This window comes from Paenibacillus tritici, from assembly GCF_013204885.1.
Classification (GTDB): Bacteria; Bacillota; Bacilli; order Paenibacillales; family Paenibacillaceae; genus Paenibacillus_AQ; species Paenibacillus_AQ tritici.
In genome coordinates, this window is the sequence record NZ_JABMKX010000018.1 from 1 (window position 1) to 55,285 (window position 55,285).

The 55,285-nt window shown below is 53.5% G+C and carries 63 protein-coding genes and 1 riboswitch (1 of these 64 cut by a window edge); of the genes, 51 read left to right on the plus strand and 12 right to left on the minus strand.

Annotated elements, in window-relative coordinates:
- Nucleotides 1-497: 497 nt before the first annotated feature.
- The 5 genes from HQN87_RS25745 to HQN87_RS33125 all read left to right on the plus strand — a co-directional run bounded on the left by HQN87_RS25745 (nt 498) and on the right by HQN87_RS33125 (nt 5,871).
- Entirely contained in the window at nt 498-3,587 is a 3,090-nt protein-coding gene (locus HQN87_RS25745) for a DEAD/DEAH box helicase (RefSeq protein WP_173139160.1), read from the plus strand.
- A 39-nt stretch (nt 3,588-3,626) separates the two neighbouring features.
- Entirely contained in the window at nt 3,627-4,415 is a 789-nt protein-coding gene (locus HQN87_RS25750; protein WP_173139162.1) for a hypothetical protein, read from the plus strand.
- 16 nt (nt 4,416-4,431) lie between these two features.
- The gene (locus tag HQN87_RS25755) at nt 4,432-4,797 is read left to right on the plus strand and encodes a hypothetical protein (protein ID WP_173139164.1); all 366 of its coding nucleotides are present in this window, start codon (nt 4,432-4,434) and stop codon (nt 4,795-4,797) included.
- A 442-nt stretch (nt 4,798-5,239) separates the two neighbouring features.
- Nucleotides 5,240-5,527 carry a transposase gene (locus HQN87_RS25760; RefSeq protein WP_173139166.1) on the plus strand — a complete coding sequence of 96 codons (288 nt, stop codon included), beginning with the start codon at nt 5,240-5,242 and terminating at the stop codon, nt 5,525-5,527.
- A 47-nt stretch (nt 5,528-5,574) separates the two neighbouring features.
- Nucleotides 5,575-5,871 (plus strand): IS3 family transposase, encoded by a 297-nt coding sequence (locus HQN87_RS33125; RefSeq protein ID WP_367272811.1) that lies wholly within the window; start codon nt 5,575-5,577, stop codon nt 5,869-5,871.
- Between the two features lie 103 nt (nt 5,872-5,974).
- Here the strand turns inward: HQN87_RS33125 and HQN87_RS25770 are convergent, their stop codons facing one another.
- Both HQN87_RS25770 and HQN87_RS25775 read right to left on the minus strand, forming a co-directional pair.
- On the minus strand, nt 5,975-6,637 hold the full coding sequence (locus HQN87_RS25770; protein WP_173139400.1) for a GTP pyrophosphokinase: 663 nt from the start codon (nt 6,635-6,637) through the stop codon (nt 5,975-5,977).
- Between the two features lie 286 nt (nt 6,638-6,923).
- Nucleotides 6,924-7,298, minus strand: coding sequence for a hypothetical protein (locus HQN87_RS25775; RefSeq protein WP_173139170.1), 375 nt, complete (start codon nt 7,296-7,298; stop codon nt 6,924-6,926).
- A 222-nt stretch (nt 7,299-7,520) separates the two neighbouring features.
- Here HQN87_RS25775 and HQN87_RS25780 point away from each other — a divergent pair, with 222 nt between their 5' ends.
- The 4 genes from HQN87_RS25780 to HQN87_RS25795 are packed head-to-tail and all read left to right on the plus strand — an operon-like array spanning nt 7,521 to nt 10,154.
- Nucleotides 7,521-8,333 (plus strand): zinc ribbon domain-containing protein, encoded by an 813-nt coding sequence (locus HQN87_RS25780; RefSeq protein WP_173139172.1) that lies wholly within the window; start codon nt 7,521-7,523, stop codon nt 8,331-8,333.
- Nucleotides 8,334-8,369: 36 nt separating this feature from the next.
- Nucleotides 8,370-9,188, plus strand: coding sequence for a TrmB family transcriptional regulator (locus tag HQN87_RS25785; RefSeq protein ID WP_173139174.1), 819 nt, complete (start codon nt 8,370-8,372; stop codon nt 9,186-9,188).
- Between the two features lie 41 nt (nt 9,189-9,229).
- The gene (locus HQN87_RS25790) at nt 9,230-9,535 is read left to right on the plus strand and encodes a hypothetical protein (RefSeq protein WP_173139176.1); all 306 of its coding nucleotides are present in this window, start codon (nt 9,230-9,232) and stop codon (nt 9,533-9,535) included.
- A gap of 43 nt (nt 9,536-9,578) precedes the next feature.
- Nucleotides 9,579-10,154 carry a xanthine phosphoribosyltransferase gene (locus HQN87_RS25795; RefSeq protein ID WP_173139178.1) on the plus strand — a complete coding sequence of 192 codons (576 nt, stop codon included), beginning with the start codon at nt 9,579-9,581 and terminating at the stop codon, nt 10,152-10,154.
- A 311-nt stretch (nt 10,155-10,465) separates the two neighbouring features.
- Here HQN87_RS25795 and HQN87_RS25800 read toward each other — a convergent pair whose 3' ends face one another.
- On the minus strand, nt 10,466-11,413 hold the full coding sequence (locus tag HQN87_RS25800; RefSeq protein WP_173139180.1) for a diacylglycerol/lipid kinase family protein: 948 nt from the start codon (nt 11,411-11,413) through the stop codon (nt 10,466-10,468).
- 81 nt (nt 11,414-11,494) lie between these two features.
- Nucleotides 11,495-11,833: a DUF4870 domain-containing protein gene (locus tag HQN87_RS25805; protein ID WP_173139182.1), complete on the minus strand. Its 339-nt coding sequence runs from the start codon at nt 11,831-11,833 to the stop codon at nt 11,495-11,497.
- Between the two features lie 526 nt (nt 11,834-12,359).
- Between HQN87_RS25805 and HQN87_RS25810 the strand changes: the two genes are divergently transcribed.
- The 16 genes from HQN87_RS25810 to HQN87_RS25885 all read left to right on the plus strand — a co-directional run bounded on the left by HQN87_RS25810 (nt 12,360) and on the right by HQN87_RS25885 (nt 26,458).
- Nucleotides 12,360-12,548, plus strand: a complete 189-nt coding sequence (locus HQN87_RS25810) for a hypothetical protein (protein ID WP_019913840.1) — start codon at nt 12,360-12,362, stop codon at nt 12,546-12,548.
- 415 nt (nt 12,549-12,963) lie between these two features.
- Entirely contained in the window at nt 12,964-14,013 is a 1,050-nt protein-coding gene (gene coxB / locus HQN87_RS25815) for a cytochrome c oxidase subunit II (RefSeq protein ID WP_173139184.1), read from the plus strand.
- Nucleotides 14,014-14,142: 129 nt separating this feature from the next.
- On the plus strand, nt 14,143-15,981 hold the full coding sequence (ctaD, locus tag HQN87_RS25820) for a cytochrome c oxidase subunit I (protein WP_173139402.1): 1,839 nt from the start codon (nt 14,143-14,145) through the stop codon (nt 15,979-15,981).
- Between the two features lie 6 nt (nt 15,982-15,987).
- The gene (locus tag HQN87_RS25825) at nt 15,988-16,614 is read left to right on the plus strand and encodes a cytochrome c oxidase subunit 3 (protein WP_173139186.1); all 627 of its coding nucleotides are present in this window, start codon (nt 15,988-15,990) and stop codon (nt 16,612-16,614) included.
- 4 nt (nt 16,615-16,618) lie between these two features.
- Nucleotides 16,619-16,942, plus strand: coding sequence for a cytochrome C oxidase subunit IV family protein (locus tag HQN87_RS25830; RefSeq protein WP_173139187.1), 324 nt, complete (start codon nt 16,619-16,621; stop codon nt 16,940-16,942).
- Between the two features lie 25 nt (nt 16,943-16,967).
- Entirely contained in the window at nt 16,968-17,876 is a 909-nt protein-coding gene (gene ctaG, locus HQN87_RS25835) for a cytochrome c oxidase assembly factor CtaG (RefSeq protein ID WP_173139404.1), read from the plus strand.
- A gap of 36 nt (nt 17,877-17,912) precedes the next feature.
- A complete protein-coding gene (locus HQN87_RS25840) occupies nt 17,913-18,377 on the plus strand; it encodes a DUF420 domain-containing protein (RefSeq protein WP_173139188.1) in 465 nt (154 codons plus the stop codon).
- A 183-nt stretch (nt 18,378-18,560) separates the two neighbouring features.
- Nucleotides 18,561-19,070, plus strand: a complete 510-nt coding sequence (locus HQN87_RS25845; protein ID WP_173139189.1) for a sigma-70 family RNA polymerase sigma factor — start codon at nt 18,561-18,563, stop codon at nt 19,068-19,070.
- A gap of 19 nt (nt 19,071-19,089) precedes the next feature.
- Nucleotides 19,090-20,613, plus strand: a complete 1,524-nt coding sequence (locus HQN87_RS25850; protein ID WP_173139190.1) for a DUF4179 domain-containing protein — start codon at nt 19,090-19,092, stop codon at nt 20,611-20,613.
- Nucleotides 20,614-21,272: 659 nt separating this feature from the next.
- Nucleotides 21,273-21,668, plus strand: coding sequence for a GNAT family N-acetyltransferase (locus HQN87_RS25855; RefSeq protein ID WP_173139191.1), 396 nt, complete (start codon nt 21,273-21,275; stop codon nt 21,666-21,668).
- 246 nt (nt 21,669-21,914) lie between these two features.
- Nucleotides 21,915-22,643: a hypothetical protein gene (locus HQN87_RS25860; RefSeq protein WP_173139192.1), complete on the plus strand. Its 729-nt coding sequence runs from the start codon at nt 21,915-21,917 to the stop codon at nt 22,641-22,643.
- A 52-nt stretch (nt 22,644-22,695) separates the two neighbouring features.
- Nucleotides 22,696-23,091, plus strand: coding sequence for a GntR family transcriptional regulator (locus HQN87_RS25865; protein WP_173139406.1), 396 nt, complete (start codon nt 22,696-22,698; stop codon nt 23,089-23,091).
- A 14-nt stretch (nt 23,092-23,105) separates the two neighbouring features.
- Complete coding sequence (locus HQN87_RS25870; RefSeq protein WP_173139193.1) at nt 23,106-24,035, plus strand: ATP-binding cassette domain-containing protein; 930 nt, start codon at nt 23,106-23,108, stop codon at nt 24,033-24,035.
- 3 nt (nt 24,036-24,038) lie between these two features.
- On the plus strand, nt 24,039-24,941 hold the full coding sequence (locus tag HQN87_RS25875; RefSeq protein WP_173139195.1) for an ABC transporter ATP-binding protein: 903 nt from the start codon (nt 24,039-24,041) through the stop codon (nt 24,939-24,941).
- The gene (locus HQN87_RS25880; RefSeq protein WP_173139197.1) at nt 24,934-26,223 is read left to right on the plus strand and encodes an ABC transporter permease; all 1,290 of its coding nucleotides are present in this window, start codon (nt 24,934-24,936) and stop codon (nt 26,221-26,223) included. Before HQN87_RS25875 ends, HQN87_RS25880 begins: the two co-directional genes overlap by 8 nt.
- Nucleotides 26,224-26,263: 40 nt before the next feature.
- Nucleotides 26,264-26,458, plus strand: coding sequence for a hypothetical protein (locus HQN87_RS25885; RefSeq protein ID WP_173139199.1), 195 nt, complete (start codon nt 26,264-26,266; stop codon nt 26,456-26,458).
- A 107-nt stretch (nt 26,459-26,565) separates the two neighbouring features.
- Here the strand turns inward: HQN87_RS25885 and HQN87_RS25890 are convergent, their stop codons facing one another.
- Nucleotides 26,566-27,114 (minus strand): TetR/AcrR family transcriptional regulator, encoded by a 549-nt coding sequence (locus tag HQN87_RS25890; protein WP_173139201.1) that lies wholly within the window; start codon nt 27,112-27,114, stop codon nt 26,566-26,568.
- 184 nt (nt 27,115-27,298) lie between these two features.
- Here HQN87_RS25890 and HQN87_RS25895 point away from each other — a divergent pair, with 184 nt between their 5' ends.
- The 4 genes from HQN87_RS25895 (at nt 27,299) to HQN87_RS25910 (ending at nt 30,366) form a co-directional block, all read left to right on the plus strand.
- Nucleotides 27,299-28,300: an NADP-dependent oxidoreductase gene (locus HQN87_RS25895; RefSeq protein WP_173139203.1), complete on the plus strand. Its 1,002-nt coding sequence runs from the start codon at nt 27,299-27,301 to the stop codon at nt 28,298-28,300.
- A gap of 141 nt (nt 28,301-28,441) precedes the next feature.
- Nucleotides 28,442-29,140: an SDR family oxidoreductase gene (locus HQN87_RS25900; RefSeq protein ID WP_173139205.1), complete on the plus strand. Its 699-nt coding sequence runs from the start codon at nt 28,442-28,444 to the stop codon at nt 29,138-29,140.
- A gap of 172 nt (nt 29,141-29,312) precedes the next feature.
- Nucleotides 29,313-30,002, plus strand: a complete 690-nt coding sequence (locus HQN87_RS25905; RefSeq protein WP_173139207.1) for a hypothetical protein — start codon at nt 29,313-29,315, stop codon at nt 30,000-30,002.
- 175 nt (nt 30,003-30,177) lie between these two features.
- The gene (locus tag HQN87_RS25910; protein WP_173139209.1) at nt 30,178-30,366 is read left to right on the plus strand and encodes a hypothetical protein; all 189 of its coding nucleotides are present in this window, start codon (nt 30,178-30,180) and stop codon (nt 30,364-30,366) included.
- 44 nt (nt 30,367-30,410) lie between these two features.
- On the opposite strand, the gene HQN87_RS25915 is transcribed toward HQN87_RS25910, so the two are convergent.
- The 3 genes from HQN87_RS25915 to ytxJ form a co-directional block, all read right to left on the minus strand.
- Nucleotides 30,411-30,869 carry a hypothetical protein gene (locus tag HQN87_RS25915; RefSeq protein WP_173139211.1) on the minus strand — a complete coding sequence of 153 codons (459 nt, stop codon included), beginning with the start codon at nt 30,867-30,869 and terminating at the stop codon, nt 30,411-30,413.
- Nucleotides 30,870-30,878: 9 nt separating this feature from the next.
- A riboswitch (cyclic di-AMP (ydaO/yuaA leader) is annotated at nt 30,879-31,049 on the minus strand.
- A 316-nt stretch (nt 31,050-31,365) separates the two neighbouring features.
- Nucleotides 31,366-31,608 (minus strand): glutaredoxin family protein, encoded by a 243-nt coding sequence (locus HQN87_RS25920; RefSeq protein WP_173139213.1) that lies wholly within the window; start codon nt 31,606-31,608, stop codon nt 31,366-31,368.
- The gene (gene ytxJ, locus HQN87_RS25925) at nt 31,605-31,931 is read right to left on the minus strand and encodes a bacillithiol system redox-active protein YtxJ (protein ID WP_173139215.1); all 327 of its coding nucleotides are present in this window, start codon (nt 31,929-31,931) and stop codon (nt 31,605-31,607) included. Before ytxJ ends, HQN87_RS25920 begins: the two co-directional genes overlap by 4 nt.
- Before the next feature lie 228 nt (nt 31,932-32,159).
- On the opposite strand from ytxJ, the gene HQN87_RS25930 reads away from it, so the two are divergent.
- The 4 genes from HQN87_RS25930 (at nt 32,160) to HQN87_RS25945 (ending at nt 34,447) form a co-directional block, all read left to right on the plus strand.
- A complete protein-coding gene (locus tag HQN87_RS25930) occupies nt 32,160-32,882 on the plus strand; it encodes an SDR family NAD(P)-dependent oxidoreductase (protein ID WP_173139217.1) in 723 nt (240 codons plus the stop codon).
- Between the two features lie 43 nt (nt 32,883-32,925).
- Nucleotides 32,926-33,561, plus strand: a complete 636-nt coding sequence (locus HQN87_RS25935; RefSeq protein WP_173139219.1) for a ThuA domain-containing protein — start codon at nt 32,926-32,928, stop codon at nt 33,559-33,561.
- 154 nt (nt 33,562-33,715) lie between these two features.
- Nucleotides 33,716-34,081: a MerR family transcriptional regulator gene (locus tag HQN87_RS25940; protein ID WP_173139221.1), complete on the plus strand. Its 366-nt coding sequence runs from the start codon at nt 33,716-33,718 to the stop codon at nt 34,079-34,081.
- Between the two features lie 24 nt (nt 34,082-34,105).
- Nucleotides 34,106-34,447, plus strand: a complete 342-nt coding sequence (locus tag HQN87_RS25945) for a thioredoxin family protein (protein ID WP_173139223.1) — start codon at nt 34,106-34,108, stop codon at nt 34,445-34,447.
- A 159-nt stretch (nt 34,448-34,606) separates the two neighbouring features.
- Here the strand turns inward: HQN87_RS25945 and HQN87_RS25950 are convergent, their stop codons facing one another.
- A complete protein-coding gene (locus HQN87_RS25950) occupies nt 34,607-35,500 on the minus strand; it encodes a CHAD domain-containing protein (RefSeq protein ID WP_173139225.1) in 894 nt (297 codons plus the stop codon).
- A gap of 196 nt (nt 35,501-35,696) precedes the next feature.
- On the opposite strand from HQN87_RS25950, the gene HQN87_RS25955 reads away from it, so the two are divergent.
- Nucleotides 35,697-36,593 carry a lipoate--protein ligase family protein gene (locus tag HQN87_RS25955; RefSeq protein WP_173139226.1) on the plus strand — a complete coding sequence of 299 codons (897 nt, stop codon included), beginning with the start codon at nt 35,697-35,699 and terminating at the stop codon, nt 36,591-36,593.
- A gap of 42 nt (nt 36,594-36,635) precedes the next feature.
- On the opposite strand, the gene HQN87_RS25960 is transcribed toward HQN87_RS25955, so the two are convergent.
- Entirely contained in the window at nt 36,636-37,415 is a 780-nt protein-coding gene (locus HQN87_RS25960) for a carbon-nitrogen family hydrolase (protein WP_173139227.1), read from the minus strand.
- Nucleotides 37,416-37,520: 105 nt separating this feature from the next.
- Here HQN87_RS25960 and HQN87_RS25965 point away from each other — a divergent pair, with 105 nt between their 5' ends.
- From HQN87_RS25965 to HQN87_RS26000, 8 genes are all read left to right on the plus strand, one after another.
- Nucleotides 37,521-37,949 (plus strand): MarR family winged helix-turn-helix transcriptional regulator, encoded by a 429-nt coding sequence (locus HQN87_RS25965; protein ID WP_173139228.1) that lies wholly within the window; start codon nt 37,521-37,523, stop codon nt 37,947-37,949.
- A 42-nt stretch (nt 37,950-37,991) separates the two neighbouring features.
- The gene (locus HQN87_RS25970; protein ID WP_173139229.1) at nt 37,992-38,627 is read left to right on the plus strand and encodes a nitroreductase family protein; all 636 of its coding nucleotides are present in this window, start codon (nt 37,992-37,994) and stop codon (nt 38,625-38,627) included.
- Between the two features lie 35 nt (nt 38,628-38,662).
- Nucleotides 38,663-38,959, plus strand: a complete 297-nt coding sequence (locus tag HQN87_RS25975; protein ID WP_173139230.1) for a putative quinol monooxygenase — start codon at nt 38,663-38,665, stop codon at nt 38,957-38,959.
- Nucleotides 38,960-39,524: 565 nt separating this feature from the next.
- Complete coding sequence (locus HQN87_RS25980; RefSeq protein WP_254075677.1) at nt 39,525-41,177, plus strand: phospholipase D-like domain-containing protein; 1,653 nt, start codon at nt 39,525-39,527, stop codon at nt 41,175-41,177.
- Between the two features lie 67 nt (nt 41,178-41,244).
- Nucleotides 41,245-41,625 (plus strand): hypothetical protein, encoded by a 381-nt coding sequence (locus HQN87_RS25985; RefSeq protein ID WP_173139231.1) that lies wholly within the window; start codon nt 41,245-41,247, stop codon nt 41,623-41,625.
- A gap of 77 nt (nt 41,626-41,702) precedes the next feature.
- Entirely contained in the window at nt 41,703-42,029 is a 327-nt protein-coding gene (locus tag HQN87_RS25990) for an ArsR/SmtB family transcription factor (protein ID WP_173139232.1), read from the plus strand.
- 106 nt (nt 42,030-42,135) lie between these two features.
- Nucleotides 42,136-43,914, plus strand: a complete 1,779-nt coding sequence (locus HQN87_RS25995; RefSeq protein WP_173139233.1) for a SulP family inorganic anion transporter — start codon at nt 42,136-42,138, stop codon at nt 43,912-43,914.
- 491 nt (nt 43,915-44,405) lie between these two features.
- A complete protein-coding gene (locus tag HQN87_RS26000; RefSeq protein ID WP_173139235.1) occupies nt 44,406-45,107 on the plus strand; it encodes a DUF1361 domain-containing protein in 702 nt (233 codons plus the stop codon).
- On the opposite strand, the gene HQN87_RS26005 is transcribed toward HQN87_RS26000, so the two are convergent.
- Nucleotides 45,083-45,469 (minus strand): MGMT family protein, encoded by a 387-nt coding sequence (locus HQN87_RS26005; RefSeq protein WP_173139237.1) that lies wholly within the window; start codon nt 45,467-45,469, stop codon nt 45,083-45,085. The two genes, HQN87_RS26000 and HQN87_RS26005, sit on opposite strands and share 25 nt — an antisense overlap.
- Before the next feature lie 234 nt (nt 45,470-45,703).
- On the opposite strand from HQN87_RS26005, the gene HQN87_RS26010 reads away from it, so the two are divergent.
- The 9 genes from HQN87_RS26010 (at nt 45,704) to HQN87_RS26050 (ending at nt 54,634) form a co-directional block, all read left to right on the plus strand.
- Nucleotides 45,704-47,251, plus strand: coding sequence for a spore germination protein (locus HQN87_RS26010; protein ID WP_173139239.1), 1,548 nt, complete (start codon nt 45,704-45,706; stop codon nt 47,249-47,251).
- Nucleotides 47,248-48,402 carry a Ger(x)C family spore germination protein gene (locus HQN87_RS26015; protein WP_173139241.1) on the plus strand — a complete coding sequence of 385 codons (1,155 nt, stop codon included), beginning with the start codon at nt 47,248-47,250 and terminating at the stop codon, nt 48,400-48,402. Before HQN87_RS26010 ends, HQN87_RS26015 begins: the two co-directional genes overlap by 4 nt.
- A 2-nt stretch (nt 48,403-48,404) precedes the next feature.
- A complete protein-coding gene (locus tag HQN87_RS26020) occupies nt 48,405-48,608 on the plus strand; it encodes a hypothetical protein (protein ID WP_173139243.1) in 204 nt (67 codons plus the stop codon).
- 28 nt (nt 48,609-48,636) lie between these two features.
- Nucleotides 48,637-49,761: a GerAB/ArcD/ProY family transporter gene (locus tag HQN87_RS26025; RefSeq protein WP_173139245.1), complete on the plus strand. Its 1,125-nt coding sequence runs from the start codon at nt 48,637-48,639 to the stop codon at nt 49,759-49,761.
- 142 nt (nt 49,762-49,903) lie between these two features.
- Nucleotides 49,904-50,524 carry a BTB/POZ domain-containing protein gene (locus tag HQN87_RS26030; RefSeq protein ID WP_173139247.1) on the plus strand — a complete coding sequence of 207 codons (621 nt, stop codon included), beginning with the start codon at nt 49,904-49,906 and terminating at the stop codon, nt 50,522-50,524.
- 42 nt (nt 50,525-50,566) lie between these two features.
- On the plus strand, nt 50,567-50,863 hold the full coding sequence (locus tag HQN87_RS26035) for an antibiotic biosynthesis monooxygenase family protein (RefSeq protein WP_173139249.1): 297 nt from the start codon (nt 50,567-50,569) through the stop codon (nt 50,861-50,863).
- A gap of 18 nt (nt 50,864-50,881) precedes the next feature.
- Nucleotides 50,882-51,697: an aminoglycoside phosphotransferase family protein gene (locus HQN87_RS26040; protein ID WP_173139251.1), complete on the plus strand. Its 816-nt coding sequence runs from the start codon at nt 50,882-50,884 to the stop codon at nt 51,695-51,697.
- A 30-nt stretch (nt 51,698-51,727) separates the two neighbouring features.
- On the plus strand, nt 51,728-52,273 hold the full coding sequence (locus HQN87_RS26045) for a DUF1697 domain-containing protein (RefSeq protein WP_173139253.1): 546 nt from the start codon (nt 51,728-51,730) through the stop codon (nt 52,271-52,273).
- A gap of 213 nt (nt 52,274-52,486) precedes the next feature.
- Nucleotides 52,487-54,634 (plus strand): ArnT family glycosyltransferase, encoded by a 2,148-nt coding sequence (locus HQN87_RS26050; protein WP_173139255.1) that lies wholly within the window; start codon nt 52,487-52,489, stop codon nt 54,632-54,634.
- Nucleotides 54,635-55,113: 479 nt separating this feature from the next.
- Here HQN87_RS26050 and HQN87_RS26055 read toward each other — a convergent pair whose 3' ends face one another.
- Nucleotides 55,114-55,285, minus strand: partial view of an FAD-dependent oxidoreductase gene (locus HQN87_RS26055; protein WP_173139257.1) — the 3' portion only. 395 nt of this gene lie beyond the right edge of the window; the window shows 172 of its 567 coding nt (coding positions 396-567); its start codon lies beyond the right edge, outside the window — the gene reads right to left on this strand; its stop codon occupies nt 55,114-55,116.

Genomic DNA, 55,285 nt, shown 5'->3' on the forward strand with positions numbered 1-55,285 from the left:
TTAACGTTCGCCGAGTTTGATCGGTTATTTACGCTGCAAAGGCTACCTGTGGAGTGGAAGATTTATTTAGCCCATGCTATTGATTTAATTACCAGAATATAGGTAATCAACAGGCTTAACGATTTTCCACTTGTTTCCCACTTAGTTGTTGGCGAATCGACCGGGCGATTAGAGTTGCGGCCGCCTGACGGCATATATCCACCTGGACGCGCCTGGATTGGGAGCGGGGCTGTGATTTGCTGCGTTTGCCTTAGATTTGCAGAAAAATCTGCTAAAATCACAGAAAAAGCGCAGAAAGGTTTTTAAATATAGGCTTTTTCGTATAAGATGAAGGGATGAAGAAAAAAGTTGCCGTAATGACGCTGATGGAACGGCTGTACAGGTAGCAGTGGTGCAGTCCGTACACCTTCATAATATATTTCTCGCGGAGAAGGATACAGTCTTCCGGACCGGAAGGGCTGGCTCTTTCTGTTTGCTCAAAAGAATGGAGATCATCAATGAATAAGCATCTGTATGCAATATGGTTAGGGGACGTTTTATTCTGCTTCTCGGGTGAAACCTCTGAGCCGAAGGTCGACGCATGGACACGCGTGATCAAACGGCTGGAGCTCCGCAGCGGCTGGCGTCCATTTGCGGGTGCTGCGCTGCGGCTGGCAGAGGTGAAATATCCTGTCGCCGCCGCTGTGGAAGGCAAGCCGGCGCGGCGCGCACTGCCAGGGCGCACGCTCGAAGGGCTGGCGCTGACCCCGAAGGATGCCTTCGAGCTGCTCCTATCCTGGGATGAGCAGGCCAGCCGCGCCCAAGGCATAGAGCCTGGGGGGGAGCTGCGGTACTGGTCCGCAGCCGCCCGGTTTGCGCTCGAACTAATGGGCAAGGGCGGAATTGTGCCCGGTGCCCAGCCGCCGCGCAAGGTAGGCTCACGGCGTCGCGGCGGCGAGCAGGCGGCCGCTGTATGCTGGTCGCCTGCTTTTCGGGAAGAGGCGGACAAGGAATTCTTCCTGCAGATGGCGGCTTCCATGCCGGTGCTGGCCCTCGGCACTCATGTAGCTGAGGAAGGGGACTTGTCCTCGCGCGAGGAAGCGGGCGGATATGTGCTCTATTCCTTCCTGCAGGCGGTCATGACCTCCGAGATCAAGAATGTGGTTGCAGCCCATGAGAGTGCGCTGGCGCCGTATAAGGCCAATTACCGCCGCGGCTATTCTCCGCTGACTGAGCTGTGGTGGAACAGTCTGCTTACCGGCAGCCGGGATATCCCTGTTCAGGGGACTCCGGCTGAGGTAACTGAGCTGCTGACCGTTGTGAACGATACGGCGGGCCATGAGGTGCCGCATTTCGAGACTGAGGAAGCCCGCAGCGGGCAGCTTAGTCTGGGCCTGCGGCTGGAGCCGCCGGCGGAGGAGAGCGAGCAGTGGCAGCTGACGTTCTGGGCGGAGAGCCGGGAGGAGGGGGAATTCTGGCTTCCGGCGGAAGCGGTCTGGAGCAGCCGGGAGCGGGAATTCACCCTATGGGGCAAGCGCTACCGCAACATCCAGCAGCAGTTGCTTGCTGCGCTGGGACGGGCGGCGAAGAGTTCGCCGGACATTCAGCGTTCGCTGGCTGAACCTGCTCCACGCGGGGTAGAGCTGTCCCCGGAGCGGCTATATTTCTTCCTGAAAGAGAGTGTGCAGCAGCTGCGTGAACGGGGAATTACAGTGCAGATGCCTTCACGCTGGAGCCGTGAAGGGCGGCGGCGGATTGGAATGAGAATGAAGATGCAGCCCCCGGTGGGCGGAACCGATGGTCCGGTCCAGTCTGCGCTGGGCATGGAGGAGCTGATCTCCTTCCGTATTGAGGCCTCACTGGGGGACTCGGACATCACTGAGGATGAGCTGAATGCCCTGGTGGAAGCGGGCGTACCTTTTGTACGCTTCCGGGGGGAATGGATTGAAGTGGACCCGAAGGAAGTGCGTCAGGTCCTGAGATACATTAAGCGTGGCGAGAGCGGGGAGATGACAGCAGCCGACTGGATGCGCCTGGAGGCTGAGGATGGCGATGACAGGCTGTGGAAAGGCATGTCGGTTACCGGCATGGAGACCTCCGGCCTGCTGGCCTCCCTCATGCATGGCGATGTGCTGCGCGGGATGCCGATGCGTCCGGTACCGGAGGATCTGAACGGAACGCTGCGGCCTTATCAGGAGCGGGGCTATCAATGGCTGACGGCGCTCAGCAGCCTGGGCTTCGGGGTCTGTCTGGCCGATGATATGGGCCTTGGCAAAACCGTGCAGGTCATCACCTGCCTGCTGGACCGGGCGCTGAATGCACCGCCGGGAGAGAAGCAGGAGCCTGTGCTGATCCTCTGCCCGACCTCACTGCTGGGGAACTGGCAGCGGGAACTACAGCGGTTTGCGCCTTCGCTTAGTGTGCATATTCATCATGGGGGACGGCGGGTGCGCGGCGAGGGCTTCACCGAGCTTGCGCTCAGCCATGAGATTGTGCTGACCACCTACCATCTGGCTGGCCGGGACAGCGAGGATCTGGCCGGGGTACGCTGGTCAACCGTTGTGCTGGACGAAGCCCAATATATCAAGAATCACCGCACCAAGCAGGCGCAGAGTGTGATGAAGCTAACTGCGCCGCACCGGATCGCAATGACAGGGACTCCGGTGGAGAACCGGCTGGGCGAGCTGTGGTCGATTTTCCACTTCCTCAACCCGGGTTATCTGGGGACCTACCATTCCTTCCGGCAGCGTTACGTATCGGGAGAAGGCGGCGAACGGCTGCGTGAGCTTCACCGTCTGGTCTCCCCCTTCCTGCTGCGGCGGCTCAAGAGTGACCCGGATATCTCCAAGGATCTGCCGGAGAAGCTTGAGCTGAAGTCTTATTGTCCGCTTACGGAGACGCAGGCCGCGCTCTATCAGGGAGTGGTGGATGAGATGCTCGGTGTCATCGGCGAGCGTTCCGGTATGGCCCGGCGCGGACTGGTGCTCTCTTCCCTGACCAAGCTGAAGCAGATCTGCGATCATCCCCAGCTGTTCCGCAAGGATGAGGGACGGAGCCTGCGCAGTGAGCCTTCCGGCAAAATGGATGTCATGTTCGAGGTGCTGGACAGCATCTCCGAGCTGGGCGAATCTGCGCTGATCTTCACGCAGTATGTGGCGATGGGCGAGCTGCTCGTCAGCCGTCTGGCCCGAAGATACGGGCAGACGCCGCTGTTCCTGCATGGCGGAATCCCGAAGCGCGAGCGTGACGAGATGGTGCATGCTTTTCAGGAGGGGGAAGGTCCTGCATTCTTCGTCCTGTCGCTCAAGGCGGGGGGCGTAGGCCTCAATCTGACAAGGGCCAATCATGTGCTCCATTATGACCGCTGGTGGAATCCGGCAGTTGAGAACCAGGCCACGGACCGTGCCTTCCGCATTGGGCAGCATAAGAATGTGCAGGTGCATAAGCTGATCTGCCAGGGGACGCTGGAGGAACGGATTGATGAGCTGATTGAACGCAAAAAAAGCCTGTCCGAGCAAGTGGTCGGCTCCGGCGAGAACTGGTTGACCGAGATGTCCAACCATGAGCTGAAAGAGCTGATTGAGCTGCAGGGCCAGGACTGGATGTAGATAGAATTAGATTGTAAGGAAGAAGGAGGGGGAGCATCTATGAAAGAACTGCTGGAATTGCGGCTGGAGGTGCTGCCCGGATTGATCAAGGCTACCGGGAGTCTGGGGAGCCCGGCATCAGCCGGTGCAGACAGAGTTAACGGCAAAGCCGGGGCAACAACAGAAAAGCAGGTGCACCGGGAGGTGCTCACTCTGCATCTGCCGCAGTGGCTGCCCGCGCGGAAGAATGAAGTGCTGCTTCAGCTCTCCGCGCATCCGGGTGAATTGTATGATCTGCTGCAAGGCAGTCTTAACGGCGGGCTGGCAAGGCTTGATGTGCTGCCTGCGGATGCCGAGCTGGAGCAGGCGGCTGATGAACAGGGGACGGGCCTGCTGCCCGCAGGAGAGGTGCTGCTTCGGATCAGGCAGCAGTTGGCGAAGGAGCCGCTGCTTGCGTTTGCCTTGCGCGGACTGTCCAAGGAGGAGCTGCTCACCGGCGTGTTCGCCCTCTGGGCGGAGCAGGAGAATGAGCGGATTGAAGAAGAGGGCGCGCCTGCGCCTGTGTCGCTGGCCTCCGAGCTGGCCCGGCTGGAGCGTAAGGGTCCGGCCGTGTCCTCGGGAGAATGGCTGGCCGAGGCGGCTGCTGAAGGCTCGCTGCATCAGCCCGGGCCGCTGTTTCATGAGATCTCTTCCCGGCCGTTTCCGGCTATGCCTGAGGTGATAGAGCCGGAGGAGGACTGGAGCGCACTCCTGCCGCAGACCCCCAAGGCGCGTGAAGGGCTTGCTCTCTTGATGCGCCGGGTATCAGAGGCCGCTGCCGCACGTGCGGCGGGTCTGAATAAGCTGTAGGCCGGGAGTCGACAGTATGGGGGGAATCAAAGGGATAAATCCCTCTGATGTGGCCGAAAGTTGGCTGTATGGGAGAATGAAAGGGATAAATCCCTCTGATGTGGCCGAAAGTTGGTTGCATGGGAGAATCAAGGGGATAAATCCCTCTGATGTGGCTGAAAGTTGGCTGTATGAGAGAATGAAAGGGATAAATCCCTCTGATGTGGCTGAAAGTTGGCTGTATGAGAGAATGAAAGGGATAAATCCCTCTGATGTGGCCGAAAGTTGGCTGTATGAGAGAATGAAAGGGATAAATCCCTCTGATGTGGCCGAAAGTTGGCTGTGTGAGAGAATGAAAGGGATAAATCCCCCTGATACCGCCAAAAGCAGGCGGGAAGCGTAAATGAGGAGCAAAAGTGCACCTGAAACTACTAAAAGTCGACGGGAATCGTGAATGAGGAGCAAAAGTGCACCTGAATCTGCCAAAAGCCGGTCGGAGGTATGAATGAGGAGCAGAAGTGCACCTAAATTTGCCAAAAGCCGGCCGGAAGCGTAAATGAGGAGCAGAAGTGCACCTGAAGCTACCAAAAGTCGGTCGGAAGCATGAATGAGGAGCAAAAGTGCACCTGAATCTGCCAAAAGCCGGCCGGAAGCGTAAATGAGGAGCAGAAGTGCACCTGAAGCTGCCGAAAGCAGGCGGGAAGCGTAAATGAGGAGCAAAAGTACACCTGAGTCTGCCAAAAGCAGGCCAGAAGCGTGAATGAGGAGTAGAAGTTCTGTCAGTGTTAATTGGAGACACCCGTTAAGAGATTAGGGATAATGAGATTAACGAGGAGGTTGCCCACATGAGTGAAATACGGAGAAGCTACAATGAAGAATATAAAATACAGACCGTAAAGTATATCCAGGAGCAAACCAAGACGGTGGCGGAACTCGCCCTGGAGCTGGACATTCCTGCCAAAACCCTGTACCAGTGGTTGGAGAAGTACCGGTCGTTCCAAAGTGAGTCCACCCCGGACAAAGTCAGAGAGCTGCAACGCCAGCTGAAGGAACGCGACCAGCAGTTGGCAGACCTGGAGGAATTGGCCATTCTAAAAAAAGCCGCGCACATCTTCAGCAACCCAAAGAACTGAGATTTCAGTTTGTCGAAGATCATCGCTCCAAGTTCCCAGTGGAGAAGATGTGCAGCGTCTTTCAGGTATCACGGAGCGGTTATTACAAATGGAGAACAGCAAAGCCCACCCCCCAGGCCATCCTCAAAGCGTTACTGCTTAAGCGGATCGCCTATCATTTTGATGCCTCCCAGGGTCGGTACGGTAGCCCCAAAATCACGATTCTCTTGGAGCGTGAGGGATACAAGATAAGCGAACGTACCATAGGAAAGTACATGAGAGAACTGGGCCTGCGCTCCTGTAACGCAAAAAGGGCACCTCAATCCACAAAAAAGGGGCAACATAACGGAAAAGAGGAGCATTAATGCTGCATAAATGCTCCTCTTTTCAACGAATGCTACCCTAAGGCCTAAATATAAGAATTCACTGTCTCTGTACACTCATTATCCCTGTAATTATCGTTAATACTTAAGGTTCATGAAGGGCGCTGCCTTCCGACAGCTCCAGAATCTCCCGCCGTAAGCGGAGCATCTTCTGATCCAGCTCATCGGCGGCGCGTGCAGCCTCCTTCAGCTCCTCGGCCACATGGGAAGGCAGCTGTTTGTCAAATTTATAATAGAGTATATGCTCCATGCTGGCCCAGAAATCCATCGCCAGCGTGCGCAGCTGCATTTCCGCCTTCACCCAGCGGGTACCGTCCAGCAGCACCAGCGGAATCGCAACGATGAGGTGCAGGCTCTGGTAGCCGTTCGGCTTGGGGTGGGCGATATAATCCTTAATCTCCAGCACACGGATATCCTCGCGGGCGCACAGGTGATCGACCAGCCGGTAGATATCCTTCACAAAAGCGCAGACAATCCGCATTCCCGCAATATCATGGATATGCTGCTCCATATTATCAAGGGTAAACTCATGGCCCTTGCGTTCCATTTTTTGCACAATGCTCTTCGGTTCCTTGATCCGCGACTTCACATGCTCGATAGGGCTGAAGCCGTCACGCACCTGCCATTCGGTCCGGATGATATCAATTTTATTCTCAAGCTCATTCAGAGCATGGCGGTAGAGCGCCGGCAAAGCCTTGAAATTCTCAATCTGCTTGGCGAAATCCTCGTTAATCTGCCACTTCTGCATATCCTTCACATGGACCTGCAACTTGTTCAATGTTACTTGTGTACTATCGTTTTCTTCCACTGAAACTCTCCCGGATTTAGTTATTTGTGACTGTAGACAATGAACGGATGACTACGGCAATCTCATACAGTACGCCTGCAGCTGATCTGATTCTATTTTAACCGATGTACAACCCCGGACGCAAAATAAAACCATAACCGGACGGAAGAGAAACATTCTGCGCTAAGCCGCGTATTAGCACAGTATAGGCATAATAGCGGCCGGGAGCGCGCAGAGGTGTTCAGTATTATTTGTTGGTGGGAGAGCCGGAGCCATATCCTTCGTCCTGATAACCCGTATTCTCCAGCTTATGCAGGACGTTCAATCCTTCAATCTGGCGGCGGGTCTCGTCGGTACCGTGATCGTGCAGATATTGGAACAGGCGGATGGTGGCGTCATCGAACTGCTCTGCGGCATCGTCATGATCGGCAGATTTGTAGGGGACAAAAGCACGCCGGAAGGCATAGTCATCCCCGCTGGCCAGACCTGTGAGAAGATCCTGAAGCACGGTAAGCTCGTCACCGGACAGCAGAACCTCATACTCATTGGAGTCGCTTCGTTCTTCCTGGATCAGACCGTGATTCACAGAGACGAAATATCGGTTAAGGTTATCGTCAGGCAAATGTATCCCTCCATTATTCGATAATGTACGACATGTCCCAATAGGATCGGACAGCCGCTTCTACTTGGTATTTACCACATGACGACAAATAATGAATCTATTCGGGACTTTTGGTATGATAGAGTCACGTTTCCAAGTGCTGCACGGAGCGATAAGTAAGAATGCAAGGGGTTATGCGGCTGCGAATCAGCCTATTCTCACTCTGGAGAAGGAGGAACTACAATGAATTTTCTGCAACGCATTAAAGACGGTGCCAGCCGGGTGAGTGAAAAAGCGCAAAGCTCGGTGGAAGTGAGCAAGCTGAATGGGCAGATTTCGGACATTGAGCATGAGATGCAAATTGAATTTTTGAAAATGGGGAAGCTTTTCTACGAGGGATATCGTTCAAGGGATATGTCGGTGGCCGAAGGCCAGATGATCGAGCTGGCCCGGGGCTGTAATAAGCTGCAGGAGAAAATTGAGGGTGTGCGCTCAAGAATCGCCGAACTGAGGAATGAACGCCTGTGCACCTGCGGCAAGATCGTAGCGCTGGATGCCAATTTCTGTCCGCACTGCGGGCGCAAGCTGGAAGAAATCTCGCTGCGTAAGGAACCGGTTGTGGCTGCGGCCGCTACGGCACCTGCTGCACCTACGGTGACAGTGCATACTGTACATGAGCATGAAGATGAGGAAGATCAATACTACGGCGAAGAAGAGCTGACAGAAGCGGAACGGGAGCTGGCTAGAAGACCCGAAGCGCGAGTCCAGTATGCTGAGGTGCTGCCGGAGATTGAAGATGAGGAAGAACCGGAGGACTATGACGGAGGGATCGCGGGCTCTGACCGGAGCCGCCGGGAGGCCGATGAACTGGAACGTGAACGGGAGCGGCAACTCGAGCTGGACCGCCGGATCCGGGACTGGAAGGCCAGCGAGCCTGCTGAGGAGACAGTGGCCGTCGAAACGGATACACGGGAGATCGTGAAATGCCAGATTTGCCGCGCCGATCTGCCCAAAGGCTCCATGTGGTGCCCGCGCTGCGGCTCGGAACAAATATAGACAGGGTTAGACAGACAGCTTAGGGGGACAACATAGATGGAACAGTTGCTGCTGCATCTGCGCAATTTGGGTTTCACAGAGATGGAATCCAAAATTATGGTTGAGCTGGCAACCAAAGGCCAGGCTTCGGGCTACGAAGTGGCAAAGCAGCTAGGAGTATCCAGATCGAACGTATACGCGGCGCTTCAGCGCCTGACCCAGCAAGGCTACGTGCGCTGCGGAGAAGGGGAGCCGGCACGCTATAGTGTGCTGGACCCGGAGGAGCTGGCCACGATGATATCCGGCCGGGTGCAGGCTTCGCTTGCGTATATGGAGAGTGAAATGCCGCGCGGAGGTCCGGTCAGCCCTTCGTTCTATAACGTGGAGGGTGACCGTAATGTAATGGAGGAGCTGATTCGCCAGTTGAATCTTGCCGCCCAGGAGATCGTGGTCGATGTGTGGCGCGAGGAAGCCTCGCTGCTGCGCAGTGAGCTTGCGCAGGCGGAGCTGCGGGGAGTTAAGCTCTTGTGGGCTTTTGACGGGGGCGACGCGGTTCCGGCACCGTATCCGGTATGGCCGCCCCTTCCGGGCAAGCCGCAGCGCAGCGTCGGACGGAAATTCTCCTTCGTCATTGACCGGAGCTGGTGCATGCTCGGTATGCGTTATGAGGATGGAACTGCCCAGGCGGTGGTGACCGAGCATCCGGTGCTGGTGGAGCTGCTGCTCAAATCTTTTACACAGGAAATGGTATTGTTCGAGCTGGAGGAAGACATGGGACCCGAGCTGCAGAGACGGTATGGGGAACGCTACAGCCGGATTTACAGCAAATACGTGTCACAGGACCAGGAGGAGACCGGGGAAGAGCCGGCGGAGTAGCCCTGAGGTACTGAGGTGACTGCGCAAGGGAGGTGACAAGCATGGAGTGTATCGTTCATTTTGAGGTGCAGCATACAGATGGCGTCAAGCCGCTGCGCGGACTGCTGTTTCTGGAAGAGGGAGCAGCCCCGGCAGAACAAGAGCTGGTGCAAATGTTCAAGGATATGAAGTTTAATGTGCGGCTGGATGACCGGGAGAAGTGGATCTTTAAGCCAGTGGCACCGGGAGAGACGTATTCCGAGATTCGCATTACCAGCTTTGACAACGGCAAGAAGAGCAGCAAGCCGGAGAGCGAGCTGAAGTCGATTGTCGGCAATTTACTGCCCCAGAAACCAACAGGGCTGTAAGCCTTAGAAGCCGGGTCCATGGAAGGGAAGAGGAGGAGCACGGATGGAGCTATTGAGACAAAAGGTAATAAACGAAGGTATTGTTCTCGCTCAAGGTGTGCTCAAGGTGGATTCTTTTCTGAATCACCAGATGGACCCGTTCCTGATGCGTGAGGTGGGACGCGAGTTTACCCGCCGTTTTGCCGGGGAGGGGGTCACCAAGGTGCTGACCATCGAATCCTCCGGGATTGCCCCCGGTATTATGACGGCGCTTGAGCTTGAAGTGCCGCTGATTTTTGCCCGTAAGCAGAAGTCGCTGACGCTGACGGAAGATATCTTTGTGGAGAAGGTCTACTCCTTCACGAAGCAGGAAACCAATGAGATTACCGTCTCCAAAAAGTTCATCGCTCCCGGCGAGCGCGTACTGATCGTCGATGATTTCCTGGCGAACGGCGAAGCCGCCTTCGGGCTGGCCCGGATCGTTGAGCAGGCGGGCGGCAGTGTGGCCGGCATTGGTATTGTGATCGAGAAATCCTTCCAGCCCGGCCACCGGCTGCTGAAGGAAGCAGGCTACCGCGTGGAATCACTGGTGCGGATTGCTTCACTGGACGACGGAGCCGTGGGCTTCGTCCAGGAATAGCGGACTAAGGCCAGGCTGCTACGGCCGGTTCAGCCCGCTTGATAAGTTATCGTGTGAAACAGATGAATTATCATATTTTGACACACAAACAACAGGCCCCCGGATGATCTCCGGGGGCCTGTTGTTTGTTGAGTGGAAGGCTTTAGGCCACTCCGCCCGAAAGTGAAACCGGGTGTAATCACCTTCCAGTCAGAGGAGGAAAACCTTCTTTGTTGTGACCTTGCTGAAACAAAGATAGCCCCCTGAGGGAGAGGAAAAGACCATCTCATCCCTAAGGGGGCGTTCTGCAGGAAGTTATAATAGCGCCAGGCCTAGCCGCTCGCGTGGCAGGAACCGGTGGTGCCCGCCACAGCCGCTGCTGCCAGTGGAGAGAGCACACGAAGCGCCTCCGGCTCGCAGCGCACGCTCAGCGGCGCCGTGCCGAGCGCTTCGCCGTCGCCGATGGCGTGGCGCGGCTGCGCGAAGCGGACCGCTACGCTGCGTCCGCGCAGCATAGTGACGTAGGGCAGCTTTGTATGCCTGCCCTTCACCACCGTAGGGAACAGCCGCAGCAATTGAACGCGGCTGGCCCCATGCACGACGCAGACGTCGAGCAGGCCGTCGCCCGGCTCCGCCTGCGGGCAGATCAGCAGCCCGCCGCCGTAACTGGGCAGGTTGCAGACCGAGACCAGCCAGGCCTGGTCGAAGCTCTGCTCCTTCCCGTCGCAGGTCACGCTTACGCGGCAGGGCTTGAAGGTAATCAGCGTATGCAGAATGCCGATGATATAGGCCAGGCGGCCGGCGCCAATAGCGTTGCACAGCCGCTTGTAGCGGCTGCCGTTCACATTGACGGCCACCTGGGCGTCGAAGCCGCTGGCAACGGCTGTCAGGGTGAGCCTGCCTGCCGCCGAGAGCAGATCGGCTTCAAGGCAGCGCTCCTGCAGCGCGGTGTCTAGCGCTGCCTCTGGAGCCAGCGGGATGCTGAACCCGCGCGCAGTATCATTGCCCGAACCCGCCGGGATGACTCCCAGCGGGACACCCCTGCGCCGCAGTGCGCCCAGCACACTGTGGATCGTGCCGTCGCCGCCGATGACAATGGCGGCGCGCCAGTCCTCGCGGAGGGCCAGGGCCTGCAGCACCTGGCCCTCTGCGCTGTCAGCACTCCGGGTGAAGAGTGCTTCATAGGGAACGGTCCGCGCCTCAAGCAAGGCTTGGACCGTGTGCCAGGTCCGCAGCCCCGCTCCCCCGCCTGAGCGGGAATTTATGATGAACAAGTACATGGATGTTCCCCCAGCCTGTAGATTCCTGTATGTCCAAGTACCATTGTAAGGAGCGGACAGGCAAAAGGGAATCTTTTTGTGCTATAGCTGCCGCAGCTGGCTTTCGGCGATGGGCCCCACCCAGGGAAGCTTGAACCATCTGCCGCCCAGGGCGTGGTAGATCATCAGCAGCCAGACCGCGAAGCTGCAGAGGGAGATCAGGGCACCCACCAGATCCCCGAGAAGCGGAATGAAGCCGCTGAGTACATGGGCTACCATGAGCGCACCGAAGGCAATCAGGGATTGAAGCGAGTGGAACAGGACAAAGCGGCTGCGCTTCTCCAGAGCAAGGAAGGCAACCGCGCCGATGAACGGGAAGAAATAACACAAGGCCGCGGCAAGGTTCTCGGGCAGTCCGGTGGAAGATCTGAAAGGCGACACAGGGCTCACTCTCCTTGGTTGTAGAGAAAAGGCATGGAATATGGATGCTTCTTCCCTAAAAGCCTATGAGGGGTCCGGGCAAAGTATGAGCTGCCAAGAGATGCTGTCCCATAATTTTAATTGGCAATGGGAAGGCTAATTGACAGGTGCATAAACAGGATGGCAAGCATAGTATATAAAAATTTCCACTTGCATATTTTACATGGAAAGGTGGAAGTTGAACCATAATATGATACAATATAACGATAAGGCCCGAAAGGAGTGATTCAGCAAGTGGCTCTTCGGGTAACTATAGTGTCAAGGTGTCTATTGTGTGGGACATCCTTACTCTCAGCCCAAATCACGACGAACCTGCTTCACCGGCAAGGCGGATTTCCGGATATACGGAAGTGGCAGTCTGGACGGGTAATGCAAGCCGCGTATGTGTAATGGTTTCTTACTTGCATTTCAGGGTTACGGCGAACTTTTCATCATGCATTCTCTACAACGGAGCATTCATTTTCAATGTTTTGGGAGGGAACTGATCATGGCAAGTAAAGGTCATAACGAAGTCAAGGAAAGTCTACGGGAAATGACACGCATTTTCCGGCCCAAAGATCCCAAGAAATTTGTGAAGGAGTACGTCCGGAAGTATCGGATTACGGGAGGTTATGAGGAAGAACTGACCATGGTTGTGGAGCATGAGCTGGTTAGAATGAATTCTTCCGTTTCTTAGAGCGACAGGATTATTCTGTTTCGTGCTGTTTGATACTGACAACTAAACATTCAAGCTATAACATCCATGAGGATTCTCATAAACCGTGCCCGGGCAGCTTGCTGCCTCTGGAATCGGTTTTTTTTGTATACCTGATTAAGTGTACCGTACGGGTGCGCGGACAACGGATTAGTCAAATGAATTAATAGACACAATTACCTATGAATACGCTTCACAAGTAGTTTAACAGTTTTCCTGTAATTTTGAAAGCGCTTTTAAAATCAGTATTGACAAGCTTTCTACGTTTGCAAAATCATTATGTGAAATTGTTGTGAACGATTGACAAAACAGTGAGCCGAACTTATATTAATAGTGATTGTTATAATTGACAGGATAATACTCTAATCTACGAAATCGGGAAAAGCGGGGTAGATCAATGATGAAAATAGGGCAGGCTGGAAAGCGGCTTCTTCCCATGACCGCAGCGTTTGGACTACTTCTTGCCGGGTGCGGACGGGAGGACTTGTCGGTACTCAGACCGCAGGGACCCGTGGCAGAAAGCTCTTATGCACTGATGAAGCTGTCGATCGCGATTATGATCGTGGTGCTTCTTGTCGTCTTCTCCATTGCCACGTATGTATGGATTCGCTTCCGCCGGAAGAAGGATCAGAATGAAATTCCCAAGCAGGTGGAAGGCAGCTTCAAGCTGGAGGTACTGTGGACGGTCATCCCGCTTATTCTCGTAGTGGTGCTGGCGATCCCCACAGTGAAGGTGGTGTTTGCTGCCGGCAATGATCATTCGGACGACAAGGATGCGATTAAGGTCAAAGTGACCGGCCACCAGTATTGGTGGGAATTTGAATATAAGGATTATGGAGTGACGACCGCACAGGATCTGATTATTCCGACAGGCAAGCATATCGCCTTCGAGCTGAGCACCACGGATGTGCTGCACTCCTTCTGGGTACCTTCACTCGCCGGTAAGATGGATACCAATCCGGACGGCACGGTCAACCGCTTCAGCTTCAGTGCGCCGAATGAAGGCGTTTACCGCGGGAAATGCGCGGAGCTGTGCGGACCTTCCCACGGATTCATGGAGTTCAAGGTGAAATCGGTCAGCGGGGAGGCCTTCGAGAAGTGGATCGCCTCTATGAAGGCGCCGGAGTCTGTGATGCCGGATGACCCGGCGCTTGCCGAGAAGTTCAAGTCCCAATGTCTGAGCTGCCATGCGATTGGAAGTATGCCAGCCTCACCGGTGGCTCCCAGCCTGACCGGAATCGGCTCCCGTGAAGCAGTCGCCGGCATTCTGCTCAATGACGATACGCGCGAGGACGGAGCACCGATCCTGGAGAATCTGAAGACCTGGCTGCATGATCCGCAGAGTGTGAAGCCGGGCAACAAGATGCCGAACCCCAAGGACATGGGCTTAAGCGACGAAGAGATTGACGGAATTGCCGAATTCCTGGCCGGCTATACGCTGGAATGAAGCCTATAACCTGAAGCGGAAGCAGCATATTTGATAAAGGGGGTACGTTCTTTGGCTCATGCAGCGCAATCCTTGCATCCCTCCCAGCCCTTGAAGCCCGGCCACAGCGCCAAGCGGCATACCGGGCTTATGGACTGGATCACCACTGTCGACCATAAAAAAATAGCAATCCTGTATCTCTGGGCCGGCGGCCTCTTCTTCGGTATCGGCGGCCTGGAAGCTATCCTGATCCGTATTCAGCTGATCAAGCCGATGAATACCTTTCTGGATGCCCAGACCTTCAACGAGCTGATCACCATGCATGGCACAACCATGATCTTCCTTGGAGTGATGCCGGTCATCTTCGCGCTGATGAATGCGGTTATTCCGCTGCAGATCGGCGCGCGGGATGTAGCCTTTCCTTTTCTTAACTCCCTTGGCTTCTGGACCTTCCTGTTCGGCGGTCTCCTGCTTAACCTCAGCTGGGTGATGGGCGGTGCGCCTGATGCGGGCTGGACCGCATATACCCCGCTCTCCGGCAAGGGCTACAGCTCGACGCACGGGGTGGACTTTTATACCATTGGGCTGCAGATTGCCGGCCTCGGTACACTGATTGGGGGCATTAACTTCCTGGCGACCATTATCACGATGCGCGCACCGGGGATGTCCTTCATGCGGATGCCGATGTTCGCCTGGGCTACGTTTATTACTTCAGCTATTATTCTATTCGCCTTCCCGGCAGTTACAGTAGGCCTTGTGCTGCTGACCTTCGACCGGATTCTGGATGCCAATTTCTTCAATGTTGCCGGAGGCGGGAATCCCGTACTGTGGCAGCATATCTTCTGGATCTTCGGCCATCCCGAGGTGTACATTCTGATTCTTCCGGCCTTCGGGATCATCTCCGAGGTCATTCCGACCTTCTCGCGCAAGCGGCTGTTCGGGTATAGCTCCATGGTCTTCGCCACCATACTGATCGCCTTCCTGGGCTTCATGGTCTGGGCGCATCATATGTTCACCACCGGCCTCGGTCCGGTAGCGAACGCCCTGTTCTCCGTATCTACGATGCTGATAGCCGTTCCTACAGGGATCAAAATCTTCAACTGGCTGTTCACCATGTGGGGCGGGCAGGTACGCTTCACGACCCCTAACCTGTTCGCGGCGGGCTTCATTCCCACCTTCACCATGGGCGGAGTCACCGGGGTTATGCTGGCCTCCGCGCCTGCGGACTTCCAGTTCCATGATACTTACTTCGTAGTGGCGCATTTCCACTATGTTATTGTCGGCGGTCTGGTGCTCGGGCTGTTTGCCGGACTTCACTACTGGTGGCCCAAGATGTTCGGGCGGATGCTTAGCGAGGCTTTGGGCAAGTGGACCTTCTGGACCTTCATTATCGGCTTCCACTTAACGTTCTTCGTGCAGCATTTCCTGGGACTGATGGGGATGCAGCGGCGTGTATTCACCTACTTGCCGAACCAGCAATTCGATCTGCTTAACCTGGTCAGTACAGTCGGCGCGTTCCTGATGGGTGTCGGCATGATTATCTTCCTGGTGAATATTTTCCTGACCTCCAGACGGCCCGCAGACGCACCGAATGATCCGTGGGAGGACGGCCGGACCCTGGAATGGACCATTCCATCCCCGCCGCCGGAATATAACTTCAAGCAGACGCCGCTGGTGCGGGGCCTGGATGCCTTCTGGAAAGAGAAGATGGCTGGGGCCAAGGCTATGACTCCGGCTGAACCGGTAGGTTCCATTCATATGCCTTCGGCTACGATACTGCCGTTCATGATGTCCGTTGGGATCTTCATTGCCGGTCTCGGCTTCATGTTCAGCCGCGATGAATTCAACAATAGCATCATGAGCTTTCTGTTCAATAATTATATTGTTACTGCGCTGGGACTCCTAATTACCTTCGGGTCAATGCTGATGCGGTCACTGTTCGACGATCACGGCTGGCATATTGAACCCGAAGAGCTGGAAGGAAGGTGAGCGGATATGACGACAGCACACGCTGAAGCGGAGGGCGGAACACTCCCGCATGAACCAGAGAAAGCGACGCTGGAAGGACGCAATAAGGTACTGGCCTTCTGGCTGTTCCTTGGAGGAGAAGCGGTGCTCTTCGGCACCCTGTTCGCTACCTTCCTGGCGCTGCGCAATCAGACGAATGAGGGGCCGTCGGCAGCAGAACTGTTTCACCTGCCGCTGGTTGCGTTAGCGACCCTTCTGCTTTTGGTCAGCAGTCTGACGAGTGTCTTCGCCATCCAGGCGATGCACAGGGGCAATATTGCCCAACTGCGGAACTGGCTGCTGGTCACGGTATTGCTCGGACTCGGGTTCCTGATCCTGGAGATTTATGAATTCAGCGTATATATCAGGCACGAGGAATTCGGGATGACCACGAGTGCGTTCAGCTCGGCTTTTTATACCTTGGTCGGGTTCCATGGTGCGCATGTCGCTTTCGGTATTATGTGGATCGCTGTGCTGATCGGCCAGCTGATGCACAAAGGCTTGACGGTAGTTACCGCACCGAAGATCTACGTGTCGGCGATGTACTGGCATTTCATTGATGTGGTATGGGTCTTTATCTTCACGGTCGTATACCTGCTCGGAAAGGTGGGCTGAAGCCATGACGACAAAGCAGCCTTCTTCAGATTCTGCGGTGAAGCACCGGCACCGGCCGGAAGGACCGCAACGGCATATTGTTGTATTTGTGTTCTCGGTTGTCCTGACACTGATTGCTTTTGCGGCGGTGGCTGCCGGAGGTATCAATGCTACCTTTGCGATCATCCTGCTGCTGGTAATGGCTGTGCTGCAGGTGTTCCTGCAGATGGGCTTCTGGATGCATCTGAAGGACAAAGGGCATATGCTGCCGATTATTTTCATGCTGGGCGGATTTTTTATCGCAGGCACCTCCATCATAATGGCGCTCTATTGGGTATGGTGGGATTAATTCTGTCCGGGGAGGTCTCGCGATGATACCGGGATTGCAATATTTCAGCTTTACTGAACTATGGAGCCCGCTGTTTCTGGCCGTGATGCTCCTTCTGACTGCCGGATATTTTGTGCTGATCGGTCCGCTGGCCTCCCGTTTTGAGGGCAGCATTGCAGTCCCCTTCTGGCGGAGGGGGCTGTTCTTATGCGGAATGCTGGCCCTCTACCTGGCACAGGGCGGACCTGTCAGTCTGCTGGGGCACATCCTGTTCTCCTTCCATATGGTCAGCATGGCCTTGTCCTATCTGGTGGCGGTACCGCTGATTATGCTGGGCATTCCCGATTGGTGCTGGCGCGCCCTGCTGCGGGTGAATCCGCTGAAGGGGTTTGCTTTTCTCGCCAAGCCCGTCGTGGCCGCCCTGCTCTTCAATGGGCTGTTTTCGCTCTATCATATCCCGGTGATCCATGATTATGTCATGCTGCACTTCACGGTCCACCGTCTGTATTATGGTGTCCTGTTCCTGACCTCGGCGTTAATGTGGTGGAATCTGATCAACCCGCTGCCCGAATACCGGGCGCTTAGCGGTCTGGGTCAGGTGGGCTTTATCTTTATGAATATGGTCCTGCTTACACCGGCCTGCGGGCTGATTATATTTGCCGGTTCTCCCCTGTATGCCACTTATAGTGATCCGGGCACCTGGGCGAAGGCGATGGGCTACTGTGTGCCGCAGAGTCCGGCTGCTTTGCTGCAGGCTTTTGGCGGTCCCGGCTTCTTCGGATCTCTGTCCCCCAAGGTAGATCAGCAGGTCGGCGGCATCGTGATGAAGTTCATTCAGGAATTTATTTTTGCCTCGATGCTTGCTTATGTGTTCTATCATTGGTATAAAAAAGAGAACAGACAAGAGGACACCGAGTTGTCCGCGCCATCCTCTGCACTTGCGGAGGAGGTCTGACCTATTATGAGCTGGTAAGTACCGAGGGGGATATGCATGGATATTTTCACATTGTTTCCGACGATCAGCACATCATTCATTGTTATTAGCGCATTGCTGGTGGCTATCGGCTGGAGACAGATCATTCAAGGCAAACGCGAAGCACACAAGAAGACGATGATTGCGGCTGCGGTGGCAGCGATTCTCTTTTTCCTGGTGTATTCGTCAAGAACGATATTCGTAGGCAATACTTCCTGGGGCGGGCCGGAGGAACTGACGACGATCTACCATGTCTTCCTGATCTTCCATATTGTGCTTGCAACCGTAGCTGCCGTATTCGGCATCACTACGCTGACGCTAGGCTTCAAGGCCAAGTATGCCAAACACCGCAAATGGGGAAGAGTGACCTCCGTCATCTGGTTCATCACCGCCATCACCGGAGTAGCCGTCTATGTGCTGCTGTACATGCTCTATCCGGGCGGACATACGAAGCCGGTCTGGGAGATCATCCTGGGCGCTTAGCTGAAGGAATGCTTGGGGATAAGGAATAAGCCTGTTCATCTGCTCCGCTACTGCGGGGGGCGGTGGATGGGCTTTTTTAATATAAATCAATCGTTTTTACGTTCTGCTCCGTCTTACTTGTGAAAACATATTTCGAGGCGGCTTCTTCCATAGACGGACACAACAAGGAAGAGGGGGTGGTGAATGGTGGAGAGAACAATGAACACAGCAAATACAGCAGATCTTGCGCGGATGGATGAAAAGGAATTCTTTCAACGGCTTGCGGTCGAGCACCGTAAACTGTATGCGATCGCGTACAGCTATCTGCGTTCCGAAGCGGATGCCCTGGAAGCGGTGCAAGAAGCCTCGTGCCGGGCCTGGATGAAGCGCAAACAGCTCAAAAACGAGCAGGCCTTCACACCGTGGCTGCTGCGGATTACTATCAACTGCTGCATGGATGAATTGCGGCGTAAAAAACGCGTCGTTCCGGCGGAGAAGCTGGAGGACAAGGAATCCCACGAGATGAGGAGCAGCGACCGTCTCGATCTGGAGCGGGCGATGAACCGGATGAAGCCGAAATACCGGCATGTCGTGATGCTTAAGTATTACCAGGATATGACGACCCCTGAAATTGCCAAGGTACTGAATAAGCCCGAAGGCACGATCAAAACCTGGCTGCGTGAAGGACTTAAGCTGTTGCGGAACTATTTGTGAGCCTATGGGAGGTGCTGAAATGTTGGAAAAAGAAGAACGTATCCTGAAACAGGATGCTCAGGAGGTCCATCTAAATGCAGAGTCGATTCAGGAAATGAAAATTTATCATGCCATGCGCAGCGGAATAAATAATGGGAAAAAACGCAGCAAACGACGTTTCTATTCCTATGGGGCGGGAACCGTATTAGCCACGGCCGCAGCCGTTTTTCTGATAATCTTCTCCATCGGCCTGCCGACCGGAGGTACAGATGATTCCGGCCTCGGTGGTTCAGTGCAGGCGGCCAGCACCACAAGCTGGAATGATTTTGCGGCCTATCGCAAACAGCCGTTAACGAACCGGGTGGTTGGCGACATCCTGGAACGAAATCTGGTAAAGCCGGTCCGTCAAAGCGCAACAAACAATGGATACCGTATGGATGTGGATGGCGCCGTCACAGATGGCCGTAAAGTGTACATCCTGTTCAATGTGCACAACGATACGGATGAAGAAGTTATTCCTGCGGATACGAAAATTCAATTCGGCGATTTCGAGGTGCCCTATCCGCATCGAGGCGCAGCCCTGGAAATGGCGTACGACACCGACTCCCGGATTCAGCCCGGCCAAAGCAAGGATTTTATTTATTCCACCAATTATCCGACTTCCATCGCCTATTCCAAGGATGTGAAGTTCACTCTGATTCTCACTGGAACGTCCGACCAGGCGCTTACTTCCAGCAGCAACAAGTATCGGACCAGCATGGAGGTATCATTCCAGCTTGAACCGGACCCATTCAAAGACCGGGAGGAGCATACGCTGCCTGTAAACCGCACGCTTACCGTGGACGGGCAAAAGATCAAAGTGCGCCAAGTACAGTATACTCCGCTCAATACTTATGTTGATCTGGAGTATGACCCGGCGAATACCAAACAGATTTTCAGCCTGCTTAATCCTGTTCTGATCACAACAACCGGGAGCCAAACAGAGAAGTTGGTTTATCCGGGCAGAATCACGGCCGATAATTCCGAGGTGTTCAAAGACCGCTCGCAGGCAACGCTGGTGTTCAGGCATACCGAGCTTAACCAGCCGGACTCCGCCATACTGAAGATTGAAGGTATCTCGGCGCTGGAGCCGGACCGCATGAAATTTGTGGTCGATCTGAACAAGCAGCAGGTGATTGAAGCGCCGACAGACGATTTTGAAATTGTCACTTCAAAGAAGGAACATCATGCAACAGAGGCAGAGATTCTGCTGCGGCGCAAAGTGAGTAAGCTATTTTATTATACCGATTCGCAAGGGGCGGTACAGGCGGAGTACATTGGCGCAGGACTAGCCGACAAATTTACCGATGCTAACGGGCAGGTGCATGAAAGAACGAATCGGGAAACTGCACTACACAATTTCGGCGGCACCACGACCTCTAGCGATGGGGAGGGAGTCAATGAGATGAGTTTATTTTTTGGCAGTCAAGCCGCAGATTACCCGCAGCCGCTTACCCAATCCGTTGAACGCATTTGGAATCCGATTTTGGAGACGCAGAGTATCGAGTTATTCTCCAAGAAATAGCAGCTTACTGCAGATATCGCACAAGCGTGTATCCCTTGAAACGGATAGACGAATCTCCAGTACTTGGACCTGCTAAAGCCTGTTCATTTGCTCCGCTACTGCGGGGGCGGTGGATGGGCTTTTTGGCTGTGATAGGTGGTACTCCTGCGCTGCTATAATGCTGCTTATGTACATTTTCACGCAGAGTGGGTGGGCAATGGGCGCTATGCCGTAGAGTGGATGGGTAATAGGCAAAGGTGGAGTGCAAAGGGTGGAGTGCAGGACAGGCTGGGAACGCAGTTGGAAAAAAGGCACTTAATTCTGCCGAGTTGGACTATTTGGAAGCAACAGTTGGAAAAAGTACACTTAATTATCCTGATTTCATTAAATCATCTTAAATGGGACGAATTAGGTGTTGTTTATCCAACTAATTTTCTGTAAGTGTGCCAGTGGCCCGAAATAGATGTACAAATTCCACTTGTTTGAAGGCAAGATCGGGAGTCCAAGCCCAACTTGAAGTGACTATCCAGCATCAAATAGATCATAATTAGGATAACGAACCTCTGGTTGTTCAAAATTATTTATTTAGGAAAGAGGCTCCGTTCCGGCGGGTGGGACTATAGTGGAAGGCCTTATAACAAATGGAGTATTTTCAAATCTAAAGTAAAGGAGTTAATACGTTGAACCATAAGGTTGTAATAAATCTGCCGATTGAACCACATGAAGTGCCAACGTTAAGACAACGGGCAGGCTGGGACGGCCGGCATGCGGATTACCCTGTTTTATTTGAGAGATGCAACTTTTGGGCGGGGGTCCGTGAGGTGAACGATGAACTCATAGCCTTCGGGTATGTATCAGGTATGGGACTGCAGCATGGCTATATGGAGGATATCATAGTGCATCCTCATTATCAGAATGAAGGATTAGGCCAGGCTCTAGTGGAAAAGCTGCTGGAAGAGGCGGAACGCTTCGGGCTAGAAATTGTGACCCTGACCTACGATTCCAGACACACCTCGCTGTATACCCGAAGTGGCTTCACACCTTGTTCCGGCGGAGTATGGAGGAAAAAAGTTTAACCCCAGCTTTCAATTTTGCGGTCTGCTGCTAATAATGCCGAAGTCTGCCCTGCACGGGGCTTTTTTTGTGCGTATAGACGGGGCTGATCACGAATTTCAGTCTGTTTGGAGGTTGTGGGTTGACAGAGGAAAAGGCAGGTCATATACTGTGTATATAGATATATACAGTAAGCACAGAGAGATACACACTGCAACTTATGGATCTGCTGTCTGCTGCTTGAGACTAATAAAGCGAGGCGAGAGGTTATGACAACGTTGAAGCATGCTTGGGTTATCGTACGCAGTGAATTTCACGGCGACCGGCTGAAGCTGCTCTGGGCACTGCTGTTCTCCATGGTGTTCATGGGATATTTCTCGGCGATTACCGGAATGGTCATTGACGATACGCTCACCGGAAGTACAGTGCGGATGCTAAGCGATGTTCTAATGATTACTATGATTCTGATGCTCAGCATCAGCTTCTCCCGGCGGACGATGAAATATCTGTCTGAAGATTCTTACACCCGGATGCTGGCGTATATGCGTGCTTTGCCAGTGCCGGTTGAGGTTATCCTGTGCAAAAGAAAGCTGAACGCGCTGTTCGCCATTGCCTTGAACGGCACGCTGTACTTCAGCTTAATCTACTGGCTCAGCCCGGGGATACGCAGTGAGCTGCCGGTGCCTGCGTATCTTGCCTTCACCTTCACCTGGGTTGGCTTCAGTCTGCTGGTCTCCGGGCTGTACATTGTGATTGAGTTCTCGGTCAGCGGCAAAGCCTATTTCTGGTCCATGGCTATCATCATGATCCTGGCGATAGGCGCTACAGGGCTGGTCTATCTGGCTGGAGGTAATATGATGCTTGCAAGTGCGGCTGTCTCCAAGGAGTGGGGGCTAGGGTCTCCGTTGATGTGGGGCGCGCTGGTGCTTGGCCTAGTATCGCTTCAGTTGTTCTCCAAATGGACGATTCACCGGCTGAAGAGCCGTGATCTCGTATGAGACGGGGCATGGCGATCATCCGGGGACCGGGCCTGGAAGGCGGGTGTGAATGATGTGGATACCCATTCAAATCAATGAGAACAGCGCAGAGCCGTTATACCATCAGATTGAGACGCAGCTAAGATCACTGATTATCTCGGGCACGATCACAGAAGGGACACTTCTTCCTTCGATCCGGGAATTGGCGGGTGATTTGAAGTGCAGTGTCATTACAGTCCGCCGCGTCTATCAGGACCTGGAGAATGAGGGTCTGCTGCGGACGAGACAGGGAACGGGCACCTTCGTATCCCATGTAGGGGACGGTACCATGGAGGGCTATAAGCAGGATGTGATCCGTAAGGCGCTGGAGAGTGCCGTCGACGTGGGCTTGTCCGTCCATTGCAGTGAGGAAGAACTGACAGTGATGTTTACAGAGATTGTGAAGAACAAATACGGCAAACGGGAATGAAGGGGGAGAAGCTCATGGTAGAGCAAGCTGTAGAGCTGCGGAATGTGTGCAAGAAGCGGCGGCATAAGACGATAGGGCCGCTTAATGTTAGCCTGCCGCAGGGATATATCACTGCACTGGTAGGCCAGAACGGCTCCGGCAAAAGCACTCTGCTGCACCTGCTGATGCAGCTCAGTTTCCCTGGAGAGGGTGAGGTCCGCTGGTTCGGGGAAGCTTACGTGGACGGGTTGCCGCTGAAGCTCCGCCAGCAAATGGCTTATGTGCCGGAGGTATCCCAGAGTGAGGAGAACTTCTGGACAGCCGCTGAGGCTGCAGAATTCCGCCGTCACTGGTATCCTTCCTGGGACCAGGGATACTTCGAGGAGCTGATCGGGAAGTTTGAAGTGCCGCACAACGCCAGACTGGGCAAGATGTCCAAGGGCGAGCGCCGCAAGTTCGAGATTGCCGCTGCGCTGGCGGCGAAGCCCCGTCTGCTGCTGCTGGATGAGCCGTCTTCGGGCCTGGACCCTTTTGCCTGGAAGATCATGATTGAGACGCTGCAGAGATACATGGATGAACACGAGGCCACGATCATCATCTCGACCCATATTGTTGAAGAGGTCCGGCGGCTGGCAGATTATATCGTGCTGATGCACCAGGGACAGCTGCTGGGAATGACCGAGAAGGACAGTCTGTTTGGTTCATGGAGTGAAATATGGGTTCAGATTGAGGGAGAGCAGGAACTGCAGGAACTGGCAGCCGAACTCCCGCAGGCGCTGGAGCTGAAGCTGGAGACGCCGGGTGTGGCCTCATTGTTGACCCAGCAAATTTATCTGTATGAGAAACGCATCCAGGATTTGGGCGTAAAGGTACTGAAGAACCGCAGCCTGGAGCTGGATGAAATCCTAAGCTTATGGACCCGGGGACATCGTCCGGTTCTGATCGACCAGAAGAGAGGGGAATAAGGAATGGAAGCATTGCAGTTGGAACAGGTAGTGAAGCAGTACGGTGAGAAGACCGCAGTCAACGGAATCAGTCTGAAGGTGGAGCAAGGCGAAATTTATGGCCTGCTGGGTGCGAACGGCGCCGGCAAAACAACGACCATGCGTATGGTGCTCGGTCTGATCTACCCGGATGAAGGCAGCATCCTCTATAATGGCAAGCCGTATAGTGCGGAGCTTCAGCATCTGATGGGTTATCTTCCAGAGGAGCGGGGGCTGTATCCGAAGGTTAAGGTAAGCGACCAGATTATTTATCTGGCCCGGCTGCGCGGCATGTCCGCAAGTGAGGCGGATAAGAGCCTGCGTTACTGGCTGGAGCGGTTCGATGTTCCTGAATATTACAATAAGAAGATTGAGGAGCTATCCAAGGGAAATCAGCAAAAAATGGGCTTCGTCGCAGCTGTCGTCCATAAGCCGAAGATTCTGATTCTGGATGAAGCCTTCAGCGGCCTCGATCCGGTGAATGTGGAGCTGCTGAAGGATACGGTCAGAGAGATGCGGGATTCGGGGACGAGTATTCTTTTCTCCACCCACCGGATGGAGCATGTAGAGGAGTTATGCCGCAATATTACGATTCTTGACCGCTCGAACACCGTAGTCCAGGGCGATATCCGTGAGATTAAGAAGGGGTACCCGCGCGAGCAGGTCGCACTGCGGACCACCGGGGAAGTGAACGGACTTGCAGAGATCGCCGGAGTTACCAGAGTGGAGCGCCTGGAACGGGGATATCTGCTGTCAATCAGTGAGATCGGCGCGGCGCAGCGCATTCTGCAGCTGGCTATGGCTCAAGGTGAGGTAGAGCATTTCGAGATTAAGGAACCGACACTAAACCAAATCTTTATCAGAGCGGTGGGTGAATCCAATGAATAAAATGGGCAGCATTATCAATTTCACATTCAAGAACAAGGTAAGAACGAAATCCTTTATGATTACCACCTTGATTCTGGTGCTCCTGCTGAGCATCGGGATGAATATTCCTTATCTGATCAAGGTGTTCAACGGAGAAAATGGCGCCAAGGAGGCTACACAGATCGGAATCGTTGCCGCGCAGGGCTTCCAGCCTGCGGAGCTGCTTATGGCCTATACACCACCGGCTGAGGCCGAGGACAAAGTCATATTTACGGCCTATCCTTCCGCAGAGGATGCTGCACTTAAGCAAGGGCTGGCGGATGAGAAGATTGAGGGGTATCTTACCTTTGCCGACAAGGGCAGTGTAGGGGTGCCTCCGGTTACGTATCACAGCAAAGACGGAGAGATCGACAGCGAATTAAGAACGAATCTTCAAGCCGCTTTGCAGCAGGTGAATACCGGACTGATTGTCGGTGACAAGCTGACGGAGAGCCAGGTAGCTGCTATATTTGCTCCGGTCTCGTTTGATACAGAACAGCTCAGTGCCACGGGAGGAGCGGGTGGTACAGATCAGGATGAAGTCAAGCCGGTGATCAATTATGTCGTGGTCTACGTCCTGCTGATGCTGTTCTTCATGTCCGTGATGATGACAGGCAACATGATTGCCGCTGAGATTACCTCGGAGAAAAGCTCGCGCATCATGGAGATTCTCATCACCAGCGCATCCCCATTGACACAGATGTTCGGCAAGGTGATCGGGATCTTCCTCGTCGGCCTGCTGCAGATCGCCATTATCTCGGCCAGTATTGCTCTCAACCTGATGCTGCCGCATAATTCCAGCATTCTGACCGACTTCAATCTGGATCTGGGACAACTGAATGCCGGAATTCTGGTGTATGGCTTCATCCTGTATATCCTGGGTTACTTCCTGTACGCTCTGATGTATGCGGCTGTCGGTTCGATTGTCAGCCGGACAGAGGACCTGGGACAGGCGGTGATGCCGGTCATGATGGTGGGCTTCGTCAGCTTCTACCTGCCGCTGTTCAGCATCTCGAACCCGGATACCCTACTGGTTAAGGTAGCCAGCTTCGTTCCCTTCACCTCACCACTCAGCCTGCTGCTGCGGATCGGTGTCGGGCATGTAGCCTTCTGGGAGATCATGGTCTCACTGTTAATCCTGCTGGTCACCACCTTCATCTTCGGCTGGCTTGCCGCCAAGATCTACCGCACCGGCGTCCTGATGTACGGCAAGCGCCCTAGTATTAAGGAAATTAGAAAGGCTATGAAGGCTTATAAGATTTAGGGTTGGACAGATTATTAACTTTGACAAGGAAGTGGAGAAAATGAATAAACAACAACAAAATTCAGTGATGCTGTTCCTGGCCTCTTTCTCAGCGATTGTTGCTGGTCAAGTCATTCAGTCTAACGGAAGCAGTGTGATGGATTTCTCGCAGGGAGTACTAACAGGCATTGGAATTGTGGGAATGATGATGACAATCGTAACTCTTGGCAGATTTAATAAACGTAGGGAACAGTAAGGACTTTTGGCAGCAAAAATCCGCTACGGCCTTCCGGGCAATACAACAGGGAGCAGTTACCTCAGGTAACTGCTCCCTGTTGTATATTCAGCCATCCCCTCCAGAATTCAAACCCCCTGTTTGATTAAACTCCAGATGCGTTCAAACCGTTCTTGGTAGTCTGGTGAATTCCAGGATTCTTTAAAAGAGGGGAGACTAAACACTGCAAACGCAGATAGAATGGCCTCTGCCCGCTCAAATTGAGGATCATGATATTCCATGAAACCATCAATGATTTGATAAGAATCCCAAAGCACATCACGTAATACCAAAGGATTACTGTCCACATATTGTGTATTCAAGGCGAACATTTGGGGATTCTCATTATAAGCACGCTTTTTGGCATTCACAAATGCCCATAGCCAATTGTGGAGCACTTCCTGCGGGGAGGCGGTATTAGTCATGTTTATACGGATTTGCTCTGAAATCATCCGGTTGAACCAGTTCTTAGCTACAGCCGCCCAGAGTTCTTGTTTGTTTTTGAAATGTTTATAGAGTGCAGCGTGGGTGATGTTCAATTCATCCGCTATTTGAGAGAGCGTCACCTCAGACTTTTCCGTACGCTCAATTAATGTCTCGGCAGTTGCAATAATAAGCTCCTGTGTGATCTTAGCCATTTGTTGTGGCAGGTGAGTGCTGCCAACCCTTCTTTCGTTAATTAGTGATATCCACTTATAGTTTAGCACACAAAAACACAGTAACAAATGTTGACTTTTGTAACTCCTGGTCTTATGCTTGGTGTGCAAGTTACAAATCATCTTGAATGTTACTTAAAATCTTGCGGATAGGAGGATATTAATTATGAAGGCGGCACAGATCACCAAATACTCCAAACCATTTCAAGTTGAAGTGCGCGATGTTCCAGTCCCGGAAATAAGTGATTATGAAGTTTTGGTTAAAGTGAAGGCGGCGGCGGTTAACCACTTGGAGCTGCTCATCGCTACCGGAAGCGTGAAGTTAATCCAGGACTATGAGTTCCCCTTGACCCTTGGTAACGAACTCACAGGTGTTGTTGAGAAGATGGGTAAGAAAGTCGCAGGCTTCAAAGTGGGTGATGCCATTTACTCCCGCCTGCCGCTGCGAAAGATTGGAGCATTTGCCGAATATGCGGCGATTCCTGCAGAGGCTATTGCTCACCTGCCGGGTAATCTGGATTTTGTAACCGGTGCGGCTGCACCTTTAACAGGATTGACAGCCTATCAAAGCCTGCATGAAGAGTTAGCTGCCAAAGCTGGCGAAAGTGTGTTCATTCCAGGAGGCTCTGGTTCATTTGGCCAAATGGCGGTTCCTATCGCTAAAAGCATGGGGCTGAAGGTCATCGTCAGCGGAAGTCCACAGGCGCGTGAACGTACAATGGCCGCGGGAGCTGATCAATACATTGATTACAAGGAGGAGAACTACTGGGAACGGCTTCATGATCTTGATTATGTGATTGATACCTTGGGACCTGGTGAATTTGACCGTGAACTCTCTATTATTAAACCAGGCGGCCATCTTCTTTCTCTACGGACCGGGCCAAACAAACGATTCGCCAAAACTATGGGCTTGGCAGGTTGGAAGCAAAAACTGTTCAGTATTGCTGGGGCTAAGTATGATCACAAAGCCAAGAAGAAGAAGATTGAATATCATTTTGTGTTTGTACGCAGTGATGGAGAACAATTACGGCAAATCACAAAAATTATTGAAGAGAACCAAATTATACCTGCGGTAGACGCCCGGGAGTTCCACATTGAAGATATTAGTGAAGCTCTAAATCTGGTTGCTACAGGTCACCCCCAAGGGAAAGTGGTAATCCGATTTTAAATAATTATATAATTATTTACCGATCGTTCTCAATATGTTATATTGAATTTATAGGACATCATTGCATGATGAGATTAGGTTATTATATCATTTCTTGTGCATTTTCTAGAACGATCATTCTTAAAAAGAGGAGCGGAACCCATGAACATTTCTGAACAAGTCGCATTTGTTACTGGAGCAAACCGGGGGCTTGGCCGCCAGCTTACGCTTGAACTTCTAGCTAGAGGGGCTAAGGTCTACGCGGGAGCAAGAAATCCGGAGACCGTAAATATTCCAGGGGTTACCCCTGTAAAGCTTGATGTAACCAACCCTCAAGAGGTAGCGGCAGCAGCCAGCCTGGCTAAGGATGTTACAATTCTGATCAACAATGCAGGATCATCTACAGGCGCTTCTTTGCTGGAAGGGGATATGGAGCAAATCCAGCTGGAGTTGGATACGCATTTCTTCGGTACGTTATCCATGGTTCGCGCGTTTGCACCAGTCATCGAGAACAACGGGGGAGGAGCGGTTCTGAATATTCTTTCCGCCTTATCCTGGTTCAGTGGCGGAGCTGCGGGTGCCTACACAGCTGCGAAGGCTGCAGCATGGGCGTTGACGAACGATCTTCGTTTGAATTTGTATCCCCGTCATATTAGAGTAGCAGGCTTACATGTGGGTTATATGGAGACAGACATGACAGCCGGCCTGGATGCTCCCAAATCAAACCCTTCGGATATTGCGAAAATAGCTATTGACGGCATAGCAGCCGGCAGCTTTGAAATTCTTGCCGACGATACCAGCCGGATGATCCAAGCCGGACTTGCAGGCGGCGTTTCCGCCCTATACCCGCATCTGTCCTAATCATAATTACGGCAATTATGGAGTGAAATCTAAGTCGGGAACATGGAATTACCGCGTCGTTTAGCCATGGCCCCATAAACAGGATGTTATCGAGTCTCCACATGGAGACTCTTCTTTTTTATTGTTTAGGAAGTTATTATGATTCTTATACCTCTAGAAACGGAGGATTGAGATGAATATAAAAAGGATAATAACAGCTGCCATTGCATCAATTATGGTATTCGGAATCCTAACGGCTTGTTCCAATCTTTCTTCTGAATCAGATGAGTTAGCAGCAGCAAGCCTGTCGCCAGAGCAAATTAAGGAGCTTCGTAAAGAATATCCTTTATCCACCGGCTCTCCCGAAAATGTTGATTTGCGGGATTTAACATTTAAGGAGGTATTGGATCATACGGACACGGTCATAGTTGCTGAAGTCATTCAGCAAATGCCGGATTTCAGCGTGGATCTGATAACTGAACCTGGAACTCCAGAGGGTAATTTAGCGGAGAAATCTAAGGATTCCGGCCTGGAACCTTACAAGCCTATGTTTACTTCTTTTCAAGTTAATGTAGATCAAGTAGTTACTGGTGAAGAGGTTGAAGGGACCATTAACCTGATTTATAACTCTGAGTTCAAGGGGATTGAGCCAGAACTTAAGCCGGGAATGAAGATCGTCGCTGCAATCAAAAAGGGGGTAGGGGAAGAGCAGGAAGGAAGCTACTCTTTCACCCGTTATGGGACATATTATGTAGTTGATGGTGACTATGTTCTATCTGCATTCGAGGGACAGAGCGAAGAGATGAGAACCTTCTCACGGGATACGAATGGATATAAACTGGACCATCTGATCTCTGAAATTAAAGCTTTAAGAGGAAATTGAATCAGAAGCCCATACGCCAACCCGGCGGATGGGCTTTTTTGGGATGTGCAGACCGAAGTGCCTACACAACCTTTTTACATTTTATAATTAAACGGGCTTGCAATGAATCATTATGGTTAAACTCCGTCAGATAGTGTACCTTAGTACTATTAGTAGTTAGGAGTGGTGACTTTTTGTGAAGAAAAGTAGACGAACCCCCGTGCTGGTCGCGGTCTCGATTCTGTTAATTATTATCAGCAGCCTGATTCCATCGGATAAATCCGCTTGGCTGGGGGCCTTACAGACCCTTCTGCTGGGCGTTGGACTGCTCGGCTGCTGCATGGCCTTCTGGCGGTTCGCCAAGGGAGGTAAGGGCAAAAGCTGATTTGAGGGGCACTTCACACCATCCGTCCCCCGTCATCTCCCGCCTTATCCCGCCGAAGGGCGGTGAACAGAGGGCATTGTTGAATGCGCGGCCGCCATTTGTTCGCGTATCCCTCTAAGCTGGGCTTTCAGCTCGGGGACGCTATGCTGGAGGATCAGGCTGATGTCGGACAGGGGAAGCTGGAGGCCGTACCAGAGGGCACTGGCAATCTGATCCTCCCAGCCGAGCAGGGCAGGGGTGCAGCGGCTGTGCTCCTGGGCAAGAATGGAGCATTGACGGATGCACTCCTTGTAAGCGGCCGGGGAGCCAGCCTTCCCTTGCGGGAGGCTTCCCTTCAGCCATAGCTCATAGAGCGACGCGAAGGTAGCGGCTGCGGCTTGATCCGCGCGGGCACCCTTCTCCAGCAGCAGACAGCTGAGAGCATAGACGGGTCCGCTGTATTGCTCGACATAATGTTTGAATCCGGCAGTATTAGCTGCCTTGGGCGATAACAGGTCTGGCATGGCACACGTTCCTTCTCTCTTTACGCTTACGGGGTTAGCTGTCGGATTCGGACGGTGAGAGTCGCCCTGCCTGCCAGAGACTGCGCAATGGTAGTCTCCTTTCGGATTCACCCCAAGTAAGGCCTGCGGCCTGATGGTTCCCCCGTTTTCCGCTTGGCGGAAATTCAGCGTGCATGTATGATTTCGCAATGTAACTTTCAACACGAATCATACACTTTCAGGATTGTCTTTGTAAAAATGGAAAAGAGTTCTTTTGCGCCGGATTTACAATAAATTGCTGCCTGGTTACGCAGTTTTGAATCTAAAACCATATATGTAGCCGATAATCACTGATTATCTCACTCAATCGCCGTTTTTTATTTTTGCCGCAGGCAGCAGCGTGCGTAAGCGCTTTACTCATAGGTGTAGGCGGATACTCTTGTGCGCCACCAGTTAACAGACAAAAGGTGCCGCCCTGCTTAGAGGGAGGCACCTTTTTGGCATAAAGTATAGACAATTACAGCACGGCAGCTTCCATAAGCTCCTGAAGCTCAGGGAGATTGAAGCCCTTAACCGCCCGGTCCCCGGAGACAGTGACTGGAATGCCCATGAAGCCCAGCTGCTCGACTTCTTCCTGATAGACGGCACTGGTCATGACATCCCGGACCTCGAAGGGAATACCCTTACTCTCCAGCAGCTGCTTCACCTGATTGCATTCGCTGCAGCCGGTGGTGGAATAGACAATAATGTTCGCGCTCATTGTTCCACTGCTTCCTTTATGGCATTTTGGGTAATCTTCCAGTGTGAGGTGTTCCAGCGGACTTCGCTGTCCTCGAGCAGGAAAATTTGCGGGGATTCATGCTTAATGCCAAGCTCCTCGGCAATCTGGTTAGAGACGAGGCGGTCCTCAATCACATGGACAATGGCAGCAGGCGTATCTGAATTCTGTGTGTAGGCCCGGAATTCCTCATTGGCCTTGGCACTGATCGGGCAGGTAGTGCTGTGCTTGAAGAGCAGTTTTTTGCCAGGCTGCCCGATATATTGCTGTAGCTCATCCGTGGTACGGATCTGTTGAATAGACACCTTAGAATCACCTTCCTGGGGTAAGATTTAATGAAACCTGTTGCCAACAATTGTGTTGTTAACAACTATTATTCCTGATTGTAACATAGTTCAAAATTAAAGCAAAAGAAAGTTCAGCCGGCTTGCCCCTCCCTTGCGGGATGTTGTTAACGGTCTATTGCCGTGCTAATGTGAGAGGGATGAGGACTTGGCTCGGTGCGTTATGAAGCAGATATGAGGGGGGAGCTCATGAAAAGGGTCGCTTGTGTGACCGGTGCGGACCGTGGACTCGGATTTCACCTTGTCCGCTCTCTTTTGGAGAGTAAGTACACGGTGTTTGCCGGACGGTATTTGCCTGACGCTCAGGCATTGGAGGCTTTGAAAGCGCAATACCCGGATCGCCTGCGGCTGGTTCCTCTTGATATCGGCAGTGCAGGGAGCGTGAAAGAGGCAGCACGGAGTATTGCCGGGAGTACAGGGCATATAGATATGATTATCAATAATGCGGGGATTATCCACCGGTCGGATGATGCTACAGTGCTCGTGGATATGGATGATGAAGCGATGGCGCATATTTATAACGTGAATACGCTGGGGGCGCTAAGGGTAAGCAATGCATTGATGGGGTTGCTCCTGCAAGGCAGGCAGCGGCTGGTGGTTAATATCTCCTCGGAAGCCGGCAGCATCGGGCGGAACAAGCGGATTAATATGTATGGCTACTCCATGTCGAAGGCCGCGCTTAATATGCAGTCTTCGCTGATGCACAATCATCTGCGCAGGATGGGCGGACAGGTGATGGTCTTCCATCCCGGCTGGCTGCAGTCCTATATGAATGGAGAGAAGGATATCGAAGCGCCTGTTACGCCTGAAGAATCTGCAGGCAAGATTATGACGATCGTCCGTAACCATAAGCTGTATCTGGCCGAAGAACCGGTCTACATTGATCTGGACGGTAACCTGTGGCCCTGGTAATATAGCAGAATTGTTAATTTGACCATAGAAAGGTGTGCATACTATGTCTCCTTACAAAGCGCTCGCGTTCGGCAGCTATACCGAAGTGAAATATCATCCCTTCCAAGAGGTAGACCGCCAGATCGGGCAACTGCTCGAACCGGAGTTCCGGGTGGACGCAACGGAGGACTATGGACGGATGAACAAGGACGAGCTGGCTGATTGTAAGCTGGTGGTCTCTTATACAGAATTCTCCGAGGATAAATTGTCCGCTGCACAGAGCGGGGCGCTGCTCGCTTATGTGGCTGGCGGCGGGGGGCTGCTCGTAGTGCACAACGGAATTTCTCTACAGCGCAATCAGGAGCTTGGGGGGATGCTCGGTGCCCGGTTCACCCACCATCCGGCGTATACGGCACTTCATATGAGTGTTGCTGCCCCGGAGCATCCGGTTATGCAGGGAGTCAGCGATTTTGTCATAGAGGATGAGCCTTATTATTTCGAGCAGCATCCCTATTTCGAGACCACGGTGCTTCTGGAGTATCCTCATGACGGAGCTATGAGACAGGCTGCATGGTGTCATGAATTCGGAGCAGGCCGGGTCGTCTATCTGATGCCGGGGCATCATCTGCCCTCCTTCTCGTCAGAGCCGCTGCGCCGGATGATCCGCAGAGGCGGACTATGGGCAGCGGGACTGCTGTAGCAGTAAGACCAGCTTAAGCTATGCTTCGGCTGGTTTTTTGCTGTTGTTCCATATGTGCAAGCAATATTTATGGCAAAAATCTCTTGACCCTGACACCAGTGTCAGGGTTTATACTGAACGCAGACCATTTCTCATGAACCCCGGGGAGAATGCCATGAAAATAGGTGAGCTAGCCGCACTTACGGGCGTAAGCGTCCGTTCACTGCGATATTATGAACGTCAGGGACTAATCCAGCCGTTTCGGCAGGATAACGGTTACCGTGAATATTCGCCGCTTGCCGTGAATACGGTGGAGACCATCAAGCTGTATCTGAATCTGGGTCTGTCAACAGAGGAGATTGCCGGATTCCTGCATTGTGTCCTCAAGAACAAAGAGGCCTTCTGTGCAGAAGTGATGCCGTTGTACCGGAGCAAGCTGGAAGAGATTGAACGCCAGCTGACGGAGCTGAATCAGATCAAGCGGAATCTGCAGGACCGGATGGCTTCCATTCTCCAAGAGCAGCAGAACGAAGAAGAATAGCGGATAGTGAAGGAGGAGCTTAAGATGGCTATGATAATCGCTGATAATGCCGGAGCTGTGCGTGAACAGCTCCAGGCTGGCGGAACGGTACTGGTGGATTACGGTGCGTCCTGGTGTCCGCCCTGCAGGACCCTGCTGCCGATTCTGGAAGAGCTGAACGCCGAGTATGGGGATGATGTGAGGATCATTAAGGTGGACTGCGATGAACTGCCGGAGCTCGCATCGGAAGCCGGGGTTATGAGTATGCCGACAGTGATCGTATACAGCGGCGGACAGCCCGTCGAGAAGCTGGTCGGCCTGCGGCCGAAATCCGTGTATCAGGGTGTGCTCAACAAAGTGGCTGGAGCAGTGCGCAGCAATCATTAAGCAACTAGGATGACCCGGGGCAGCTGCCGGGACTGTTCTTCGCATGAGGACGGCAGTGGCCCGTTCTAACCTAACCCAAGAGACAAAGGCAGGACCCGCAAGGATTACAGCGGGGTCCTGCCTTTGTATTTTTCCGGGTATGAATGGAAGATGATGCCGCTATCTGGGAATCTGTTTAACAGGGACAACCTCGTTCTGATACAGGGCTTCCATTATCTCTGCGCGGAGCGTATCGGTGAAGGCTGCCCATACTTTTGGGCCAACATCCAGTTCTTCGCGTCCAATGGACTGCAGGGTCTCAAGGCTGACACGCTTGTCATTAATGACTCCGAGCTGCTCTTGAATGTCCTTATAGAGGGCTTCATGGGCATGGAATTTCTGATTCAGCGCAAAAGCGGCCGCATTCGCAGTATAGCGCAGCTCTTTGGCTGCAATGCGCAGCTCATGAAGGGCCTCAAAGGCTTCCTTCCATTCCGTTTCAGGAGCCTTGAACAAGGTCTTGCAGGCTTTTTTCTTTTGTTCAAAGGCGACTTCAAGCTCGCGCATGACGACATTGGCATCTTTTTTGGCTGCGAGCTTCTCTAATTGGGTCTCCATGAATGTATTCCACTGCGCTTCGAGTGTCCGGCCGGACAGCTTGGGCAGCTTGTTCTTCAGCTTCTTGCGGGAAGTCTCCCTTGAATCCTTCTGGTGGCCGATTACCGCCTTCAGCAGCTTGGCCGTCTTGTGTTCGCCCGCTTCTGTGACCGACTTCCGCCGGGCCTTGAACGACGCGATCAGTACATCGGCATCCCGGACCTTCCCAAGCTTCTTCTGTGCCTGCTTAAGGCTGCTGTACAATTCTGCTGTAACGGTGTGGCCCGGATCAAGAATGGATAAGAGGGTCAGCAGTTTACGGCTATTGACTCTGGCCTGATGGATATCTTCGTCTTTGAATCCGTTCAGCGCATCCTTGCTGTAGTCCTGAAAGTTAATATACAGCTTGTTCATGGCCTGTTCCCATTGTCTGGACTTGCTCACTTGCCTGTCCTTTGCCTGTTGTTCGGTGGTCATGCGGCATCACTCCTAGGGGTTGTGTATAGCATGAACTTAAGCGAGAATCTTATGGCTGGTATATTCTTCTTATCTATTTAAGGATAACGGGTCCGGGCAGCTATTTCAAATCTGGAATTTAGACGTTGCTGCGGATGCCGCAGGGGGAGAGATCGGTTACAATATGACTAATTAGTGAGACTTAGGGGGAATGGGAATGCGAAGTGAACCTTATAATGTGCTGGAGAACGGGGCGGCGGGAAGGCTGCCGGAGAAGCTGGTTGTCTTCACGCATGCGGGCGGTGAAGCAGAGGGAACAGCATCCGTGCAGGATATGCTGGTCCCGTTTGCCTTCGAAGAGGTGCTGTGCCGTGATGTCGGAGCCGGGAAGGTTCCGCCTGTGCTGCATCTATGGAGTCATCCCGGCGGTGTAGCACTCGGGCTGCGGGACAGTAAGCTGCCCCGTGCGGCTGAGGCGATGCAGGCGCTTGAGCAGCAGGGCATCCGCACGGCGGTCCGCCATTCGGGAGGGGCTGCCGTGCCCCTGGATACGGGGGTAATCAACGTATCCCTGCTGCTCCCGAAGCCAGCCGGGAAGCTTGATTTCCACGATGACTTCCGGCTGCTGGCTTCGGTGATTACCGAAGCGGTAGCCGTGGGCCATCCGCAGGCAGCAGCGCTGATCCGGGCCGAAGAAGTCACCGGGTCGTATTGCCCCGGGGACTTCGACCTGGCGATCGGCGGCCGCAAGTTCTGCGGCATCGCCCAGCGCAGACAGAGCAGCGCGTACTTCGTCCACGCGTTCGTGATTGTGTCCGGCTCGGGGCTTGCGCGCGGAGAGCGCATCCGCCGCTTCTATATGGATGCAGCGGATGGCGATGAATCCCTGGATTATCCCCGCGTGCGGCCGGAGACCATCGCCGCGCTCGCTGAGCTGGGCGGCCCGGCTTCGGCGGCCGAATTCACCGCAGGAATCCGGCAGGTGCTTGCAAGCCGGGGGACCCTGCTGCTGCCCGAGGAGCAATTGCAGCAGGAGACAGGCTATAGCCTGCGGTACAGTGATCCGCAGGTGCTCGAGGCCGCGCGTATCCTACGGGAGAGGTACGCCCGCTGAAGCGGCGCACCGGCTGAAGGTGAGACATCCACGCTATCGCAACTACACATAGAACTCCGGTCTCCGGTCCGTGAAGACCGGGATTTGCTCCCGCACCTCCCGGACCCTGGCGAGGTCAATCTCGCCGCTAAGGATCTCTTCATGGCCGGAGGCCTCACACACAATATCACCCCAAGGATCAATGATCAGGGAATGTCCGCCGAAGGTATTGGCCGGATCATCCCCCACCCGGTTGCAGGCCACAACGAAGCACTGATTCTCGATCGCCCGGCTGATCAGCAGGGCCCGCCAGTGGGACAAGCGGGGAAGCGGCCACTCTGCGCTGATGAACAGGATCTCAGCGCCTTCTGCCATATGGGCCCGGACCCACTCCGGGAACCGAATGTCGTAGCAGATCAGCCCGGCGCAGGAGATACCGTCCAGCTTGAACAGTCCTTTGGCGGAGCCGGGCTGGAGGTAGAGATGCTCCTCCATCAGCTTGAACAGATGCAGCTTGCTGTACTCCCCGGCGGGCGCACCGCTGCGGTCATATACATACATAGTGTTGGTAATGCCATTCGCCTGCCTGGCGGCGATGGAGCCTGCAACAATGTTCACCCCATATTCCCGGGCCAGACCTGACATTAAGGCAGCAGTGGCCTGTCCTCCGGGATCAGCGATATCATCAAGCCGGGTCAGATCATATCCCGTGGTCCATAATTCGGGAAGGATAATGCAGTCCGGCCGGCCTGCGGCAGCCTCACGAATTTTGCGCTCAGCGGCAGCATAATTCACCTCTGGTTTGCCAAAAGCTATATCGAGCTGAATCAGAGCTATTTTCATACGGAATCCTCCTTGAATTAATTAGTTGACGGGTCAACGATTTCGGTGTAAAGTATATTTTAGAAGAAAGGTTTTGCACAATTCATTTGCGTGAGGGGGTTAATTTTGAGACAGATTCTGCCGGATGAACATAAGATTTTTGAACTGCTGCAGGCTCTGCACAAAGGAATCAGCCCCAAATTCGAGCGCTGCGCCGGCGTTACTCCCACCCGGTTCAGGCTACTGCAAGAGCTGTATACCGCTTCAGAGATCAGTCAGATTTCACTGCAAAAGCTGTTGGATATCGACGCTGCAGCCGTTACCCGTCACCTGAGAGGGCTTGAAGAGAACGGAATGATTACCCGCCGGAATAATCCTGCCGATAACAGAGTGACTCTCGTCACCCTGACCGCTCATGGCCGGGAGCATATAGATGCTTACCGGGAGAACAAGACCCAGTTCATCGGTGACCTGCTGGCCGGATTCAATGAACAGGAGCGAACTGAACTCGCAGAGATGCTTACCCGGCTGCAACATAATATCAATGTACTGTAGCCGGCACCTATAATCAAACCATTTTAAAGGAGCTAATTATTCATGAACACTACCAAAAACAATGATTACATCAGCATTATTACAGGACGCCGCTCGATCCGCAAATACGATTCATCCGTCAAAATCAGCAAAGAGGAAATGACAGAGATTCTTACTGAAGCTACGCTGGCGCCGTCCTCCGTGAATATGCAGCCTTGGCGGTTCCTGATCATTGAGAGCCCGGAAGCCAAAGCCAAGCTGGCCCCTATTGCCAAGTTCAACCAGACTCAGGTCGAAACCTCCGCCGCTATGATTGCCGTATTCGGTGATATGAATAACTTCGATTACGCTGAACAAATCTACGGAACGGCTGTAGAACGCGGACTTATGCCTGCCGAGGTCAAAGAAAGACAGCTGGCCGCCCTGGGCGCCCACTTCGCCAAGCTGCCCGCAGATGTGAACAGAGAGACCGTGATGATTGACGCCGGTCTGGTCTCCATGCAGTTGATGCTGTCCGCCCGTGCACACGGGTATGATACCAATCCAATCGGCGGATTTGAAAAGGATCAGATCGCTGAAATGTTCGGTATGGACAAAGAACGCTACATTCCGGTTATGCTGATTTCGATCGGAAAAGCACTTGAGGAGGGCTACGCCTCTGTCCGTCTGCCTATCGACACGATTGCCCAGTGGAAATAACGCTATACCCATGAAATTTTAGGAGGAATATCCGAATGATTATTATCCATGCCCTGCTTCATGTGAATCCTGCACGGGAGGAAGAGTTCCTTGAAGCGGCGAAGCCAATGATTACTGCAACGCACGAAGAAGAGGGTAACCTGTCCTACGAGCTGTACAAACATGCAGCAGACGGAAGTCTCTATATTATGGTTGAGACCTGGCGCGATCAGGCAGCAGTCGCCGCTCATAACACAAGCCCTCACTTTACCGCTTTTGCTGCCAGAGCGGGAGAGTTCCTGAGCGCACCGCTGGATGTTAAGGCGTATCATGCAGAGGAACTGAGCAAATAATTGCCCCATGAATCATATGTTCTGTATCAGGGATGCCCAGCAGTGTTACGCTGCTGTGGCATCTTTTTTGTTGTATAGGAAATTATAACACTGTCTGTTATGGGACAAAGCGTGGGAAGAGTGCTCTTTGAATGATCTTGAGGCTGAATGAGTAAATGAGGAGCCTAGAATGTATACGGAAAACCGAACACAATTGGACTGGAAGCGCCGCGTAGGCCGAATATAATCGTAAAACCGAACACAATTGGATTGTGAGCGCCGCGTAGGCCGAATGTAATCGGAAAACCGAATACAATTGGACTGGACGTGCCACGTAGGCCGGATGCCCCGGAATGGGCAGATGGGTAAGGGGGAGGACGAATGTCTGGAACGCAGAGGACGGGCAGCGGCCGGAAGTCCAAATGTTCACCGCAGTGACGTCGAAGCTTCAAGTTCAAATCTTAAGTGCGTCTTATCTATGTGCTTCCTGTCCAGATCTGCCCTACGTTTATAAACCGTGCAGGCGGGGTATCTTACCTTAGCCTCACTTGTCCTGCCATTGCAGGCGGTAGCCACAGGGGGATTCATGAAGGAGATGAAGGGCAGCATGGACAACTTACATAGCAGCAGAAACAGCTATTCCTCACAAATACCTGCCGGGGAACGGGAGGAGCATGTGCAGCAGGATCTAATAGATTACGTGAATTACCATATATCCGGCGGGTCTCTGACACCGCTCACAGCAGGGGCGGAGGAGGCGGACTCCAGATTCGCAGCCGTTCTGAAGAGCAGTGATATTCGCGCTTATCGTCAGGAATGCGGGGGCGTACTAACCGAGGTGCAGCAGTTAGAGCAGCTCCCCGGTGTGAGTCCTGAGATGCTATCACAGCTCGCAGGCGCTATATCCGGCCTGGATTCCGGGAAGCTCCGGGTCCTGGCGCCGCAGACCACCCGGCATAACCGGGTGGACCCTTATGTGAACGGGCCGCAGTGTCTGGATATGCTGCTCGGTGAGATCCGCAAGGCAGAACGGTATATTCATCTGTCCGTGATGCTGTTCTTCAATGACCAGTCGGGGAACCGGATCGCTTCCGAGCTGCTGCAAGCCCTTGAGCGCGGCGTTGAGGTGAGAGTGATGGTGAATTACACCGTCACCGCCCTGGGATACGGCAATAATCTGGAGGTGGGGCAATTCTCCAGGATTGCCGGGCGTCTGGAGCGGGCGGGAGCCAGGCTACTGGATACCTTTCACTCCTACTATGCTGCAGAGGAATGGGCGGTGAAGCGTAAGGTGCTGAAGTCGCAGGGTGTTCCGGAGAGCATTCTTTTTCTGCAGGACAAGGTGCAGGAGGATGTGGAGCTTACCGGACTGAATGTCATTGACCACCGCAAATTCATGGTTATAGACGGAACGACCGCTATTATCGGCAGTCTGAATATCGGGGACCAATATACGTATGCAACTCCCATACAAGAAGCCCCGGGCCAGCAGGTAGACGGACGTCCGCTGGGTATTCCCGCGAAGGAGGAGGAGTGGCATGACGGCTGCTTCCGGATTCAGGGCGCTGCCGCTCAGCCGCTGAATGCTGTTTTTCAGTCCAGATGGCTGCTGCTGGGAGGCGATCACTTTGATATCGGGGCTCCGTTCTACCGCCCGGCGGTGAACTATGCATTCGGTGAGGAGGAATGTACGCTTTTCGTGAGCTTCCCCGGCAACCCGGTGAATCTGATTCAGCAATATCTTCTGGATCTGATCACCTATGCCGCGGACGAGACCCTTATTCTGAATCCGTATCTGATTGATCAGGCCTTCTGGGACCGGCTGGGTGAAGTGGGCCCCGAGCGCGCCTGCCATATCTCGATATGCAATCCGCTGGAGGTCAATGATCATCCGACGAACAAGGCGGCGGTACGCAGCAACATGTACGTTCCCTTCTCTAACGGGGTGTCTTTTTATGATTACAGCAGTACAGAGCGGTTCTCCCACTGGAAAATCACCTACGACCGCAGGTCGCAGGCTGTATTTCATGGCTCGTATAATATCAATGAACGGAGTGCCTGCCATGATTTTGAGCTGGGAATGCTGGTCAAGGGCAGGAGCCTCGCAGAGAAGGTGAAGCGCATGATAGATTATGACCTTAGCGTCTCCCGCCGGATCAGTGATAAACATGAATTCTTCAAACACCCCTGGCTGCATCCCAGCACGTATCTGAACAAGGCGACACAGAATTACACCTGATATCCTCCTTGGCTCCAGGTCATGTATAATGGCGTTATAACGACGAACGAAGATGGAGCCAATGAAGATGAACATACACATTCTTGAAAAAGGTCTGCGGAAGGACGAGATCATATTTACGGCAGCGGAATTGGGGGAAGCCAGAGCCGTCTGGTGCGGCCCTGCCGTTCAACCGGGAGAGGTGCGGGAGGCTGAATTCGAGCTGCCCCAGCTCTTCATGCGCTGGGTGGATATAGTGCCTTCAGGCAGCACTGCCTGTGAGATGCGGATTGAGGGGAATACGGTCGTACTGACGGGTATCCTGGAGAATATAGAGGAAGACGGAACCGGTTATCTGCGGCTTGGCCGGGATCTGATTATGCTCGAATGTCTCGGCGAGCCGATGGCACTGGGCAGTTATGTCGAGATAAGGACCCGGGAAATCAGGCTGTATCCGGTAAATCTGTAAGGGCGGCGTAGCCACCTTCCGGCAAATGAGCTACACTAATATAGATTGGCAAGTTCAGCATAAGGAGCAGAAGTTCAATGAACAGCGATATTCAACAATTCAAGACAGAATTCTTCAAGGCGCTGGCTCATCCGATGCGGATTCGTATTCTGGAGCTACTAAGCGAGGGCGAGAAGAATGTGAACGAGATGCAGGCCATCCTGGGTTCGGAAGGCTCTGCGGTATCCCAGCAGCTTGCCGTGCTCCGGGCCAAGAATGTGGTCACCAGCGTCAAGGAAGGCACCACCGTCATCTATGCGCTCCGTGATCCTCTGATCAAGGATCTTCTGGCTGTGGCGAGACAGATCTTCGACAATCATCTGGTGAGCACCATCTCTTTGCTTGAAGGCATCCGCAGCGAATAACCCCGGCTTCCGGGGGCGGATTACCCCGTTGACAAGAGCGGCGGGCAGGAGTAATGTGGGTTATATATTCAAATAATCAGATATTTAGAGAAAAGAAGGTTAGAAAATGACAGGCTGGGGCCGTTTCAAAGGCTACAACATTGCTTCGCTGCGCAAGGATATCATTTCAGGGACAATCGTCGGCGTGATTGCCATCCCCTTGGGGATGGCATTTGCTATTGCTTCCGGTGTGAAGCCGGAATACGGAATTTATACAACCATTGTAGCCGGTATTCTGATTTCCCTTTTCGGAGGTTCAAGATTTCAGATCGGCGGGCCTACGGGTGCGTTTATTCCTATTTTATTCGGCATTGCCATGCAGTACGGCTACGAGAATCTGCTGATTGCCGGAATGATGGCCGGGGTGATTCTTGTCGTGATGGGCGTTCTGCGGCTGGGAGTTCTGATCCGGTTCATCCCGAAGCCGGTGACGATCGGCTTCACGGCCGGGATCGCCGTTATTATTTTTAGCGGGCAGATTGCGAACTTTCTCGGCCTGAGGGATATGGAGCGGCATGAGAGCTTTGTGGACAATATGAAAGAGATCGGTGCGCATCTCTCGACAATCAACCTGTACAGTATTCTGACTGCGGCGGTCTGTCTGGCCGTAGTGGTGCTGGGCATGAGGTTTGCTCCTAAGGTACCGGGTTCCCTGATCGGACTTCTGTGCGCCACGCTCATCGCTGCCCTGTTCTTCAGCGGCAAGGTGACCACTATCGGCTCTGCTTACGGGGATATCCCGAATACACTCCCGAGCTTTCACTTTCCGCTGATTACCTGGGAGAAGATCAAGCTGCTGATCCGCCCCGCGTTTATCATTGCCATGCTGGGGGCCATTGAGTCGCTGCTCTCCGCAGTAGTGGCGGACGGCATGTCGGGCGACCGCCATGACAGCAACCGCGAGCTGATCGGCCAGGGTGTTGCTAACATTGCCGCCCCGCTGTTCGGCGGAATACCGGCTACCGGTGCGATTGCCAGAACAGCTACCAACATCCGCAGCGGCGCAGCCTCTCCGCTCTCCGGTGTCATTCACGGCGTAGTGGTGTTCCTGATTCTGCTGCTGTTTGCCCCGTATGCTTCCAGCATTCCGCTGGCAGCGATGGCGCCGATTCTGATGGTCGTCGCCTGGAATATGAGTGAACGCAAGGAATTCCTCCACCTGCTTAAGCTGAAGACCGGGGATTCACTGGTGCTGGCGACCACCTTCCTGCTGACCGTATTTGCCGATCTGACACTGGCCGTGGAGGTGGGGCTGGTCCTTGCCGTTGTCCTCTTCGTGAAGCGGATGGGAGAAGTGCATCGAATCTCCAAGGTGCTGCCGGACCCGTCTTCCGTCAAGGTTGAGGCTCATATGGTAACAGAAAGCCATGATTGTCCGCAGATCGGAATCTATAATGTGGAGGGGCCGCTGTTCTTCGGAGCCGCTTACCGCTTCGACGATACCATGCCGGAGCTTGGCCCGGATCAGCCTAAGCTCATCCTGCTGCGCATGGGCAAGGTGCCGCTGATGGATACCACGGGCGAAGCCAATCTGGCTGCGCTGGTGAAGCAGTTGCAGGCGGATGCCGGGAGATTGATGATCTCGGGCATCCAGAGCCAGCCGCTGGAGCTGCTGAAGAAGACAGGGCTGTACGACCGGATCGGTGCGGCACAGTTCTATGATCATACCGGCGGAGCGATCAATGAAGCGCTGGGAAGTGTGGATTACAACCGGTGCCGGGGCTGCGAACATGCGGCCTTCAGAGAATGCAGCGCCTTCTCGGCGCTGGAGGAATCGTCACCGCGCAGCGCAGCCTTCAAGGGGCGTACCCCGGCGGTGACCGGGAAGCTGAGCGGCGGGGTATAACCGGCGTAATCCGATGATGCAGGTGAATGACCATCTAAGACAAAGAGCTGTCCCAAACGCCATGAAATGGCTGCTTGGGACAGCTCTTTGTTTCGGTTTAAGATCAGCAATAATTGTAGTATGTACACTTAAAAACATCGAAAAGGCATACGAGCATCGTATACCTGTAGTCTGTACAACTAAATCAGGCCGAAGGAGTGAGAACAGGAAGAAAATGGAATTATAGATGTACGAAATACATCTAATTGAATAATTGGTTGGGAATCAGACATTTTAGTTGTACGAAGTACAATTAAGCCTGCCGCAACCCCCATCATCGGGTCATTAGAAACCCACCGCAGCAAGCCATGGCCCGATGTGGTTTTCACTAGTTTTAATCTGACCATATTCCTGAGCGGAGAGCTCCGGCCGACACAACATTGGACTATACCGCCCCATATTTGTACAATTGATATAGCTGAACTATATCAAGGCAAGGAGATTATCCCTTCATGAAGGAACTGAATTATACTAAGGTCTTCATCCTTTTGGCCGGAATGTCGGCGGCAACAATCGCAGTGTATCAGGTAGTATCCATTCGGACGGATACGTATTATGCTTTTCTGCTCTGGAATCTGTTTTTGGCCTGGGTGCCGTTCTTCTTCTCGATGCTGGCGCATGAGCTGGATAAGCGGAAGATTGGCGGTCTGCTGATTCTGCCGCTGGGTATAGCCTGGCTGCTGTTTTTTCCGAATGCGCCTTATATTATGACCGACCTGGTGCATCTGACGGTACGCAAAAGCAAATATATCGTCGACGGAGCAATCCAGAGCCGGTACTGGTATGATCTGACCACCCTGCTCTTATTTACCTGGAGCGGCTGGCTGACCGGATTCTTCTCGCTGTATCAGTTCCAGCATGTCATTTACCGCAAAAGCAATATGCTGCTCTCCTGGGTCTTCGTTCTGTTCGCCTGTGTGATGGGCGGTTATGGTGTACTGCTCGGCAGAGTCTACCGGCTGAACAGCTGGGATGTGCTGACAGACCGCCATCAGCTGTACCGGCTGGTCATGGACAGCCTCAACAGGAAGTCGGTGTTCTTCAGCCTGTTCGTCGCTTTTGTACTGCTGGTGATCTATGCTACTATGTATTGCCTGCTGAACGGGCTGGCGGGCGGGGACCGCCGGGGTTATTCCAAGGGCGGCAGAAGATGATCTTCCGCCCCGGCGCCGAAGTCACCCGTAAGCTCTGATTCCAGCTCCAGCTCGGGACCAGGGACATACTGATAACGCTCCAGGTCAACCATGCCCCGTTCGTCGAAGACCACTCCTTCTCCCGCTAAGTACAACTGCTGGAGGGAGGCGGACTCGTCTTCGGTCAGCGAGATCATTCCTTTGGCATTGATGACCCTGTGCCACGGCAGTCTGTACTTTCTGCTCATGGAGTGCAGAATGCGCACAACCTGCCGGGCGGCCCGGGGGCTTCCGGCAGCACGGGCTACTCCGCCGTAGGTCATGACCGAGCCTTCAGGGATCGACTGAATAATGAGGATAACTTTGCGGGTGAATGGTGTCATCGTACGGTCTCCTTTGTCTGTAACAGAACAGAACTATCCGCTGCTTAATGTACTAACCATACCATAAAGCTGCTGCGGCAAGGAGCCGCCGCTAGCCCTGATCATATGAAGTTTGTCCTCAGCCAGCCCCTTTCTTGCAGAGCGGGGCTATTTGCTGTTTCTTCTTGCGGGCGAATAGGAGTGAGAGAGACGGGGGATAATCAGAGCAATAGACATGCGACAGGAGGGACGTCTGTGAAAAATAAAGAGACTGTACGGAACAATGAATCTGCTGGTAACCTGTCAGCGAATCAACCGCTGAGCCTATCACTGGATGAGACGGTAGTACAGTTCAAGCGGATTTTTAATAATGACGGCACGCTGAGAGTCCGGATTATTGAGAATAACCAAGGCGTCCCTGTCCGCAGCGGCTTGATTTATGTGGATGGAATGGTGGATCGGAATCTTATTCAGAATGGAATTGTTAAGCCGGTAATGGCCTATGAATGCACTGAAGAAGACAACGTGGACCCGGCAGGTCTGATGGAGACCCTGCGGATGGAAGTCATTAGTATCGCTGATATTATGGCTTCTGTGGAGCTGGACGAACTGGTCGGAGCTGTCGTTAGCGGGAAGACGGTGTTCTTGCTCGATGGCTATGCCGGAGCGTTGATCATTGGCGCCCAGGGATGGGAAATACGGGCCATAGAAGAGCCTACAACGGAAAAAGCGGTCCGGGGCCCCAGAGAAGGCTTCACCGAATCGTTGCTGGTGAACCTGACCCTGATCCGCCGCAAGGTGCGGAATTCCGACTTGAAGTTTGTATTCACGGAGATTGGAACACGCAGCAAGACACAGACCTGTATCTGTTATATGGAGAGTCTGGCCTCGCCCGACATTCTTAAGGAGCTGTATGACCGGCTTGCGCGTGTGGAGATTGACCACATCCTCGATACGGGGTATCTGGCTGAACTCATCCGCGACGAACCCTATTCGCCGTTCGAGATGATAGGAAGTACAGAGCGGCCGGATTCCCTGGTCAGCAAAATGATGGAGGGTAGAATCGGGCTGCTGATTGAGGGCACCCCGTTTGTTTTGACCCTGCCGTATGTGTTTGTGGAGAATTTCCAGGCCAGTGAGGACTATTATATCAATTATTATTTCGCTTCTTTTAACCGGCTGCTGCGGGTCCTTGGCGCGTTCATGTCAATCAGCATTCCAGCCGGGTATGTCGCGCTCGTTACGTATTCCCAGGAGATGGTCCCCACCTTACTGCTGCTGAGTATAGCTACCGCCCGGCAATCCGTTCCGTTTCCAACAATAGTCGAGGCGCTGATCATGCTGACCATCTTCGAGGTGCTGCGGGAGGCAGGGGCGCGGATACCGACCTCCATTGGCCAGGCCGTCAGCATCGTCGGGGCGCTGGTGCTGGGCCAGGCTGCCGTGGATGCCCGGATTGTCAGCGCGCCGATGGTTATCGTGGTCGGGCTGACAGGAATTACGACGCTGCTGAACCCCAGATTAACCGGGCCGCTGATTATCGTAAGACTGGCGCTGCTGTTTATCACCTTTTTCCTGGGTATCTACGGGTATTTCTTCGGCCTGCTGGGTCTGGTCATTCACCTGATGAGCCTGCGCTCCTTCGGTGTCTCTTACATGCTCGGGGTAGGTTCGATCCGGCCGCAGGATATTAAGGATACCGCAATCCGTGCACCCTGGTGGGATATGTATCTGCGCCCTGCCATCATCGGAGCGCGCAATATGAGACGGAAGCCGTCCAAGAAGACGGCCAAACGGTCATGAGGCTTCTGCGCAGGGGGATGGCTTCTCTGCTCTCCCTGCTGCTGCTGCTGAACCTCTCTGGCTGCTGGAATTACACCGAGGTGGATGATATGGCTATTGTAGCCGGAGTGGCCATAGACAAGAATGAGGCGGACGGCAAGCTGCTGCTTACGGTAGAACTGGTCGATACCAACGGGGGAATGGACAAAACACAGGCAGGCTTCAAGATGATCAGCCTCAGTGGAGATACGATGTTTGAAATCGTGCGCAATATTATCTCTATAACCGGAAAGAAGCTGTTCTGGAGCCATGCCAAGTCTATTATTTTGAGCCGCGAGGTGGCCAGGGAAGGTCTGATTAAAGCGATTGACTGGTACAGCAGAGATACGGAGACCAGGTCGGATGTATTCATATTCGTGTCCGGGGAGAAGACCGCACGCGAGGTGCTGAACCTGAACAGTACCACGGAAACGATCATGTCGTTTGAATTGGCCCAAATGATGCGGGATGAGAAGTTCATCAGCACGGCGCCGGCGGTGGAAATATGGGATTTTATCGACAAGCTGGAAACGAAGGGAAATAATGCAACTGCACCGATGATAAGTATTCACGAGGAGAACAACAAGCAGAACGAGCGGGTTACGGGTACCGCCATATTCAAGAAGGACCGCATGGTAGGCAGTCTGAATGGCGATGAGAGCAAAAGTATGCTGTTTGTCAAAAATAAAATAAAAGGAGGTGTCCTGGATATGGACGATAAACAAGGGAACCCGGCATACTCTCTGGAGATTATCTCCAATCAGACCAAGGTGAAGCCAAGAATCGTGGACGGCAGACTTCAGATGCAGATTCATACCGTCACCAAGACGGGGCTTGATGAAGTAATGACCCCTCAGGGATTCGGCGAGGGCGAAAGTATTCAGGATATTGAACAAAGAGCGGGGGAACGGCTGCAGACTGATATTCTGGCAGTCATTCACAAGCTGCAGCGGGAATATGATGCCGATGTTTTTGGCTTTGGCGAGATGGTATTCGAGGAGCAGCCCAAGGTGTGGGCTAAGGTTAAGGATCACTGGCTGGATACGTTCGCCGATCTGGATGTGACTGTCAGCTCCAAGGTGATTATACAGAGCAGCGCAAAGACATCGCGGGCCATCAGACCGGGGGATTGATCATGGTCATTTACGTTATTATCATCTACGTTTTCGTGGCGGTACTTGATCCCTATGGTCTGCTGAAAAAAAGAATGAAGCGGGATTTCCTGGTCTGCTCCGCCTTATATCTGATCTCCTTCTCCCTGGCCTTCGCGCTGGCGATGCATTGGGAGATTCCCAGTCCGACCCCGCTGATTGTCGATTGGGTGAAACGGTTATACTAGAGCGCACTCCTGAAGGAGGATAGTCAGCATGAGCAAAGAGATTATACCGGCGGGGCAATCCATCAGCATAGTAGTATTATTTATCAGCGGCAGCTCCCTGTTCATGGGGACATCGAGCCAGTCCGGCAACGGGAGCTGGATTGCCCAGCTTTTGGCGATATTACTGGCCGTCCCGCTCGTACTGATCTATGCGAGACTTCATGTGCTGTTCCCGGGGAAGGATCTGTACGATATGCTGATCTCTGTATTCGGTTCAGTCTTCGGGCGGATGCTCTCCTGTCTGTATATCTGGTATGCTTTACATCTGGGCGCGCTGGTGCTGTGCAATTTCGGGGAGTTCAGCAAGACGGTGGCGTTAACCTCCACCCCGATGCTGGCCCCTATGCTTGTAATTGGCTTGCTCTGCATCTGGGTGGTCAATGCCGGGATAGAGGTGATTGGGAGAAGCGCAAAGTTCCTGCTGCTGTTCTCCTTCATTGTGATCGTCTTCATTCAACTGCTCTCTGTGCCCAAGTTCGAATATCATCATATGAAGCCGATGCTGGAGACCGGCTGGGGGCTTGTATTTGCTGATACAGCAGGCTCCTTTACCTTTCCCTTCGCCGAGATTGTGATCTTCCTGGGTGCCTTCGGGGCAATGCCTGCCAAAGGCTCGGCCAGAAGGGTGCTGATTGGCGGTACGCTGATTGCCGGGTTGATCATTATCATGATTACGCTGCGCAACCTGCTGGTGCTCGGTCCGGACATTCTTTCCAGCCTGTATTTCCCTTCGTATGTGGCGGTGAGCCGGATTAATATCGGTGATTTCTTGACCCGGATTGAAGGCTCGGCCGCCATCGTATTTGTCACGGCGCTATTCATTAAAGCCAGCTTGTGCCTGTACGTGACCTCCAATGGAGTGAGCAAAGTATTCAAGCTTAAAAGCTACAGGTCCGTGGTCCTCCAGATGGGGCTCATCATGGTGTATCTATCCGATTTCATCTACGCCGATATTATGGAAATGCAGTCTTTCGCCTATCATATCTATAAGGTGTATGCACTCCCGTTCCAGGTGTTCATTCCCGTGCTTCTGTGGCTTACCGCAGAGCTGCTCACCCGCAGAAAGGGTGGCAGGCAGGGGAGCCTCCAGGGGCAAAAGCAGCAACCGGAGTGAATGTACCTCTTACAAGTATTTATAAGTACTGCTGCCGCCGCCCTGCATTGCGGGGTTGTTTGGTTTCGTCCTATGCCCAAGTTAGCTATAATGAGAGACAGAGAGAATCTCATAGAATAGGTTATGAAAGGCGTGAAGACAGATGAGTGTATCCAGCATTGTAATGTCCTCACACTGGGGCAGGGAGGTCAGACATAAGCTTGTCTCGCAAGGCTCCAAGGTATTGGCGGTGGTATTTCCGGGACAGAATTATTCCGCCGAGCGGCCGCTGCTGGAGTATGCGGGCAAGCTGGCCAGGGAATACGGCTGTGACCTGCTGCTGCTGGAATATGGCTACCAGACTGCAAGGGTGCCCTTCAAGCGCGAGGAGATTGATATTGTTGCCGAAGAATGTAAGGTGGCACTTGCTTCACTACCCGAATATGAGCAGCTGCTGTTCATCAGCAAGAGTATGGGGACCATCGTTGCCGGTAAAGTGGCAGCAGAACCGGGGATGGGGGAGAAGGTCTCCCATCTGTTCCTCACACCGGTGGCTGAGAGCATCCCGTTCATCAGGCAGAGCCGGGGCAGTGTAATTTATGGCGGGAGTGACCCGATGTTCACCGGGCAGCATTCCGCCGAGCTGAGCGGGCTGAATCAGGTGCGGGTCTACCGGATTGACGACGCCAACCACTCTCTGGAAGTAGAAAGTGTCAATGAATCGCTGGCGGTACTGCTGGTTATTATTAATTTCTATCACGAGTTTTTCCGTGATTCACTGTAGGACAGGTACGAGGTCTATAAATAAGAAGGGGAGATGGACAATATGATTACAGAAGCGGCAATGCTACAGGTGAAGGCTGGACAGACCCGGCAGTTCGAACAGAGCTTCAGGGAGGCCTCCCCGCTGATTGCTTCGATAGACGGCTATTTGGGCCATGAGCTGCAGCATTGTCTGGAGGATGACCACAAATATCTGCTGATTGTCAGATGGCGCAGCCTCGAGGATCATACGGTGGGTTTCAGGGAATCTGCCCAGTATCAGGAATGGAAGGCACTGCTGCATCATTATTACAGTCCATTTCCGGTAGTTGAGCATTACTCGCAGATCAGTCTGAGTTAGGCGGGAAGGAGGGCTTGTATGCAGGGGAAAGTGATTGGTGAAGGCAGAACGGCGGAAGTTCTGGAGTACGCAGAGGGAACCATTCTTAAGCTGTACAAGGATGAGGTTCCAGAATCGCATGTGGACTTGGAATACCGTATCAGCAGACTGGTCCATGCACAGGGAGTGAATACCCCGCAGCCCCATGAACGGGTGATGGAGGGGGAGCGGCACGGTATCGTCTATCAGCAGATTCCGGGCCCTTCGCTGCTTAAGCTGATGGACGGGAAGCCGTGGCTGATTCTGAGCTGCCTCAGGCAGATGGCGGCTCTTCACTACAGCTTGCATCAGCTTGAAGGCGTGGGAGAAGCAGGAGAACAGAAGCAGCGGCTGGAGCATAATATTATTGCTGCACCTATGCTTGAGACCGGAGAGAAATCGCAGATTCTGTCCCATCTTGCGCGGCTGCCGGACGGGAAGAAGCTGTGTCATGGGGATTTCCATCCGGACAATATTCTGATGGATGACAAGCTGTGGGTGATTGACTGGATGACTGCGGTCACCGGCAACCCTGCGGCGGATGTGGCACGGTCTGTCATCATGTTCCGTATCGGGGCCATGCCTGAGCGGGCTTCTCTGTTCACTAAAGCGTTCATAGGGTTCGCCAGACAACGGATGACGGCGCAGTATATCCGCAAGTACCTGAAGTGCTCGGGCTTGACCCGTGCAGATATCGAGCCGTGGATTCTTCCCGTGGCGGCCGCGCGGCTGGTGGAGGGGCTGTCCATACCCGAGAAGGAGCTGCTGGTCCGGGAGATCCGCAAACGTCTGAGAGCTTTGCCCCGCGAACAATAGTATTTCATAGAGAAGGCAGGTGTGCAGAGGATGAGTACATATATTGCATTGCTGCGCGGCATTAATGTCGGCGGCAACAAGATTATTAAGATGCAGGAATTGAAGGCGATGTTCACCTCTCTCCAATATGAGAACGTGCGGACCTATATTCAGAGCGGTAACGTTGTATTTGAGAGTGAAGCCACTTCTGCCCCGCAGCTTGCCGGGACGATCAGCCAAAGTATTCAGCAGACCTTCGGCTTCGAGGTTGCTGTTATCATCCGTTCCCTGGAGGAACTGGAGGCAGTCATTACGGGCAATCCGTTCCCGCTGACGGAGCCGGAGGCCTTCAAGCGTCTGTATGTTTCGTTCCTGGCAGCGGAGCCTGCACCTGAAGCGCTGGAGAAGGTTCGTCCCTATGAGGATGGACCCGATAAGGTGCGGGTAATCGGCAAGGAATTGTACACCTGCTATGAGGTGAGTGTAAGCGAATCGCCGCTGTTCAAGGTGCAGCTCGACAAGCTGCTGGGCGTCACTATTACCGTACGCAACTGGAACACACTGAACAAAGTAGTGGCCTTGGCCCGCAAGCCGTGAAGGAATCAGCCTCCTTCTTCTAACTTCTAATCCCTGCCACCGCCCCCGTCCGGGCAGCATGCCGCTTCAGCGGTATGACTGCCTGGCGGGGGTATTTGGCATGTCCGGCACGGCCTGTATGATTCAGCAAACATTCAGCGGGTTTTCATTATGAGTTAAGGTACGGATGCCATAATACACCTAAGAAATGAATGAATCGGAGTGAATCAATCCATGAAATTACTGAAAAGGCCGGGTACCGATGTTGTACTGCTGATGATTCTGCTGCTGGCAGCCGTTCTATACGGCTATGGGATCTGGAATGAACAATATGCCAATACCTACTATACAACCGCAGTGGGGAGTATGCTGCAGAGCTTCCATAACTTTTTCTTCGTATCTCTGGATTCGGCAGGGTCCGTAACGGTGGATAAGCCGCCGGTAACCTTCTGGCTGCAGAGCTTAAGCGCGCTAATCTTCGGCCTGCATGGCTGGAGCGTCATTCTTCCGCAGGTACTGGGCGGTGTAGGCTCGGTGTTACTAGTCTATCTGCTGGTGAAGCCTGCATTCGGCAAGGCAGCGGCACGGCTCGCGGCGCTGGTTATGGCGGCTACTCCGGTAGCAGCGGCGGTAAGCCGCACGAACAATATTGACGCGCTGCTGGTATTCACTCTGCTGCTGGCTACATGGTTTCTCTTCAGGGGGACCAGAAGCCACCGGATGGGCAGCTTACTGGCTGCATTCGGGCTGATCGGTGTAGCCTTCAATGAGAAGATGCTGCAGGCCTATATGGTCCTTCCGGCATTCTACCTCTTCTATCTCCTGGCAGCCAAGGTGAACTGGAAAAAGAAGACCGGGACGCTTGCCGCCTGCACTGCTGTGCTGCTGGCAGTATCTCTCTCCTGGGCAGTAATTGTGGACTCCATCCCTGCGGATAAGCGGCCCTTTATTGGCAGCAGCGGCACCAATTCTGTACTTCATCTGGCATTTGGCTATAACGGTGTATCCCGTCTGACCGGAGACCGCAGTATGGGCGGGAGTGGTGGCTTCGGCGGCGGTGGTGGAATGCCGCAGATGAACGGCGAAATGCCCGGATTCAGCGGCGAATTCCCGGCAATGGATGGAACGGACAGGGCAGGGGAGACAGGCGGACAGGAGCAGAACCGGGATGCCGCAGCCGGAGATGATCAGGTCCGGGGCAACGGCGGAGCTGCACCGGGCCTGGGTGACGGAGAGCGGGGAATGGTTCCGGGCGGCCAGAATGGCAGGATGCAGGATCAAGAGGCCGGAGACGGCTTCGGCGGAGGAGGTCGAGAATTCGGCGGCGGCCAGCCCGGACGGGGTGGCGGCATGTTCAACACAGGCACCGCCGGTCCGCTGCGGCTGTTCCAGACGGAGCTGTCCAGCCAGGCCAGCTGGCTGCTGCCGTTCGTGCTCTTCGGCAGCATCGGGATCTTCGCCAGCCTGCGCCGGAAGAACTTCACCCGCCAGCATAAGGAAGCATTGTTCTGGCTGGCCTGGCTGGTACCGGTCATGGGGTTCTTCAGCATCGCCGGCTTCTTCCACCAGTATTATCTGATTATGATGGCTCCGCCGGTGGCGGCGCTGGCGGGTGCAGGCTGGTCGCAGCTCTGGAGCTATTACAAGGCACCTGTAACCTGGGTGTCCTGGCTGCTGCCCGCAGCAGTGCTTGCTACAACAGTGCTTGAAGTGTACATCATCCATCCTTATAACGATACCATCGGCCGCAGCTGGTCCTTGGGCATTCTGGCCGCCGGTATTGCAGGTTCTGTCCTGCTGGTGATTCTGCGGTTGCTGAAGGCTGTACGGAACAAGTCTTCCTGGTTACATGCAGCAGCCGTAACAGGATTTCTGGTGCTGCTGATTGGCCCGCTCTACTGGGCATTCACACCGATCACCTACGGCAATAACAGCATGACACCCGCAGCAGGCCCGGACAGCGGCAGCTCCTTCGGTTCCGGTTCCTTCGGAATGGGCGGAAGAAATGGCGCGGCCGGAATGAACGAGAATCTGCTGACCTATCTCAAGGAGCATAACACCGGCGAGAAATATCTGTTCGCAGCTATGGATTATGGAACGGCGGGTCCTTATATCATTGATGAAGGCGAGCAAGTCGTTATCCTTAACGGCTTCAATGCGTCGGATACGCCGTATACCACAGATACCCTGAAGACGCTTGTGGCCAGCGGCCAAGTGAAATACTTCCTGGTCACCAGCGGCGGGATGGGCGGCGGACGCGGAGGCAACTCGGAAATCACCGCATGGATCACCGCAAATGGCACAGAGGTTCCGGCCGCAGACTGGCAAGGGACACAAACGGGCAGCAATGGCGGAACCTTATACGAAGTGACCCTTGACTAACCCTCGAATTTCTCAAAAGCTTCACACGTAGAAAAGCAGCGATTCTCGTTATCGGAGAATCGCTGCTTGCTTTAATTGTCCAAATACACTTTCCGGCTTCGTTATTCGCCGTACCGCTAAGGCATAGCCCTCTTCACTCGGCAACCGTTCCCGTGCTTGGCTCTGGTATCGCAGCCGTTCCAGGCTAATGACCATGATTTTAGAAAGATTTGAAGAAACTTTTCCCGCTTAAACAGCGGAGAGGACGGACTGATTGTGTAAAAGCGGCAGCGGTCGCCTTGGTCTCCGGATTTTGACCGCTAAGGGGAATGAAAAAAATCTGGAGACCACAGCGATTGGAACAACGGGCCGTTCACGGAGCGTCCCCCCCAAGTGCCACGTTGATTTTACTCCAAAATAAAGAGGCTGTCCCAAGCGGCCATTTCATGGCTTTGGGACAGCCCATTATGCTACTTATTCGGCTGGATTTTAATTGAACCTTAAGCCTTCAGCAAGTCGTGATCGACATACCGCGCTCCGTTCAGCTCGCTGATAATATTGACCGCAACCTTCGCGCCGTCACCGGCAGTGATAATTGCGTGGACACTCAATCCGGCAACCGTTCCGGCTGCCCAGATTCCGTCAATGTTAGTTCTGCCTTCCGGCGAAGCA

Bases quoted from the DNA above. Each gene is read 5' to 3' on its own strand.
- HQN87_RS25745 (WP_173139160.1), top strand. From the start codon at position 498: ATGAATAAGCATCTGTATGCAATATGGTTAGGGGACGTTTTATTCTGC.
- HQN87_RS25750 (WP_173139162.1), top strand. From the start codon at position 3,627: ATGAAAGAACTGCTGGAATTGCGGCTGGAGGTGCTGCCCGGATTGATC.
- HQN87_RS25755 (WP_173139164.1), top strand. From the start codon at position 4,432: ATGGGGGGAATCAAAGGGATAAATCCCTCTGATGTGGCCGAAAGTTGG.
- HQN87_RS25760 (WP_173139166.1), top strand. From the start codon at position 5,240: ATGAGTGAAATACGGAGAAGCTACAATGAAGAATATAAAATACAGACC.
- HQN87_RS33125 (WP_367272811.1), top strand. From the start codon at position 5,575: ATGTGCAGCGTCTTTCAGGTATCACGGAGCGGTTATTACAAATGGAGA.
- HQN87_RS25770 (WP_173139400.1), bottom strand. From the start codon at position 6,637: ATGCAGAAGTGGCAGATTAACGAGGATTTCGCCAAGCAGATTGAGAAT.
- HQN87_RS25780 (WP_173139172.1), top strand. From the start codon at position 7,521: ATGAATTTTCTGCAACGCATTAAAGACGGTGCCAGCCGGGTGAGTGAA.
- HQN87_RS25785 (WP_173139174.1), top strand. From the start codon at position 8,370: ATGGAACAGTTGCTGCTGCATCTGCGCAATTTGGGTTTCACAGAGATG.
- HQN87_RS25790 (WP_173139176.1), top strand. From the start codon at position 9,230: ATGGAGTGTATCGTTCATTTTGAGGTGCAGCATACAGATGGCGTCAAG.
- HQN87_RS25795 (WP_173139178.1), top strand. From the start codon at position 9,579: ATGGAGCTATTGAGACAAAAGGTAATAAACGAAGGTATTGTTCTCGCT.
- HQN87_RS25800 (WP_173139180.1), bottom strand. From the start codon at position 11,413: ATGTACTTGTTCATCATAAATTCCCGCTCAGGCGGGGGAGCGGGGCTG.
- HQN87_RS25810 (WP_019913840.1), top strand. From the start codon at position 12,360: ATGGCAAGTAAAGGTCATAACGAAGTCAAGGAAAGTCTACGGGAAATG.
- coxB (WP_173139184.1), top strand. From the start codon at position 12,964: ATGATGAAAATAGGGCAGGCTGGAAAGCGGCTTCTTCCCATGACCGCA.
- ctaD (WP_173139402.1), top strand. From the start codon at position 14,143: ATGGACTGGATCACCACTGTCGACCATAAAAAAATAGCAATCCTGTAT.
- HQN87_RS25825 (WP_173139186.1), top strand. From the start codon at position 15,988: ATGACGACAGCACACGCTGAAGCGGAGGGCGGAACACTCCCGCATGAA.
- HQN87_RS25830 (WP_173139187.1), top strand. From the start codon at position 16,619: ATGACGACAAAGCAGCCTTCTTCAGATTCTGCGGTGAAGCACCGGCAC.
- HQN87_RS25840 (WP_173139188.1), top strand. From the start codon at position 17,913: ATGGATATTTTCACATTGTTTCCGACGATCAGCACATCATTCATTGTT.
- HQN87_RS25845 (WP_173139189.1), top strand. From the start codon at position 18,561: ATGGTGGAGAGAACAATGAACACAGCAAATACAGCAGATCTTGCGCGG.
- HQN87_RS25850 (WP_173139190.1), top strand. From the start codon at position 19,090: ATGTTGGAAAAAGAAGAACGTATCCTGAAACAGGATGCTCAGGAGGTC.
- HQN87_RS25860 (WP_173139192.1), top strand. From the start codon at position 21,915: ATGACAACGTTGAAGCATGCTTGGGTTATCGTACGCAGTGAATTTCAC.
- HQN87_RS25865 (WP_173139406.1), top strand. From the start codon at position 22,696: ATGTGGATACCCATTCAAATCAATGAGAACAGCGCAGAGCCGTTATAC.
- HQN87_RS25870 (WP_173139193.1), top strand. From the start codon at position 23,106: ATGGTAGAGCAAGCTGTAGAGCTGCGGAATGTGTGCAAGAAGCGGCGG.
- HQN87_RS25875 (WP_173139195.1), top strand. From the start codon at position 24,039: ATGGAAGCATTGCAGTTGGAACAGGTAGTGAAGCAGTACGGTGAGAAG.
- HQN87_RS25880 (WP_173139197.1), top strand. From the start codon at position 24,934: ATGAATAAAATGGGCAGCATTATCAATTTCACATTCAAGAACAAGGTA.
- HQN87_RS25885 (WP_173139199.1), top strand. From the start codon at position 26,264: ATGAATAAACAACAACAAAATTCAGTGATGCTGTTCCTGGCCTCTTTC.
- HQN87_RS25890 (WP_173139201.1), bottom strand. From the start codon at position 27,114: ATGGCTAAGATCACACAGGAGCTTATTATTGCAACTGCCGAGACATTA.
- HQN87_RS25895 (WP_173139203.1), top strand. From the start codon at position 27,299: ATGAAGGCGGCACAGATCACCAAATACTCCAAACCATTTCAAGTTGAA.
- HQN87_RS25900 (WP_173139205.1), top strand. From the start codon at position 28,442: ATGAACATTTCTGAACAAGTCGCATTTGTTACTGGAGCAAACCGGGGG.
- HQN87_RS25905 (WP_173139207.1), top strand. From the start codon at position 29,313: ATGAATATAAAAAGGATAATAACAGCTGCCATTGCATCAATTATGGTA.
- HQN87_RS25915 (WP_173139211.1), bottom strand. From the start codon at position 30,869: ATGCCAGACCTGTTATCGCCCAAGGCAGCTAATACTGCCGGATTCAAA.
- HQN87_RS25920 (WP_173139213.1), bottom strand. From the start codon at position 31,608: ATGAGCGCGAACATTATTGTCTATTCCACCACCGGCTGCAGCGAATGC.
- HQN87_RS25930 (WP_173139217.1), top strand. From the start codon at position 32,160: ATGAAAAGGGTCGCTTGTGTGACCGGTGCGGACCGTGGACTCGGATTT.
- HQN87_RS25935 (WP_173139219.1), top strand. From the start codon at position 32,926: ATGTCTCCTTACAAAGCGCTCGCGTTCGGCAGCTATACCGAAGTGAAA.
- HQN87_RS25940 (WP_173139221.1), top strand. From the start codon at position 33,716: ATGAAAATAGGTGAGCTAGCCGCACTTACGGGCGTAAGCGTCCGTTCA.
- HQN87_RS25945 (WP_173139223.1), top strand. From the start codon at position 34,106: ATGGCTATGATAATCGCTGATAATGCCGGAGCTGTGCGTGAACAGCTC.
- HQN87_RS25950 (WP_173139225.1), bottom strand. From the start codon at position 35,500: ATGACCACCGAACAACAGGCAAAGGACAGGCAAGTGAGCAAGTCCAGA.
- HQN87_RS25955 (WP_173139226.1), top strand. From the start codon at position 35,697: ATGCGAAGTGAACCTTATAATGTGCTGGAGAACGGGGCGGCGGGAAGG.
- HQN87_RS25960 (WP_173139227.1), bottom strand. From the start codon at position 37,415: ATGAAAATAGCTCTGATTCAGCTCGATATAGCTTTTGGCAAACCAGAG.
- HQN87_RS25970 (WP_173139229.1), top strand. From the start codon at position 37,992: ATGAACACTACCAAAAACAATGATTACATCAGCATTATTACAGGACGC.
- HQN87_RS25975 (WP_173139230.1), top strand. From the start codon at position 38,663: ATGATTATTATCCATGCCCTGCTTCATGTGAATCCTGCACGGGAGGAA.
- HQN87_RS25980 (WP_254075677.1), top strand. From the start codon at position 39,525: ATGAAGGAGATGAAGGGCAGCATGGACAACTTACATAGCAGCAGAAAC.
- HQN87_RS25985 (WP_173139231.1), top strand. From the start codon at position 41,245: ATGAACATACACATTCTTGAAAAAGGTCTGCGGAAGGACGAGATCATA.
- HQN87_RS25990 (WP_173139232.1), top strand. From the start codon at position 41,703: ATGAACAGCGATATTCAACAATTCAAGACAGAATTCTTCAAGGCGCTG.
- HQN87_RS25995 (WP_173139233.1), top strand. From the start codon at position 42,136: ATGACAGGCTGGGGCCGTTTCAAAGGCTACAACATTGCTTCGCTGCGC.
- HQN87_RS26000 (WP_173139235.1), top strand. From the start codon at position 44,406: ATGAAGGAACTGAATTATACTAAGGTCTTCATCCTTTTGGCCGGAATG.
- HQN87_RS26005 (WP_173139237.1), bottom strand. From the start codon at position 45,469: ATGACACCATTCACCCGCAAAGTTATCCTCATTATTCAGTCGATCCCT.
- HQN87_RS26015 (WP_173139241.1), top strand. From the start codon at position 47,248: ATGAGGCTTCTGCGCAGGGGGATGGCTTCTCTGCTCTCCCTGCTGCTG.
- HQN87_RS26020 (WP_173139243.1), top strand. From the start codon at position 48,405: ATGGTCATTTACGTTATTATCATCTACGTTTTCGTGGCGGTACTTGAT.
- HQN87_RS26025 (WP_173139245.1), top strand. From the start codon at position 48,637: ATGAGCAAAGAGATTATACCGGCGGGGCAATCCATCAGCATAGTAGTA.
- HQN87_RS26030 (WP_173139247.1), top strand. From the start codon at position 49,904: ATGAGTGTATCCAGCATTGTAATGTCCTCACACTGGGGCAGGGAGGTC.
- HQN87_RS26035 (WP_173139249.1), top strand. From the start codon at position 50,567: ATGATTACAGAAGCGGCAATGCTACAGGTGAAGGCTGGACAGACCCGG.
- HQN87_RS26040 (WP_173139251.1), top strand. From the start codon at position 50,882: ATGCAGGGGAAAGTGATTGGTGAAGGCAGAACGGCGGAAGTTCTGGAG.
- HQN87_RS26045 (WP_173139253.1), top strand. From the start codon at position 51,728: ATGAGTACATATATTGCATTGCTGCGCGGCATTAATGTCGGCGGCAAC.
- HQN87_RS26050 (WP_173139255.1), top strand. From the start codon at position 52,487: ATGAAATTACTGAAAAGGCCGGGTACCGATGTTGTACTGCTGATGATT.